Raw genomic sequence first — 56937 nt, forward strand, 5'->3', positions numbered from 1 at the left:
GGTCGAGATGGCACCTGGGTGCCATCTCGACCGACCTAGGTGCCATCTCGACCGACCTGAGTGACGTCTCGGCCGGCGGGGGTGACGTCTCGGCGGGGGTCTAGACGGTTGTCGTGCTCGGCGGGGTCACGAGCGTCCGCAGGACCTTGCGGCGGTGGTGGATGGCCTCGGCGCTGAAGATGACGAGGGCGATCCAGACGATCGCGAAGCCGGCCCAGCGGCCGGGAGGCATCGCCTCATGGGCGATGAAGACGCCGACGGCGAACTGCAGGATCGGGGCGAGGTACTGGAGCAGCCCGATCGTGACCATCGGGACCCGGATGGCGGCCGCGCCGAAGCAGGCCAGCGGCACGACGGTGATGACGCCGAGGCTGATCAGGAGGAGTACGTGGAGGGCACCGTGACCGAAGAGCGTGCCGTTGCCGGTGGCCTGGAGGGCGATGATCAGGGCCAGCGCGAACGGCGCCGTCACGGCGGTCTCGACGGCCAACGACTCGAACGGCCCGACCCCCGCGCTCTTCTTGAGCAGCCCGTAGGTGCCGAAGGAGAAGGCCAGGATCAGCGCGACCCACGGCAGCCGGCCGTAGTCGACGGTGAGCACGATGGTGGCCACGAACGCGATCCCGAGCGCCACCCACTGCAGCTTCCGCATCCGCTCGCGCAGGATGATCACGCCCATCAACATCGTGACCAGCGGGTTGGTGAAGTAACCCAGGCTCGTCTCCACGATCCGCCCGTTGTTGACGCCCCAGATGTACGTCACCCAGTTGATCGAGATCACCGCCGCAGCCGCAGCCAGCAACACGAGCTTGCGCCCGTCGCGCAGGATCGCGGCCACCTGCGCACGGCGCCCCACGATCAGCACCAGTGCTCCGGCCACCACCAGCGACCACAGGATCCGGTGTCCCAGGATCTCCCAGGCCCCGGCGGGCTCCATGAGCGGGAAGTAGAGCGGGAACGCTCCCCACATGATGTAGGCAGCGGCGCCGAACATCACTCCACGCCGTTGCTCATTCACGTCGCAACGGTACTGCCAGGGGCCGGAAACCCTTTACCGAATATCGCGCCTCGGCTCAGACGGAGCGGACCGCGACGACGTCGGCGAAGGCCTCGAGGGCCTTGCGGACGGGCCCCTCGGGCAGCGGCGCGAGGGCGGCCTTGGCCTCCTCGGCGCGCGACTGGACGTAGGTGCGAGCCTCGGCCAGCGCCGGGTGGGCGCGGAGGAGACCGACACACTCAGCCAGAGCAGCATCGTCGGTGAGGTCGCTGTCGAGCAGCTCCAGGAGCCGGGCGTCGCCGGCGTCGGTGGAGCGGCGAGCCAGCAGCACCGGGAGCGTCGGGACGCCCTCACGGAGGTCGGTCCCCGGCGTCTTGCCGGACTCGTCGGAAGCGATGTCGAGGATGTCGTCGGAGAGCTGGAAGGCGACGCCGACGATGTCGCCGTAGGCGAGCAGCGCGTCCTGGATCTCCTTGTCGGCGCCGGCGAAGAGCGCACCGTAGAGAGCCGAGGTGGCGATCAGGACGCCGGTCTTCCCGGCGAGCACCTCGAGGTGGTGGTCGACCGGGTCGACACCTTCGGGCGGCGCAACGCCTTCGAGGATCTGACCCTCGACGAGCTTGGCGAAGGTGGCCGCCTGGATGCGTACGGCCTCCGGGCCCAGCTGGGCGGTCAGCTCGGAGGAGCGGGCGAAGAGGAAGTCGCCGGTCAGGATGGCGACGTGGTTGTCGAAGCGGGCGTTGGCGGTGTCCTCACCGCGGCGCACGAGCGCCTCGTCCATGACGTCGTCGTGGTAGAGCGAGGCCTGGTGGGTCAGCTCGACGACGCAGGCGGCGGTGATGACCTCGTCGGCGAGCGTGTCCGGGCCGTACTCGGCGGCCAGCAGCACCAGCAACGGCCGGAACCGCTTGCCGCCGGCCTCCAGCAGATGGGAGGCCGCTTCCGTGACGAACGGAGAGCTGCTGCGGGCGTAGCCCGCCAGCTTCTCCTCCACGATCGCCAGCCGAGCGCGCAGCCGCTGCTCGAGCTCGGGATCGGTGATCGGGAGGGCGAGTTCAGGGGCTCGGTCGGTGGGTGCGCTGGTGCTCACCCGATGAATCCTCCCGCATCCACCAACAGGCTGAGCACAGGGCCCGGAATTACACCCAACAAGACGGTGGCGACAGCGCTCAGTGCGATCACGACGGTGGTGGCGTACGACGGGGTCACGACCGCGGCCGCGTCCTCGCGCGGATCGGTGAAGAACATCAGCATCATCACGCGTACGTAGAAGAAGATCGCGATGATGCTCGAGCAGATCGCGACCGCGACGACGGGCCACTGACCGGCGCCCAGCGCGGCGGCGAAGACGCCCCACTTGCCGATGAACCCGCCGGTCAGCGGCAGCCCGGCCATCGAGAGCAGGAAGACGGCGAAGGTCGCCGCGACCCAGGGGTTGGAGCGGCCCAGGCCGGCCCAGCGGTCCAGCGAGTTGACCTCGCCGTTGGGCCCGCGCACGAGGGAGACGATCGCGAAGGCGCCGAGAGTCGCGAACCCGTAGGCGGTCAGGTAGAAGAGCACCGCCTGGGTGGAGCCGAAGGCGTCGGTCTGTACGCCGAGGAGGCCGGTCAGCAGGAAGCCGGTGTGGGCCACGGCGGAGTAGCCGAGCATCCGCTTCACATCGGTCTGGACCACCGCGAAGGAGGCGCCGAGCAGCATCGTCAGCACGGCGATGACGCCGATCGCCGGGCGCCAGATGTCGCCCTCGGCACCGAAGGCGACGTAGAAGAGCCGGAGCATCGCGGCGAACGCGGCGATCTTGGTGGCCGCGCTCATCCACGCGGTGACCGGCGTCGGAGCGCCCTGGTAGACGTCGGGGGTCCAGGAGTGGAAGGGCACCGCGCCGGTCTTGAAGAGCAGGCCGACGGCCATCAGGCCGATGCCGAGGAGCAGGAGGGGGCTGGAGCCGTCCTCGGCCGCCACCTCACCGATCTCGGCCAGCGACATCGACCCGGCGAAGCCGTAGACCAGCGCGAGACCGTAGAGGAAGATGCCGGAGGAGAACGCGCCGAGCAGGAAGTACTTCAGCGCCGCTTCCTGGGAGAGCAGCCGGCGGCGACGCGCCAGCCCGGTCAGCAGGTAGAGCGGCAGGGACAGCACCTCGAGGGCGACGAAGAGCATCAGCAGGTCGCCCGAGATGCAGAAGAGCATCATCCCGCCGACCGCGAACATCATCAGCGGGTAGACCTCGGTGTGCTCCAGGCCCCGCTGGGACGCGGTGCGCTCGGCCGGTGTGCCCGGCAGGGCCGCGGCCTGACCTGCGAAGGCGCTCACGCCGTTGTCGAGGCGGCGCTCGGCGAAGAGCGCGACACCGCCGAGCGAGACCAGCAGCACCAGTCCCTGGGAGAAGACCCCCGGGCCGTCGACGATGAGGGCGCCCTCGCCGGTCGAGGCGCCGAGGCTGGACCCGGCGCCGACGGCGACGGTCCCGGCGAGAGCGGCGACCAGGCCCGCCAACGCCAGCGACACCTGGGTGTTGAACCGCGCGGCACGCGGCGCGAAGGCCTCCACCACGACGCCGGCGCACGCGACGCCCAGCACCAGCAGGACGGGCCAGAGGGTGGCGTACGAAATTCCGGGGGACTCGAACATCGCGTCACTCACCTGCCTGGATGACATCAACAAGAGGAGCCACGACCGGCTGGGCCGCTGAGATCAGCGGTCCGGGGACGAAGCCGAAGAAGAGAAGGGCGACCAGCAGCGGAACGAGTACGCCGACCTCTCGCCGATTGAGATCGGGGACCGGTTTGGAGAGCTGAGCGGGTCCGGTGAAGATCCGCTGGTAGGCCCACAGCACGTAGATGGCTGCGAGCACGATCGCGGTGACCGCGATGACGCCGACCAGCCAGTGGTAGTCGAAGGCGCTGATCAGGACCAGGATCTCGGAGACGAACTGGCTCAGGCCCGGCAGACCGGCGGTCGCCAGACCGGCGATGAGGAACGTGCCGGCGAGCACCGGGGTTGCCTTCTCCATCCCCCGCATCGACGAGATCGAGGCGGTGCCCTTGCGGGCGATCAGGAACCCGGCGATCAGGAACATCGCCGCGGTCGCGACCCCGTGGTTGACCATGTAGAGGATCGACCCGACCAGGCCCTCGCGGGTGGCCGCGAAGATGCCGAGGGTGATCAGCCCGAAGTGCGACAGCGAGGTCAGACCGATCAGGCGGAGCAGGTCGTCCTGCCCGATCGCCAGCACTGCGCCGTAGACGATCGAGATCAGCGCGAGCACGATGACCACGGGTGTCGCCCAGGCGGACGCCTCCGGCACCAGGCCCAGGCAGAGCCGGATCATTCCGAAGGTGCCGATCTTGTCGAGGACGCACACCAGGAGCACCGAGGTCGGCGTGGTGGCCTGCTCGGTGGTGTCGGCCAGCCAGGTGTGCACCGGGAACAGCGGCGCCTTGACCGCGAACGCGATGAACATCGCCACGAAGATCCAGCGCTCGGCGGTGGTGCCGATGTCGAGCTGGGCGAGGTCGCTGATCAGGTACGACGGCGACCCAGCCTCCGAGGAGACCACGAAGAAGCCGATCAGCGCACCCAGCAGCACCAGCCCGCCGCCGAGCTGGAACATCAGGAACTTGAGCGCGGCGCGGGCCCGGTTGGGGCCGCCGTGCTGGCCGATCATGAAGTACGCCGGGATCAGCGTCGCCTCGAAGGCGATGTAGAAGAGGAAGAGATCGCCGGCGGTGAAGGTGAGCAGCGCGAAGGCCTCCAGGGCCAGCGCCCAGGCGTACCAGCGCTTGTCGTGGTCCTTGACCGCCGCGACCATCACCAGCGGCACCAGGACGACGGTCAGCATCACCATCAGCTTCCCGAAGCCGTCCATCTCGAGCGCCCAGTGGACGCCGAGCGGCTCGATCCACACCAGATCGGTGTCGGGGGCCGTGAACATCGTGACGATGCCGGCGATCAGGGTGGCGATCGCGAAGCCGAAGGCCCACGCCTTGGGCCGGGCCGGCATCACCGCGGTGATCAGCGCGCCCGCGAACGGGACGAGGACGAGGGTTGTCAGCAAGTCAGCTCACCACGATCAGGGCCAGGGCGACGAGGACCGTCCCGCCGAGGACGGAGAGGGCGTAGGAACGTACGTAGCCGGTCTGTGTCTTGCGGAGCTCACCGGCGATCGCCGCGAGGGCGATCGGGCCACCGCTCATCAGGCCGTCGACGGCGTACTTGTCGGTCGCGAGGGCGCCGCGGGTGAGCGCCATCCCGGGCGGCACCACGACGTCCTCGATGTGCGGGACGTGCAGGTAGGGAGTCGGCTCGGTCGTGATCGGGCGACGCCCGAAGACGAACCCGGCGGCAGCGACCCCGATCGCGACGACGAGCACCGCGAGGACGGAGGTCGCCCAGACCGGGAGCGGACCGTGGTGCTCGGCGTGGCCGATCGCGACCACGGGCTCGAGCCAGTGCTCGATCCAGCCGCCGAGCGCGAAGACACCACCGAGAACCGACAGCGCGGCCAGGACGACGAGCGGACCGGTCATGATCCGCGGCGACTCGTGCGGATGTACGCCCTCGGGCCAGCGCTTGCGGCCGAAGAAAGCGAGCATCATCAGGCGGGTCATGTAGAACGCCGTCACACCGGCGGCCAAGAGGGCGATGATGCCGACCAGCCAGCTCTCGGCGAAGGCGACCTCGAGGATCTTGTCCTTGGACCAGAAGCCGGCGAAGCCGGGGAACCCGATGATGGCCAGGTAGCCCATCGAGAAGGTGAGGAACGTGACCGGGAGAGCCCGGCTCAGGGCGCCGTAGTGCTTGAGGTTCACGTCGTCGTTCATGCCGTGCATCAGGGACCCGGCGCCGAGGAACATGTTGGCCTTGAAGAAGCCGTGGGTGAGCAGGTGGAAGATCGCGAACGCGTAGCCCGGCCCGCCGAGCCCGGCGGCCAGCATCATGTAGCCGATCTGGCTCATCGTCGAACCGGCCAGGACCTTCTTGATGTCGTCCTTCACGCAGGAGATCGCGGCACCCCAGATGATCGTCACCAGGGCGACGACCACGACGGCGGTCGAGGCGGCCTCGGCTGCGTCGAAGATCGCGCTCGACCTGACGATCAGATAGACGCCCGCCGTGACCATCGTGGCCGCGTGGATCAGGGCCGAGACCGGAGTCGGGCCCTCCATCGCGTCCAGCAGCCAGCCCTGCAGCGGCACCTGGGCGGACTTTCCGCAGGCGCCGATGAGCAGCAGGATGCCGAGCCAATTGAGGGTGGTCGTGGTGGTGTCGCCGATGTCGATCGCGGAGAACGACGTCGAGCCGAAGGTGACGAAGCAGAGTGCGATCGCCAGCGAGAGCCCCATGTCGCCGACCCGGTTCATCACGAACGCCTTCTTGGCGGCGGCGGCCGCGGACGGCTTGTGCTGCCAGAAGCCGATCAGCAGGTAGGACGCCAGGCCGACGCCCTCCCAGCCGAGGAAGAGGCCGACGTAGTTCTCCGCCAGCACCAGCATCAGCATCGCGGCGAGGAACAGGTTGAGGTAGCCGAAGAACCGGGTGCGACGCTGGTCGTCGGCCATGTAGCCGACCGAGTAGACGTGGATCAGCGTGCCGACACCGGTGATGAGCAGCAGGAACAGGCTGGAGAGCTGGTCGTAGAGGAGGTCGAACCCGACGCTCAGATCACCCGTGTCGAACCAGGTGTAGAGGTGCTGGACGACCTGCCTGCTCTCCTCGTCACGACCGAGGGCGGCGATGAAGAGGACGAGCGACAGCACGAAGGAAGCACCCGCGAGCCCGACCGCGAGCCAGTGCCCGATCCGGTCGAAGAGTGCCGGCGCCAGCGGGCGCCCGATCAGGATCAGGGCCGCACCGGCGAGGGGCAGCGCGATGACCAGCCAGATCAGCGAGAAGACGCCGCTGGCCTCGACAGGGTTCACCACTTGAGCATCCTTGGCTCGTCGACCGAAGCCGTGTTTCTGGTGCGGAAGATGGTCATGATGATCGCCAGCCCGACGACCACCTCAGCGGCCGCGACGACCATCACGAAGAACGCGGTCACCTGCCCGTCGAGGTTGCCGTGCATCCGGCTGAACGCCACCAGGGCCAGGTTGGCCGCGTTGAGCATGAGCTCGACGCACATGAAGACGACGATGGCGTTTCGCCTGGTCAGCACGCCGATCGTGCCGATCGTGAAGAGGATGGCGGACAGGATGACGTACGCCGTGGTGTTGTCTGTCATGCCGCCGCCTCCGTAGCGCAAGCGCCATCATACGAACGCGGCGGCATGTTGATCCCATGACTCGCTCGCTGACGCTCGCTCATGCGTCCTCTCCTTCGTCCGCACGACCGCCGGCGAGGATGGCCGGGACCGACTTCGTGCTCTGCGACCCGTCCGGCAGCAGCGCCGGGGTGTCGTTGCTGTTGTGCCGTGCGAAGGTGCCCGGTGGGGGCAGCGGGCCGAGGTGCTTGCCGCTCTTCGCGTAGTCGGCGACCCGCTGCTGAGCCAGGTCGGTCTGGCTCTGCTTCGGGTCGATCCGCTCACGGTGAGCGAGCACCATCGCGCCGATCGCGGCGGTGATGAGCAGCGCGCTGGTCGCCTCGAAGGCGATCACGTAGCGCGAGAAGAGAAGGTCGGCGAGGCGCTGTACGTTGCCGCCCTCGTTGGCGCTGGCCAGCCCGCGCATCGTGGCGATGCTCGCCTGACCGACGCCTGCGATCAGCGTCGCGCCCAGCCCGACCCCGAGGATGACGGCGAGCACCTTCTGCCCCGCGATCGTCTCCTTGAGCCGGTCGGAGGTGTCGACGCCGACCAGCATGATCACGAACAGGAACAGCATCAGAATCGCGCCGGTGTAGACCACGATCTGCACCGCGAACAGGAACGGTGCCTCCAGCGTTGCGTACATCATCGCCAGCCCGATCATCACGACCGCCAGCGACAGCGCGGCATGCACCGGCTTGCGCGCGAACAGGAGTCCCATCGCCGCGATCACCATGACCGAGGCGAGGATCACGAAGCTCATCGGATGGGCTCCTTGGGCTCCGGTGCGTAGTAGGAGGTGTCGTCGTTGCCGAGGAACATCGGGTGCGGAGGCGCCTCCATCCCGTCCTCGAGCGGCGCGAGCAGGTCCTGCTTCTCATAGATCAGGCTCTCGCGGGTGGTGTCGGCGAGCTCGTACTCGTTGGTCATCGTCAGCGCCCGCGTCGGGCAGGCCTCGATGCACAGCCCGCACAGGATGCAGCGCAGGTAGTTGATCTGGTAGACGCGGCCGTAGCGCTCCCCCGGGGAGTAGCGCTCCTCCTCGGTGTTCTCCGCGCCCTCGACGTAGATCGCGTCGGCCGGGCACGCCCACGCGCACAGCTCGCAGCCGATGCACTTCTCCAGGCCGTCGGCGTGCCGGTTGAGCTGGTGCCGGCCGTGGAAGCGCTCCTCGGTCGGCTCCTTCTGCTGCGGATACTGCTCGGTGACCGGCTTCTTGAACTGCGTCCCGAACGTCACCGCGAACCCGCTCACCGGGTCCCAGAAACGCTCCTTGAACGAGCGGTCGTCGTTGCTCACTTGGCCTCCTCAGGAGACGGAAGAATGCGTACGCCGTTGGTGGCTGTCTGCACGGCCGGCGGTCCGAACACCAGCGGCTGCGCGGCACCCCGCACCGCCCCGCCCTGCGGCAGGGTGGGCGTCGGAAAGCCGCCGGTTGGCTTGGTGACCTGGGCCTCCTTCTCCGGAAGCCGGTTGAGGAAGCCGAGCACGACGACCACCGTGACGGCCAGACCGAAGCCGAAGAGGATCCAGTTGGGACTGAAGCCGCCCTGGATCGCGGCCATCTTGATCACCGCGACGACGACGATCCAGGCGAGGCTCGCCGGCAGCAGGACCTTCCAGCCGAGCGACATGAACTGGTCGTAGCGAAGCCGCGGAAGCGTGCCGCGCAGCCAGATGAAGACCCAGATGAAGAAGAACATCTTCAGGAAGAACCACAGCACCGGCCAGTAGCCCTCGTTGGCGCCGGCCCAGACGGTGCCGAGGCCGAGCGGGGCCCGCCAGCCACCGAGGAACAGCGTGGTGGCGAGCGCGCTGACGGTGGCCATGTTGATGTATTCGGCCAGGAAGAAGAGCGCGAACTTCAGGCTGGAGTATTCGGTGTGGAAACCACCGACCAGCTCGCCCTCGGCCTCGGGGAGGTCGAACGGCGCGCGGTTGGTCTCGCCGACCATCGAGACGCAGTAGATCACGAAGGACGGCAGCAACAGGGCGCCGAACCACCAGTCCGTCTGGGCCGCGACGATCTGGCTCGTGGACAGGCTGCCGGCCATCAGGAAGACGGTGACGAGCGCCAGGCCCATCGAGACCTCGTAGGAGATCATCTGGGCGCTGCTTCGGAGGCCACCGAGCAGGGAGTACGTCGAGCCCGATGCCCAACCGCCCAGCACGATCCCGTAGATGCCGATGCTGGCGATGGCCATCACGAACAGCACCGCGACCGGCATGTCGGTCAGCTGCAGCGGCGTCTGTACGCCGAAGAGATTGACCTCCGGACCGAACGGGATCACCGAGAACGTCACGAACGCCGGCACCGTGGCGAGGATCGGGGCGGTGATGAAGACGATCTTGTCGGCCTTCTCCGGGGTCAGGTCCTCCTTCAGCGCCAGCTTCACGCCGTCGGCGAGCGACTGGAGCAGACCGAAAGGCCCGTGCCGGTTAGGCCCGATGCGGTGCTGCATCCGGGCCACGACCTTGCGCTCCCACCAGATGTTGAACAGCGTCAGCACGACGCAGACGACGAAGACCAGCACGACCTTGATCGCGATGATCCACCAGGGGTCCTGGCCGAACTGCTCCAACCCGTTCACTGCTGTGCTCCCTCTACAGTGACCGTCGAGCCAGGCGACGCGAGGTCCGCCCAGACGCCTCGGCCGAAGCTGTTCGTCGGCACCCACACGGTGTTGTCGGCCAGCTCAGCCGGAAGCGCCGGGAGTGTCCAGCTCCCCCGGTCCCCGGTGATCGTCACGACGTCACCGATCTCCTCGTGGAGCGCTGCCGGGATGCGTACGAACGCCGGTCGCGCGGTCGCGGCCAGCGCCTTGTCGCCGCTCTGAAGCGTCCCGTTGTCGAGCATCAGTCGCCAGGTCGCCAAGTGGAAGCCTTCCCCGTCGGTCGAGCCGCCGGAGCCGCTAGGCGGAGGCGTGTCGAGACCAACACGGTCCCCTGCCACGCTCGATGAAGCCGTGTTGGTTTCGACACCGCTCGCTGCGCTCGCGGGTCTGAACGGAGTGGCCCCAACCAGCGAGGTCGTGATGTGGCCGAGGACCTCGGCGTCGGAGTAGGCGGCGGGCTTGTCGAAGACCTTCGGGAACGGGCGGCGGCGGCCTTCCCAGGTGACGAAGGTGCCGGCCTTCTCTGAGGCGGTGGCGACCGGGAGTACGACGTCGGCGCGCTCGGTCACGGCGGTGACCCGCTGCTCGAGGCTGACCACGAAGCCGGCCTGGTCGAGGGCGGCCAGGAAGGCGGCGGGGTCGGCGGTGTCGTCGGGGTCGACGCCGGCGACCACCAGGGCGCCGAGGCCGGCGCGGACCATGGCCTCGGCGTCGAGGCCACCTTCACCGGGCAGCAGGTCTGCCTCGACCGCACCGCGGTCGCCGGCACGACGCGGCACCCAGGCGAGCCTGGCGCCGGTGCGGTCGGCGAGCTCGGCGGCGGCGGTGTAGGCGCCGGGGCTGTTCGCCAGCCGCTCGCCGACCAGGATCACCGAAGCCTCGGTGACCCCGCTGACCTGGGACAACGCGTCCTTCTCAGCACCGGGAGCGGTCAGGACGGCCTCGGCTCCGAGCTTGCGCGAGCCCTCCGAGGCGTACGGACTCAGGGTGGTGATCCGCAGCCCCGCCTTGTTGGCCTTGCGCAGCCGGAGGAAGAGCGTCCCAGCCTCGTCCTCGGGCTCCAGGCCCACCAGAACGACATGGTCGGCGGCGTCGAGGTCGGCGTAGGTGACGCTCGTCCCGGCGACCCGCGAGCGCAGGAAGCCGGTCTCCTCCTCCGACAGCGGCCGCGCGCGGAAGTCGATGTGAGGGGTGCGAAGCGTGCGGGCGAAGGCGGCGTAGGCCTTCGCGTCCTCCAGTGTCAGACGGCCACCGGGCAGTACGCCCACCGAGCCGGCACCGGTCAGACCCTGGGCGGCGACGGCGACGGCCTCGAGCCAGGACGCCGGCCGGAACTCGCCGTCCTCACGGACCATCGGCGAGGTGAGCCGGTCACGGACGGCATAGCGGAAGCCGAACCGGTCCTTGTCGGAGATCCACTCCTCGTTGACCTCCGGGTCGTTGCCGGCGAGACGGCGCATCACCTTGCCGCGGCGGTGGTCGATGCGGATCGCGGCGCCACAGGCGTCGTGCTCGGCGACGCTCGGGGTGGAGACCAGGTCGAACGGCCGAGCCCGGAACCGGTAGTCGTCCGAGGTCAGCGCGCCCACGGGGCAGATCTGGATGACGTTGCCGGAGAAGTAGGACGAGAACGGCTTGTCCTCGGCGATGCCGATCTGCTGCTGCGCGCCACGCTGGATCAGCGCGATCCCAGGGTCGCCCGGGATCTCGGCGGCGAAGCGGGTGCAGCGCTGGCAGACGATGCACCGCTCACGGTCGAGGAGCACGTTGGGCGAGAGGTTGATCGGCTTCGGGAAGGTCCGCTTGGTCCCCTCGAAGCGGGTCTCACCCTGGCCGTGGGACATCGCCTGGTTCTGCAGCGGGCACTCGCCGCCCTTGTCGCACACCGGGCAGTCCAACGGGTGGTTGACCAGGAGAAACTCCATGATCCCGTGCTGGGCCTTCACCGCCGTGGAGTTCTGCGTCTCCACCACCATGCCCTCGGCGACCGGGATCGTGCAGGAGGCCTGCGGCTTCGGGAAGCCGCGGCCGTTGCCGGCGTCGGGGATGTCGACCAGGCACTGCCGGCAGGCGCCGACGGGCGCGAGCAGCGGGTGGTCGCAGAAGCGCGGGATCTCGATCCCGGCCTCCTCGGCCGCCCGGATCACCAGCGTGCCCTCGGGCACCGTCACATCGGCGCCGTCGATCTTGACGGTCACATCGGTCACTGAACTGCCTCCGCCCATGCGGTCGACTTCTTGGCGTCGAAGGGACAGCCACCCTGCTCGAGATGGGCGAGGTATTCGTCCCGGAAGTACTTGATCGAGCTCGTGATCGGGCTCGTCGCACCATCACCCAGCGCACAGAACGAGCGGCCTAGGATGTTGTCGCACTGGTCGAGCAGCAGGTCGAGATCCTCAGGCTTTCCGTCGCCCTTCTCCAGCCGCTCCAGCACCTGCACCAGCCACCAGGTGCCTTCGCGGCACGGGGTGCACTTGCCACACGACTCGTGCTTGTAGAACTCCGTCCAGCGCAGCACGGCGCGCACCACGCAGACGGAGTCGTCGAAGATCTGCAGCGCGCGGGTGCCGAGCATCGAGCCGGCCGCCTGCACCCCTTCGAAGTCCAGCGTCACGTCCAGGTGCTCCTGGGTGAACAGCGGCGTCGAGGAGCCACCCGGGGTCCAGAACTTCAGCTCATGCCCTTCGCGTACGCCGCCGGCCAGCTCGATCAGCTTGCGCAGCGTGATGCCGAGCGGTGCCTCGTACTGCCCCGGCTTCTTGACGTGCCCGGAGAGCGAGAAGATGCCGACGCCGGCCGACTTCTCGGTGCCCATGGCGGCGAACCAGTCGGCGCCGTTCTTCACGATCGCGGGCACCGAGGCGATCGACTCGGCGTTGTTGATCACGGTCGGGCTCGCGTAGAGACCGGCGACGGCCGGGAACGGCGGCCGCAGCCGCGGCTGGCCGCGGCGCCCCTCGAGCGAGTCGAGCAGCGCGGTCTCCTCACCACAGATGTAGGCCCCGGCACCGGCGTGCACGACCAGCTCGAGGTCGTAGCCGGAGCCGTGGATGTTCGTGCCGAGGTGGCCGGCCGCGTAGGCCTCACGGACGGCGGCCTGCAGCCGCCGGATCACGTGCAGCACCTCGCCGCGTACGTAGATGAAGGCACGCTCCGCGCGGATGGCGTAGGAGGAGATGATCACGCCCTCGACGAGAGTGTGGGGCGAGGCCATCATGAGCGGGATGTCCTTGCAGGTGCCTGGCTCGGACTCGTCGGCGTTGACCACCAGGTAGCGCGGCTTGGGGTTCTCGGGGTCGGGCGGCGGCAGGAAGCCCCACTTCACCCCGGTCGGGAACCCGGCGCCACCGCGGCCGCGGAGCCCGGAGTCCTTGACCATCGTCTGTACGTCCTCGGGGGCCATCCCGAGAGCGACGTCGAGCGCGTCGTAGCCACCCTGCTCGGCGTAGGCGGGCAGGGTCCAGGCCCGCTCGTCGGCCCAGTTGGCGGTGAGCACCGGGGTCAGAGTGTCAGTCATCGGACGCCTCCTCGGCGATCGTCTCCGACTCGGCGCGACGGGTGTCGGCCACCTCGACGGCCTCGGGCAGCTCCTCCGGTACGTCGGCGGAGCCGTGGGCGTCGGCGGGCGCGGCCCAGCCGTGCTCGCGCGCGAGCTCCAGCCCGACAACCGACGCCGACCCGGCCGCGGGCCCTTCGTCGACGAGCCCGTCCTCGAAGCCGGCGAGGACCCGCTCGGCCTCGCGCCAGCTCGTGATCCGGGCGCCGCGCGAGGCCACGACCTCACGCCCTTCGCGCAGGTCATCGACCAGCTGCGAGGCCGACTCCGGGGTCTGGTTGTCGAAGAACTCCCAGTTGACCATCACCACCGGCGCGTAGTCGCAGGCCGCGTTGCACTCGATGTGCTCGAGCGTGATCGCGCCGTCAGCGGTGGTCTCGTCGTTGCCGACCTCGAGCTTCTCGCGCAGGCAGGCGAAGATCTCGTCGCCGCCCATGACCGCGCACAGCGTGTTGGTGCAGACACCGACGTGGTGGGTGCCGACGGGATGGCGCTTGTACATCGTGTAGAACGTCGCCACCCCGCTCACCTCGGCCGGGGTGAGGCCCAGGACCTCGGCGCAGGCGTGGATCCCTTCGGGCGTGACCCGGCCCTCGACCGACTGCACCAGATGGAGCATCGGCAACAGCCCGGAGCGGGCCTGGGGATAGCGAGCCGCGATCTCGCGCAGCTCGTCGTAGGTCTCAGCAGCAAGCGTCATCGGTCGACGCCTCCCATCACCGGGTCGATGGACGCGATCGCCACGATCACGTCGGCAACCATGCCGCCCTCGGACATCACGCTCGTGGCTTGAAGGTTGGTGAACGACGGGTCTCGGAAGTGGACCCGGTAGGGCTTGGTGCCGCCGTCGCTGACCACGTGGGCGCCGAGCTCTCCGCGCGGCGACTCGATCGCGACGTACGCCTGGCCGGCCGGGACCCGGAAGCCCTCGGTGACCAGCTTGAAGTGGTGGATCAGCGCCTCCATCGACTCGCCCATGATGTGGCGGATGTGGTCGAGGGAGTTGCCCTGGCCATCGGGGCCGACGGAGAGCTGCGAGGGCCACGCGATCTTCTTGTCGGCCACCATGACGGGGGCGCCGTCGAGATCGGCGAGCCTCTTGAGGGCCTGCTCCATGATCCGCAGCGACTCCCACATCTCGGCCAGCCGGATCCGGAACCGGCCGTAGGAGTCGCAGGTGTCCCAGGTGATGACCTCGAACTCGTAGTCCTCATAGCCGCAGTAGGGCTGGGTCTTGCGCAGGTCCCACGGGTAGCCGGTCGAACGCAGGATCGGGCCGGTGAGCCCGAGCGCGAGGCAGCCCTCCAGGTCGAGGTAGCCGACCTGCTCCAGGCGGCCCTTGAAGATCGGGTTGGCGTTGCAGAGAGCGGCGTACTCCTCCAGGCGCTTCTTCATCAGCTCGATGAACTCGGTCACCCGCGCGACGGTGCCGTCTGGCAGGTCCTGGGCGACGCCGCCGGGACGGATGTAGGCGTGGTTCATCCGCAGCCCGGTGATGAACTCGAACAGGTCCAGGCACAGCTCGCGCTCACGGAACCCGATCGTCATCACGGTCAGCGCGCCGAGCTCCATGCCACCGGTCGCGATCGCCACCAGGTGGGAGGAGATCCGGTTGAGCTCCATCAGCAGGACCCTGATGACGTCGGCCTTCTCCGGCACCTCGGCGCCGATGCCGAGCAGCTTCTCCACCCCGAGGACGTACGCCGTCTCGTTGAAGATCGGCGAGAGGTAGTCCATCCGGGTGACGAAGGTGGTCCCCTGCGTCCAGGACCGGTACTCCATGTTCTTCTCGATGCCCGTGTGCAGGTAGCCGATCCCCGCACGCGCCTCGGTGACCGTCTCACCCTCGAGCTCGAGGATCAGCCGGAGCACCCCGTGCGTCGAGGGGTGCTGCGGGCCCATGTTGACGACGATCCGCTCGTCCTTGACGTCCTTGAGGGCGTCGGTCAGCTCGTCCCAGTCCTGGCCGGTGACGGTGAACGTACGTCCCTCGTCCTCTGTGGTCGTCATGAGTAGCTCCTGCGAGTGTCCGGCGGCGGGATCGTCGCGCCCTTGTATTCCACCGGGATCCCACCGAGCGGGTAGTCCTTGCGCTGCGGGTGGCCAGGCCAGTCGTCGGGCATCAGGATCCGGGTCAGTCCGGGGTGGCCGTCGAAGACGATCCCGAACATGTCGTAGGTCTCGCGCTCGTGCCAGTCGAGCGTCGGGTAGATGGCCACCGCGCTCGGCACGTGCGGGTCCTCGTCGGGGGCCGAGGTCTCGACCCGCACCCGGCGGTTGTACGTCATCGAGAGCAGGTGGTAGACCGCGTGCAGCTCTTTGCCCTGGTCAGCGAGGTAGTGCACGCCGGAGACGCCGGAGCAGAGCTCGAAGCGCAGCTCGTCGCGGAGCACCTGCAGGGCCTCGAGCAGCCGCTCGCGGCGTACGTGGAAGGTCAGCTCGCCGCGGTGGATGACCGCCTCCGCCTCGGTGAAGGCGAGGGCGTCGGCGATCTCCTTGAACCAGCCACCGTAGGGCTGCACCCCGACGTCGCTGGTGCGGCTCGGCATCGCGTGCTGGCGGGTGAGACCGCCGTAGCCGCTCGTGTCGCCGGTGTCCGCCACCCCGAACATGCCACTGTTCTGGCCGCTGTTCTGGTCGCTCACCGCAGAAGTCCCGTCTGGTCGATCAGCGGCAGCTGGCGCAGCGCCGCGGTCTCGTTGGCGACCTCCTCGCGCTCGGCGTTGACGCCCAGCGAGCCGCCCTGGATCTTGTCGTGGAGCTTGAGGATCGCGTCGATCAGCATCTCGGGACGCGGCGGGCAGCCGGGGAGATACATGTCGACGGGCACGATGTGGTCGACGCCCTGGACGATCGCGTAGTTGTTGAACATGCCGCCGCTGCTGGCGCAGACGCCCATCGCGAGCACCCACTTCGGCTCGGGCATCTGGTCGTAGATCTGGCGCAGCACCGGCGCCATCTTCTGGCTCACCCGGCCCGCCACGATCATCAGGTCGGCCTGACGCGGCGAGGCCCGGAAGACCTCCATGCCGTATCTGGCCAGGTCGTACTTCGGGCCGCCCGACGTCATCATCTCGATGGCGCAGCAGGCCAGTCCGAACGTCGCCGGCCAGAGGCTGGCCTTGCGGAAGTAGCCCGCCAGGCCCTCGACGGTCGTGAGCAGAACCCCGCTCGGGAGCTTTTCTTCGAGACCCATGTCAGTCCCAGTCCAATCCGCCGCGGCGCCACACATAGGCGTACGCCACGAACACCGTCAGCAGGAACAGGCCCATCTCCGCGAGGCCGAACCATCCCATCGCGTCGAACCTGACGGCCCACGGGTAGAGAAAGATGATCTCGATGTCGAAGATGATGAAGAGCATCGCGGTGATGTAGTACTTCACCGGGAAGCGACCGCCCAGCGCCTGGGGCGTGGCCTCGATCCCGCACTCGTAGGGATCCGCCTTGGCCTGGTTGGCGCGGCTCGGTCCGACGACCGAGCTCATGATCACCGAACCGACCGCGAAGAGCGTCGCCAGTCCCGCCAACGCGAGCACCGGCACGTAGAGCTCCATCTCGCCTCCTACCCTGAGCGACCCACCCCTTCTTGAGACTTTGTGAATGGAATCACAATGTGGGCCAACTCACATCCTGCCACTCCTGCGGCGGATTGCAAGTGGGTTGCCGAAATGGCGCGCGGCACTTTCGCGCCATGGTGGAAATGCGCGCCGCATCCGGCGGCAAACGCCTGCAGAATCACGCCATGGCGGGGTTGTGGCGGGATCAGACTTCGGCGCTGACCGCCGGGGTCGGCGCGTCGAGGAAGGCTCGAGGGATCACGATGATCCGCTTGTCGACGTTGGTCTGTGTCGCCAGCCTTCCGTCGGGACCGACCTGCACCATCTCGTACGTCACGGTGTGCTTGGTCAGCCGGCGCAGTTTCAACCACCCCGGGGGCCAGGCAACGCTTCCCCACGGTCCCTGGATCTCGAGCCACTGGCCCATCGAGCCGACGACGCTGGCGCCGACGGGGTACATCCCGGACATCCGGCCCTCCCCGGAGAGCAGCCAGGTGAGGGGGTTGAGCGACACGATCACCAACCAGAGGGCCATCATCCGGTAGGAGCCACCGGCCAGCAAGAGCGGGATGTTGAGAACGAGCACGGTCGGGAGCAACCATCCCGTAATGCCGACCTGCGCCCGCAGCCACGCCCGGACAAGCCGCCACCGCAGTACACGATCGACGACGATCGGCTCCCTCAGCACCGGGGTTTCCGCCGACCCCCGGCCTGCCCTCGCTGCCAACTCGCGTCTGATCGCCGGCCCGATGAGCTGGGCCGGAAAGTCGACCGACCGCGCCACCTCATCAGGCCCGGCCGGAAGATACGCCGGTACGGCCAGCGTCTTCGGACCGTCCTGCCGACACCGCACGAGCACCGGCCCCGCCTCGATCTGCGTCAGCCGCGACCAGGGATAGAAGGCGAGTCGCCTGAGCGTACGCATGCCCAACCCGCTCTCCGTCGCCCATGCGACGAGAGTGGCTCCAACAGGAAACTCGCGCTCCACTCGGCGAGAGACTATCCACAGCGGCGTCGTCAGCGAGAACGCTAGAATGACGACTCCGACAGCGACCGTCATCCCGAGTTCGACGGCCCCGCTAACGAGTCCCGGACCAAGACTCGGATCATGGATGCCGAACAAGAGGGCACCGATCAGCAACACGGGCGGACCCAACGCCAGGACCCAGTAGGCCCAGCTTCGCAGCCGCATCCCCACCATGGCCGACTTGAGCCGCCGCTGATCGTCGATCGTGACGGTCCAGTGCGTCACGGATCCCGGCACCACATCCACGTCCACGAGCGGCTCCCTCAGCGTCCCCGCAGCCCAAAGTCGCCACAGCGTACTGGATACCCAGGAGGGAATATCCCCGTTTGCTGATCACCCAATGGGACCGCCGGGCCCCGGCCTGCCGAGTCGGCTCGTTATGACGAGCCGACTCGACCTGATCTCGCGTCAGGACGCGCCGACTCGGCGGGATTGGGCTCAGTCGGGGTCGGGGCGGATCCAGCCCTTGGCTAGACCCGCACGGACGATGGCGTCGGTAGCGGCACCGAGGGTGGTCGACGCGGCGACGACGCCGGCCTCACGTGCACGGACCGTGGACTCGGTGGCACCGGGCATGCCCCAGGTGCCGCCGCGGTTGAGCCAGTTGAGGAGCATCGGCTCGAGGCGGTCCATCGCCTTGCAGAAGCGCGCCTCGGGGGTCTGAGCAGCCTCGAACTCGTCCCACAGGGCGCGAATCTCACCGGCCTGATCCGGCGGCAGCATCGTGAAGAGCCGCTCGGCGGCAGCGATCTCGCGCTCGACCTGGTCGACGATCGCGGCGGGGTCGAAGACCGGGCTGTCCCCGGCGTAGATCTCGACCATGTCGTGGATGATCACGAGCTTGATCGCGTGCCCGACGTCGATCGGCTCGTCGGCGTACTCCGCCAGCAGCAGCACCATCAGCGCCAGGTGCCAGGAGTGCTCGGCGTCGTTCTCACGCCGGTCGGCCGCAGCCAACGGCGAGGCGCGCAGGATCGTCTTGAGCTTGTCGGCCTCGGCGATGAACTCCAGTTGAGCCCTCAGCCGGCCGCCGATCTCGTCCGGGAGCGGGTTCAGGTCGATGATCAAGTCTTCGCGAGCGTCAGGCATGCCTTGACCCTCTCATCCGTCGGCAACTGAACGCCCAGCCCACGCCAAACGCAGTCACTGGCCTGCGGGAACACCTTCCGACGCCGCAAGCTGTGTGCCGACCTGGCGGCATCCGAGCCGCCTCAAGACGTCATCAGGAACCAACGGCGCTGGAATGGTCTCGCGAGCCATCGACTGGACCGGGTTCGGATAGGTGAAGGCGGTTCCCCGAATCCGGGACTCCTGAAACATCCTCCACGGGATCACCTGTTCGTCCTGTGCAGTCAGCACCCGCATGCCCACGTCCTCGATCTGCAGCGATGCGCTGAATCCGACGGGGAAGAGAGTTCGGATCTGGCGACGCGATGTCCACCAGGACGCCCAGATGTTCCAGGCGAAGAGAGCCGGGAGTAGAAGGGTCGCCCACTCCATGTCATACCCGTCCAGGACCATCCCGACCGCAAAGACCGTCTGCCCCACTGCCCCGGCTGCGAGGAGAATCTGCACTGTCAGGATCTTCGGTTCGAGGATCAGCGCCAACCAGGCGCCGTGCGCCAGACTGCGTTGAGAGGCAGTCGTCACGAGCCACGTGCGTGGCGCCGTGACCGCGACACCGCGCGGAAACCCATCCTGCGTCCGTTCCGGCGTCTTGCCGACGACCGGAAGCCCGAGGCGTAGGAGCACTGTGTCAGCCAGGAGCTCGCGAGGCACCCATACGCTCGACGGCGGCATCAGCCCAGGCGGGGGTTGGTCGGGGCGTACGACCAACCGATCAGGAATGCCGAGCACATCGGCGTTGCTCCGCACGCTGCCGATCTGGTCCCAGCGCCAGGAGGTCTCCCCGAGAGCATGGGCAATCCGGAATCCGCGGTCATCCGTCTCGGAGAAGGCGACCTTGCCGACCGGATAGGCAGCGACGATCTGTTTGGCGATGGTCGGCCTGTGGGCGATCAGCCACATGACAGAAACCACGAGAGCAACCACCCCAAGCACGCACAGCCCGATCCGGTCCAGCCTGCCGATAATTCTGGAATCGTCGTTCAGCACCCACGGGACGACGAGGACCAACCAGAACCCGACGGCGATCAGGACGTGACGTACCAGCGTTCCTCGCGTCCAGAGCGAGACCCTTCTCGCCGCCCGAATGAGTTGCCGCTGACCCTCCCGGGTCACGGTCCATGAGTGCACCACGGACGGAGTGTGACCGACCATGGGCTGGCGTACAGCGAAAACCCGGAAACCCCGAGGGGTTTACCGAGGAACTGATCAGCGGCCGGGGAGGGCGGGGAGGGCGCGCTTGGAACGGCTCACGTAGGCCGATCCCTCCGGGCCGACGACGGCGTAGGAGTCGCCCATGCGGGAGTTGTACTCCAGGTGGGCACGGCCCCAGAACATGCCGATCCGGATGCCGCCGTACATCCCCGGGGCGGTGAACCAGGCCTCGTCGGGGCCGCCCTCCTCGGAGATGAGCCGTACGTCGAACGTACGCAGCTGGTGCTCGCCACGGAACTCGGCAGTCAGCTCGGCGAGCGTCGTGTTCACGTGCAGGTTGACGTTCTCGAGGTTGTCACCGAGCGGGGTGCCGGGGCGGAAGTAGGGGTCGAGCATGTCGAGCAGGTGGTCGTGACCGCGTCGCTTGGCGAGCTGGTAGGGCGTCTCACCGTGGGCGGTGGGCAGGGACCTGACCCCACCCAGCGTGAGCAGCTCCTGGACGGTCTCCCGCGGCGCACCGAGGTAGGCGGCGTGGTGGAGCGGCGTGAACATCGACTCGCCGCCAATCTTCCAGGTGTTGACGCCGACGGTGTAGTCGTTTCGCACCTGCGAGAGCGCGCGGCGCCAGTCGCCCTGTGCGGCCGCGTCGGTGAGTGAGTCCCTGGCCTTGACCGCTGCGGGTCCGTAGGCCTCGCGAGGCATCAAGATGCCGTCCCATGGCAACGTCGTGGTCATAGTTGAACTTTCGCAGAGATCAAGCGGTTGCGTGATGAAGTGCGACGATTCCACCCGAGAGGTTCGTCCAGGTCGGAGCCTGCCAACCCGCCGCGGAGAGCATGGCGGCGAGGCCTGCCTGATCGGGCCATGCCCGGATGGACTCGGCCAGGTAGACGTAGGCGTCCGGGGAGGACGATACCGCTCGTGCGACCGGTGGCAAGGCCCTCATCAGGTATTCCACGTAGACCGTCCGGAAGGGCTTCCAGGTCGGGTGCGAGAACTCGCAGACCACGATCCGGCCGCCGGGGCGGGTGACCCGGCGCAACTCGCGCAGGCCGGCCGCAGGGTCGACGATGTTGCGCAGGCCGAACGAGATCGTCACCGCGTCGAAGGTCGCGTCGCGGTAGGGCAGCTTGGTGCCATCGCCGGCCGTGAACGGCAGGTGGGGCTTCGCCTCCTTGCCGACCTGGAGCATCCCGATCGAGAAGTCGGTCGGGACCACCTCGGCGCCCGCGTCCAGGAACGGCTGGGACGAGGTGCCGGTGCCGGCGGCGAGGTCGAGCACGAGCTCGCCCGGCTTCGGGTCGACGGCCTTGATGACCTCGCGTCGCCAGCGTCGGTCCTGGCCGAGCGAGAGCACGTCGTTGGTCACGTCGTAGCGCTTGGCCACGGCGTCGAACATCCGACGAACCTCGCCGGGCTGCTTGTCCAGATCTGCTCGGGTCACGGGCTGATTCTGTCTCGGTCTGCGTCCGGGACCGAACTCAGGCGAGCTTCTCGAAGATCTCGTCGGCGTACTTCGCCGCGTCCTTCTTCGATGCAGCGGTCGCCTGGACGGTCAGGTCGTTGGACGCGTGCGAGCAGGTCGCCTGGGTCTGACCGGTCTGCTGGTCGGCACTGGAGTAGCAGACGTTGTCTCCCACCTTGGAGACCTCGCCACCGCCGTAGTAGGCGCTGCCGTCACCGGCGAAGGCACGGACCATCACGGACTTCTTCATGTCCTTGGTGATGTAGGTGCGCGAGGCCATCGAGAACCCGAGCGCGTCGGACACGTTGCGGTCCTCGGTCTTCGAGCTGGCCGCGTTCTGCTTGATGAACAGGTCCAGCTGCTCCTCGGACGCGCCCTGCTTCTTGATCACGTCGAGATCGTAGGAGGACTTCTTGTCCGCCGGCTTGTAGCCGCCCGACAGAGTCTCCGGGAGCGTGATCTTCGCACTCGAGTGGGACTCGGAGTCGCCAACCCACCGTGGCAGGCCTACGCCCAGCACGACGAAGAGGGCCAAGGCGATGATGCCGAGGGTGATGCCGTTCTCTGCGATGAACGACTGCTCTTTGTTGGTACTCACGCAAGCGCACGCTACAACCCACATGGTGATGAATGGCAACTGGGGCGGATGCCATACATCACTTCGACTCGTCCTCGCCGACACCACGCCGATACCCTGGGGGTGTGGATGAGTCTGAGCAGCGTTCCCTGGTAGCCACCACCGTGGCACTCGATGCCGGGTCGGAGACGCTCGACGACCTGCTCGCGCTGCTGCCCGCCCGCAGGCGCGTTCTGTCCTGGGTCCGCCACGGCGAAGGCCTGGTCGGTTGGGGCACCGCCGCCGAGATCCGTACGTCCGGACCGGAGCGGTTCGCGCACGCGGCGAAGTGGTTCGAGGAGCTGGCCGCGGTCTCGACGGTCTCTGACCCCGTGGGCGAGCCCGGCACCGGCCTGGTCGGCTTCGGTTCCTTCGCCTTCGCGGACCTGCCGGGATTCTCCGTGCTCAAGGTGCCCGCGGTCGTCGTCGGGAAGCGCGGCGACGTCGCCTGGGTGACCACCGTCGGCCCGGCCGCCGCACCCCCTCCTCCACTGACTCCGATGCCCGAGCCGGAGGCGCCGCGCGACGTCGTCTTCGCCGATGCGTACGTCGACGGCGAGCACTGGATGCGGATCGTCGCCGACGCCGTCGCCCGGCTCCAGGACGGAGACCTCGACAAGGTCGTCCTCGCCCGCGACCTGCTGGCCGCGGCCAGCGCCCCGATCGACATCCGCGCCGTGCTGCGGCGGCTGGCCGCTGCGTACCCGACCTGCTGGACGTTCCACGTCGACGACCTCTTCGGCGCGACCCCCGAGCTCCTCGTACGTCGCGAGCGCGGCCTGGTCACCTCCCGCGTGCTCGCGGGCACGATCTGGCCCACCGGCGAGGAGAACCTCGACCACGCCCTCGCCGCATCGCTGGCCGAGTCCTCGAAGAACCTCGAGGAGCACGAGTACGCCGCCAGGTCGGTCGCCGACGCACTGGAGCCGCACTGCTCCTCGATGAACGTGCCCGACGCGCCGTTCGTGCTCAAGCTCCCCAACGTGATGCACCTGGCCACCGACATCACCGGTGTCGCCAGCGACGGGGTCAGCTCGCTCGATCTGGCCGCTGCCCTGCACCCCTCGGCTGCCGTCGGCGGCACCCCGCGCGAGGACGCCGTCGAGCTCATCTCCGAGATCGAGTCGATGGAGCGTGCCCGCTACGCCGGCCCGGTCGGCTGGATGGACGCCACCGGCGATGGCGAGTGGGGCATCGCGCTACGTACGGCTGAGATGATCGACGACCGCACCGCCCGCCTCTTCGCCGGCTGCGGCATCGTGGCGAGCTCCGACCCGGCGACCGAGCTGGCCGAGACCCAGGCCAAGTTCGTCCCCATTCGGGACGCATTGTCTTAACCTCCGTTCATGGACAACTCGGACGGCCTCATCCGCTCAGCCCTGCGCGAGGGAGAGGAGACCGCCGACCGGCTGGCACGTACGCAGCTGCTCGTGGTTCCGGTCCTGATCGTCGCGATGATCTCGGTGCCGGCGTACCGGATCGTCCACGACGACAGCGAGGACGGCGACAGCTACGGCTTCTGGTCGGCGATCGCGTGGTTGGGCGACCGTCCCGACGATGCCCCGGGCGCCTACAAGCTGCTGGTCATCGCCGCGGTGCTGACGATCCTCTACGCCGTGGCGGCCGCGGCGATGGGCCTCTACCTCGCTTACTCCCGGAGCAACCATCCCGCCGTCGAGACGAGCATCGCGATCGTCTCGGGGGCGCTGCCGAGCGCCATCGCCATGATCGGCGTGATCGCGCTGCCCGAGGACTCCGCGGTGCAGATGGGCTGGGGCGTACTCCTTCCTGCTTTCCTCGGCCTGTGGCTCGCCAACATGGTCCGCTCCGACGTCTAGTCCACGCGCGATAGATTCGGCGGCATGAGGATCACGAAGTTCGGCCATTCCTGTGTCCGGATCGAGCACGATGGGGCGGTGGTGGTCGTCGACCCGGGCGTGTTCGCCGAGCCCGAGGCGTTGGACGGCGCGACGGCGGTGCTGATCACCCACGAGCACCCCGACCACTACAACCCGGCGCTCCTGGAGGGCAGCGACGCCCCGATCTACACCATCGGCGCGGTCGCCGCGCAGATCCAGAAGGGCGCTCCCGCGGTGCACGAGCGGACCACGGTGGTGGAGCCGGGCCAGTCGTTCGACGCCGGGCTCCCGGTCACCGCGATCAACGAGAAGCACGCGGTCATCCACGCCGACATGCCCCACTTCGACAACTCGGGCTACCTGATCCAGGCCGGCGACACCAAGATCTTCCACCCGGGCGACGCGCTCGACGGTCCCGGCCAGGCCGTGGACGTACTCTTCCTGCCGGTCTCCGCGCCGTGGGCTCGCTCGGCCGAGCTGATCGACTTCGCCCGCTCCGTCGGCGCCTCCAAGACCGTCGCGATCCACGACCGGGTCTACTCCGAGTTCGGCTCCGGGGTCTTCGACACCCAGGCCGGCAACCTGATCCCGGCCGAGCGCGGCTACGTACGTCTCGCGGACGGGGCTGACCTCTGATGGCCCTCGTCGCGGTTCTGTACGCCTACAACGACCTCCCCGACGTACGCGCCGAGCACCTCGGCGCCCACCGGGAGTTCCTGGCGAGCCAGCCCAACCTGCTGCTCTCCGGCCCCACCTCCGACGGCTCCGGCCTGCTCGTCTTCGAGGGCGAGGTCGCCGCGGTCGAGAAGGCCCTGGACGACGACCCGTTCCTCGCAGTCGGGCTGATCGCGGAGCGTCGGGTCTTCGAGTGGACCCCGGGCCTCGGCTCCTGGAAGACCCAGCTGGGTCTGTGAGGGCCGGGGGTCCACCCCGGAAGGATCAGCCGCGCGCGAGCGCCTGCAGGCGGTCGTACGCCCCGTTGAAGGTGTTCTGGTCCAACGGTGACGAGGTGTACTGCCAGAAGGTGTAGTAGCCCCAGCCGGCGGGCAGGGTGCCCGGCGAGCTGGCGTAGCGCGCGATCCACAGCGGGTGGGCGGCGGCGAACTGCGAGGTGTTGCCGGTGCAGGTCGTCCACCAGTCGGTGGTCGTGTAGATGACCGCGTCGCGGCCGGTGCGGGCGCGGTAGCGGTCCAGGAACGCCGCGATCCACGAGCGCATCGAGGCCTGGGAGAGGCCGTAGCAGGTGCCGCCGCTGTAGGGGTTGTACTCGATGTCGAGCACCCCGGGAAGGGTCTTCCCGTCGGCCGACCAGCCGCCGCCGTTGTTGACGAAGTAGTCGGCCTGCGCCGCGCCGCCCGAGTCGGACGGGTTGGCGAAGTGGTAGGCGCCGCGGATGAAGCCCTGGTTGTAGGAGCCGTTGTACTGCTGCGGGAAGTAGGTGCTGTTGCGGTAGTAGGTGCCCTCGGTCGCCTTGATGTAGGCGAACCGCTTCCCCTGTCCCCACCAGTAGGCCCAGTCGACGTTGCCCTGGTGGCCGGAGACGTCGATGCCGGACACCGACGCCTGCGCGGTGATCGGGGTGTCGTTGGCGGTGCCGCCCGTGGCCTTCGAGCCGGGCGTCGACCAGCCGACGTACGCGCCGTGCTCCGCCGTGACGCCGTGGGACCTCGCATTCTGGGTGAGACGGCGGTCGTCCTTCTCGGCGGCGCCGGCGGACTGGGTCGGGGAGAGGGAGATGGCAAGGAGGAGACCGGCTGCTACAGCGGTCGCTCTCATGGATCTACGGCGCGAAGGACTCATGGGGGCTAGGCCTTTCCCGAGGAGGAGACTTGCACTGGGAAAACATGGTGCCGCAACCGATGTCCCCCGGGGAATGTTTTCTGGTAAGCAAGTTACTCAACCTGATGGTTGACAAACTCAGACGCGGCAGCCTAGCCTCATTGTCAACCGAATGGTTGAGGAGTACGAGATGAGCGAGGACAGACTCTCCCGAGTCTTTGCGGCACTGGCGGACCCGACCCGGCGCGACCTGGTCGCCCGGCTCTCGTCCGCGGACGCGACGGTCGGCGAGCTGGCGGCACCCTATGACGTCAGCCTCCAGGCGGTCTCCAAGCACCTGAAGGTGCTCGAAGATGCCGGCCTGGTGAGCCGGGAGTCGCGCCGCGCGCCCGTACGTCTCGAAGCGGAGGTGTTCGACCTCATGACCAAGTGGATCGAGAGATATCAGCAGCAGGCCGAGGAGCGCTACCAGCGCTTGGACGCACTCCTCGCCGAGATGCAGGACAGCACTCCATCACGACAATCATCACGAGCAGAGGACGCATCATGACCACCACGAAGCACGAGACCACGATCGAGGCCTCCAAGGAGACCCCGACGATCACCATCGTCCGCGAGTTCGACGCTCCCCCGGAGCTCGTCTTCCGCGCCCACGCCGAGAAGGAGCTGTACGCCAAGTGGCTCGGCCCGCGCGACATCGACATGAACATCACCGAGTGGGACTTCCGCACCGGCGGCTCCTGGGCCTACTCCGCCGAACGCGACGGTGACGAGTTCACCCAGTTCTTCGGCAGCTTCCATGAGGTGCGCGAGAACGAGCGCATCGTCCAGACCTTCACCTGGCGCGGCGCACCCGACGGGGCCTCGCTGGAGTTCCTCACGCTCGAGCCGCTCCCCGGCGGACGCACCCGGCTGACCGGCCTCAGCGTCGTAGAGTCCTTCGAGACCCAGGCCGCGATCATGGCCAGCGGTATGGAGAAGGGCGTCCTCGAGGGTTACGAGCAGCTCGACGAGCTCCTCGCGGAGCTCTCGTGAACGCCCCCGGTCTGAGCATGAGCGAGCAGCACGCGTACGACGCGGCACGGTTCGCCGAGGTCGTCGGCTCCGCCGCCGCCGAGGACTGGGCTCGCCCCAGCCCGGTGGCGGCATGGACCGCCCTCGACGTCGTCACCCACCTGATCGAGTGGCCACGCGACTTCCTTCGCGGGTCGGCCGGCCTGGAGCTGGCGCCGATAGACATCGCCGCGGACCCGGTCGCCGCCTGGAAGACGCACACCGCCGACATCCAGGGGCTCTTCGACGACCCCGCCGGCCGGATGATCTCCAACCCGCACATGGGCGACAAGCCGCTCGACGTGGCGCTGTCCGAGATCTACACGCCCGACATCTGGATGCACTCCTGGGACCTGTCCCGCGCCCTCGGGCGCGACTATGACCTAGGCGCCGAGCGTGCTGCGGCGATGCTCGCCGGCGCTGCGGCCATGGAGGACGCGATGCGCGCCTCCGGCCAGTTCGGTCCCAGGGTCGAAGTCCCGGCCGACGCCACCCCGCAGGAGCAGCTCCTAGGCTTCATCGGCCGAGACCCCTACTGGCAGGCCTGAGGTCCCCGATCTCCCCACAGCAACGGAGATTTCCCCACGCCGGCTGAGGCGCCCCACGTTCCGGAGCAGTGGGAATCTCCGCCAACGTGGGGAAATCTTCCGATTACGGGGCAGCCCGACGGGTCGCGCCTTATCGTTTATCGACAACATCGAAAAACAATAAGGAGCCAACGTGTCGCACCCCACACGTGATCCGAGACCCGCCCGAGAACGCGATCCGCTCGCGCCGCTGAGCACCCTGGTCGACCTGATCTTCGCGCTGATCGTCGCGTTCGCCCTGTTCTGCGTGGTGATCACGGTCCTTCATCTGTTCGGGAAGGCCGAGAACGCCGGGGTGCTCCGGTTCTCCGACCATGTCTGTGTCGAGGCCGACTCGTTCATGACAGGCTCGGAGGGCGATGCAACCGGTGAGCCCCTCGCCAAGCCAGGCTCGAGCGTTCAGTCGTCGGGAACGATGTTCTGCACCACTCATCCGAGCTGGGCGATGCAGTGGGCTGCATCGATCGGGCCAATCCTCGGCCTGATACTCCTGGGTGGAGGGTGCCTGTTCGCTCGCCGGGCCATCCAGGTCGCCCGCCGGGACGGCATCTTCACCGCAGAACCGGCCCGGATGCTGCGCGCCCTTGGATGGTTTCTGATCGGGATGGCGATCATCGGCCCGATCGGCACCGACATCGGCAACGGGATCTTCATCGCTTCTGCCGCTGCGCCCACGCTCGACCTGACGTGGACCTTGGAAGTCGCCAGCATCGGCGGCCCGGACTGGGCGCCGCTCGTCCTGGGAATCTGTGCCCTGACCTTCAGTCGCGTGATGCACCGAGGAGTGTCATTGCAGGAGGAGGTGGCTCTCACCGTATGACCGACGACCATCGCGTCAGGGTGCACCTCGGCACTCTTCTCGACGAACGCGGCATGACGCTCACCGAGTTCGCCGACCGTATCGGAATCACACTCGCCAACGCGTCCATCCTCAAGAACGGCCGTGCGCGCGCGATCCGCTTCTCGACGCTCACCGCCATCTGCGACGTACTCGATTGTCAGCCCGGTGACATTCTTCAGGTCGACGAACGCTGATTCACGACAGCGTCAGCGTCCCGACGCCGGAGGTGTAGTGGGTGGCGTACGTCAGCTGCACCGGCTCCGCGCCGGGCGCCAGCAGAACGGTGGCGGCCTGCTGGAGGGAGTTGCCCTCGACGTGAACGCTGACGTGGCAGGCCCGCTCGGCCGGGATCTCGAAGGACACGGTGCCCCAGTAGACGACGTACTGGCGGCCGTCGATGCTCGCGATCGGCGGCAGCTTGCCGGGGTTGTTCGCCAGCATCTTGTTTCCGCTGGTCAGGTGGAGCACCAGGATGCGCTTCGCGCCGGTGTAGTACTCGACGTAGGGCACGACGCCCGGCCACTGTGGCTGTTCGGTCACGGGCACACTGTGCCACGGCCGACCGGGGCGGCGGCTCAGGATCGAGCGAGGGCGCGGATGGCCAGGTCGAGCTCCCGGCGGCCGTCTCGGGAGACCACTGCCTCGACGACCTCGATGCCGCCGTTCGGGGAGGCGAGGGCGGCCTCGAGCTCGGGCACGTTGGTGACCGCGAGGTGCGGGATGCGGTGGGCCGCGCAGAGCGCCTCGAGCGAGGTCCCGTGCGGGGTGCCGAAGAGGCGCTCGAAGCTGTCGGCGTAGTCGTCGGCGCCCTGCTCGAGGGAGGCGAAGATAGAGCCGCCGTCGTCGTTGGCGACGACGATGGTGAGGTCCGGACGGACCTCCTCGGGACCGAGCAGGAGGCCGCCCGCATCGTGCAGGAAGGTCACGTCGCCCATCAGCGCGAGCGCGCGCGTCGACGAATCGCGGCCGGCGGCGGCGCCGATCGCGGTGGAGACGATGCCGTCGATGCCGGCCAGGCCGCGGTTGGCCAGCACCTTCCGTCGCCCGCCGACGCGGTTGGGCCGCATCATCAGGTCCAGGTCGCGTACGGGATTGGAGGGGCCGAGCATCAGCAGCCCACCGTCGGGCAGGGCGCGGGCGACACAGCCGGCGACGTCGTACGCCGTCATCTCCTGCTGCTCGTGGAGCAGCCGGTCCACGCGTCGACCGAGGTCGCGGTCGGCCTCGCGCCACTCCTCCAGCCACAACGGATCCGGTTCGCCCTCGACGTGGAGCCGGGTGCGGATCGTGCGGTCGACCCGGAACGGACGCGCGGGCCAGACACCCTCGACCGGGGCCGCGATGACCTCGATGTCAGCGCGGGCGAGGAGGTTGGCGACCGGCCGGGAGAGGGTCGGGTGGCCGTAGACGACGACGCGCTCGATCCGTTCGGCGAGCGGTGACTCGAGCAGCAGTCGGTAGGAGCGCAGGGCGTTGTCGCCGGTGCGCGCACCCGAGGAGGGCTCGGCGAGCAGCGGCCAGCCGCCGTCCTGCGCGAGGACCCGGGAGGGCGGGCCGGCGTCGTCACCGGCGACGACGACCGTGTGCGGCGTCCCGGCGCCTGTCGAGATCGACTCGTGGATCAGCAGCTCCGGACGTGCCGGGGCCGGGCGGGCCTCGATCTTTCCCGGCTGCCAGCGGTCGGGCGGGGTCAGCGGGTCGTCGAGCTGGAGATTCCAGTGGACGGGGCCGCGTGCGGAGTCGAGGGCGGCGATGTCGTTCTCGTCGGGCGCCCCGGCCAGGTCGAGGGTCTCCACGAGCCGGCCGAAGATGCCGACCTGGTCGGTGACCTGGTTGGCGCCGGTCTCGCGGAGCCGCGCCGGCCGGTCGGCCGTGACTATGGCCAGCGGCACCCCTGCGTGAGCGGACTCGAGCACCGACGGGTGCAGGTTGGCGACCGCGGTGCCGGACGTGCACATCACCGCGGCGCGCGAGCCGACCTTGGTCAGGCCGAGTGCGAAGAAGCCGGCGGAGCGCTCGTCGATCCGGGTGTGGAGGCGTACGAGCCCCGCTCGCGACGCGTCGAGGACGGCGAACGACAGCGGCGCGTTGCGTGATCCGGGCGCGATGACGATGTCGGTGACCCGCGCCTCGAGGAGCGCGGTGACGACCGCCCGGGCAAGCTCAGTTGCGGTGGCCATGCGTGCTCCCGTCATCGGAGGGTCTCCCGGTAGGCGAGGACATCGGCCAGGCGCCGGCGCCAGAACTCCGTACGTTCCGGATCGGCCCCCAGCGCCGGGTCGGCGAGCAGGCGCTCGGGCACGGGCGAGGCCGGGAGCACCGGCAGGAACCCACCGGAGGGAAGCAGCCGGGTGGCGGCGATGTCGTCGGTGAGCATCGAGACCGTGCCGAGCCCACAGGCGTAGGGCAGCTCCGGCAGCGCGGCCGCGAGCGCGATCCCCGCGGCCATCCCGACCGAGGTCTCCAGCGCCGAGGAGACCACGCAGGGCAGCCCGATGTCCTCGGCGATCCGCAGACAGGCGCGTACGCCGCCCAGCGGCTGCACCTTCAGCACCGCCACGTCGGCGGCCTCGAGGTCGCGTACGCGATAGGGGTCCGCGGCCCGCCGGATCGACTCGTCCGCGGCGATCAGGACCTCGACCTTGCGGCGTACGTCGGCGAGCTCCTCGACCGTGGGGCAGGGCTGCTCGACGTACTCGAGCCCGCCGGCGGCTCGGTCGAGGACCCCGATCGCGGCGAGCGCCTCATCGACCGTCCAGAGCCCGTTGACGTCGATCCGCACCTTGCCGGCCGGGCCGAGGGCGTCCCGGACCGCCTCGACGCGGGCGATGTCGTCGGCCAGGCTCTGGCCCGGGTCGGCGACCTTGACCTTGGCGGTCGTGCAGCCGGAGCGGGTCACGATCTCGTGGGCACGCTCCGGACCGACCGCCGGCACTGTCGCGTTGACGGGCACGGTCTCGCGCACGGGCGTCGGCCAGTCCCCCGCGGCCGCCTCCTCGGCGCAGCGCAGCCAGGGCTCGATCTCGGGGGTGTCGTAGTCGAGGAATGGCGACCACTCGCCCCACCCGCCTGCGCCCGCGAAGACGACGCCCTCGCGCTCGGTGATCCCACGGAAGCGGGTCGTCATCGGAAGGGCGAAGACGTGCGGATGGTCGGTCATCGGGGCTCCGCCTCGTTGGTCGTGGCCAGCGCGAGCAGGGCCTGCCGGTCAGGCTTTCCGTTGCCGAGGAGCGGGATCTCGTCGAGCGCGACGAGCTGTCGTGGCGCCCAGGAGCGGGGGTGCTCCGCAGCGACCCAGTCGCGGGCGTCAGCGGCGTCGATGTCGCCGACGACGAAGGCGACCAACCGCTGGCCCCACTCCTCGTCGGGGACGCCGAGGGCCTCCGCGGCCTCGACCGCGGGGTGTTCGCGGAGCCTTCTGGCGACGAGCGCCGCCGGCACCTTCACGCCGCCGGTGATGACCATGTCGTCGACCCGACCGAGGATCCGGAGCCGGCCGTCCTCGTCCAGGGTGCCTGCGTCGGAGGTGAGGAACCAGCCGTCCACCAGGGCGTTCGCGGTCTGCTCGGGGTCGTCCTGATAGCCGTCGAAGAGCGTCGGGCCGCTGATCCGTACCCGGCCGTCGGTGCCGATCGCAATCCCGACCCCGTCCAGCGGCATCGCGTCGTAGACGCACCCGCCACAGGTCTCGGCGGAGCCATAGGTGGCGACGACGTTGACCCCGGCGTTCTCGGCGCTGGTGCGCAGCGACGGGTCGATCGGGCCGCCACCAAGCAGCAGCGTGTGGAACCCGGCCAGCGCGGCGAGGTCGTCCCCGCCCGACTCGATGATCCGGTGCAGCTGGGTCGGCACCATCGAGACGAACCGAGGCCCGTCGTTCATCGTCCCCGCTGCCTCGGCGAAGGAACCGTGGGCGGCGGCGATCACCGGCTCGAACCCCGCAAGCAGCGAGCGGGCGATCACGTTGGCCCCGGCGACGTACGACTCCGGCAGCGTCAGCAGCCACTGCCCGCTCGCCCCGACCCGTCGCGCCGACGCCGCTGCCGACGCCTTCACGGCCTCCCGCGAGAGCATCACCCGCTTGGGCTTGCCCGTGGACCCCGAGGTCTCGACGACCCAGTGCTCCGGCCCGCCTCCGGCGAGCCACTCCGCCATCGCGGCGACGGTGCTCTCAGCCCGTTCCACCGCGTCGTTCATGAGGTCAACGCTATCCCCTGCGGTAGGTGGGATCGCGCGGCGGGCCGGTGGGGTCCGCGCGGTGTAACACGCTGTTCGTAGGACTATCCGGTCGTTCCAATAGGGCGAGTAGTCCTACGAACGACGTGTTACACGTGGCGCAGGCGCTACTGGCCGCGGATGTTGAAGTCGCCCACCAGGCCGTGGTGGTCGGACTCCAGCTTGAAGGTCGCGTGGCGGGTGGAGGTGGCGGTGGAGCTCGAGCCGAGGAGCCAGTCGATGGTGCCGCCGCCGTCGTGGGTGGCCCAGCCCTGCGGGGGCGCGCCGAGGGTCTCGAAGGAGGAGGTCATCCCGGCCTTGGTCATCAACGGCTTCGGACCCCACGGGTCCCCGTTGCCGCCGTTGCGCGGGTAGGGCGAGTTGAGGTCGCCGGCGACGAGGACCGGGCCGTACTTCTGCAGTCCCTGCGCCAGCCCCGCCAGCTTCGCGAAGCCGCGCTGGGCCTCGTCCTGGCGCGCCTGCGGGCTGTTGGCGGGCGAGGTCATGGTGTGGGTCGAGATCACCGAGATGCGCCCGGAGCCGTCGCTGCTGGCGAGGACCACCCAGGTGGCGTACCTGTTGTCGTTCTTGACGCCGGTGACCGGCTGGGTGAGCTGGACGGTGCCCTTGTCGACCGCGACCCAGCGGTCGGTGCGCCACATGACGACCGGACTGAGGGCCTGGCTGCGGGTGCCGTACTCGCCCGCCGAGGCGCGGTAGGTGCCGTAGCCACGCACCGAGAGGTCGGAGACCGAACGTGACTGGGCCTCGTTCAACGAGACGAAGTCGGGCCCGTGCTTCATGACCTTGGCCAGGTCGGAGCGGTATCTCGAGCGGGACAGGGAGACCTTGATGTTGGCCTGCGCCAGGCGCACCTGCGGGCCGGAGACGGCGGCCGGGGAGGCGCCGGGCTGGCCCGCGCCGGGCAGCGCGCCGACCTGCTTGGTCCCCTCGAGGGTCTTGCCGATGTTCTTGTCCAGCCAGGCCGCGGGGTCGACCTGGTCCTGCAGGTAGCCGCCGCCGTGCGGGTGCACCTCGAAGTGGAGGTGGCAGCCGGTCGAGTTGCCCTCGCTGCCGACCTGCCCGATGACCTGCCCGGCCTTCACCGTCTGACCTGCGGCCACCGAGAGCGACTGCATGTGGCCGTACCACGTGGTCAGGTTGCCGGGCGCCGTCTGCACCTTCACCAGCCAGCGTCCCGACCAGCCCCAGCTGCCGCCCGACTCGATCACGATGGTGCCGCCGTGGGCCGCCTGCACGGGCGTGCCGCACGGCGAGGAGTAGTCGTTGCCGGTGTGCATGTTGGCCCAGTTGGAGCCGGAGTTGCCGTAGTTGTCGTTGTCCGTCGCGAGGCCGGCCTGGATGGGACGTACGACGCTGGTGCTGATCCCAGCCATGCCGATCGTGCACGACACGTCGGTCGCGGTGGCCGACAGATCGGCGGCCGAGACCCCGTCGGCGAGGGCGGCGACGAGCGCCCGCGCCTCGTCCTCGTGCTGGGCGTACGCCAGTGGGAACGCCGATCGCTGCACTGCCTGCGCCGCCGCGGTGACCTGCATCTTCCGCCAGCCCGAAATGTCCAGGAGACCGGTGTTGCCGGTGTGGGCGGCCACGCCGTAGAACGCCTGGGCGGACTTGACCGGGTTCATGATGTCGGCGACCGAACCCCACCCGGAGACCGGGCGCTGCTGGAAGAGGCCGACCGAGTCGCGGTCGCCGTAGTCGAGGTTGCGCAGGGTGCTCTCCTGCATCGCGGTGGCGAGCGCGATCACCCACCCGTAGGCAGGTACGCCGGACTGCTTGCCGACCGCCACGATGGTCCGGGCGTTCTGGATCTGCTCGGTGTTGAACCCGGCGATGCTGCCCTCGGGGATCTCACCGTCCGGCCCCAGGTTGCCCGCCTGGACCGCGTTGGTGCCGCCGACACAGCCGGACTCGGCTTGGTCCTGGGTGCTCTGCTCGGTGCTCGCCAGACCACCGATGAGGATCACCAAGGCACCCGTGACCACCAGGACGAGCGTGGCCGCTCCGGCCACGATCCCCCAGATCAGACGCGCCTTGAAGATCCACATCGCCTATCCCCCTGGAAGAATGTTCGCGACGTACCAGACGTTGTCGACCAGCGTCAGGTAGACGATGACCTTGGGACCGTCGGTGGTGACCTCGACGCGTGCCTCTCCGTCGGTCTGCTCGAGCACCTTCGCGGCGCCGACCACCTTGGTCGCCGGCACGGTCGCGGGGTCGGTGGTGCCCAGAGCCTGGGCCAGCGACTCGTCGGGGCGGGCGGCGTTGATCCCGGCCCACCATTCGTCGGTGGTCAGGTCGGGACGTGCCCAGGCGGCGACGAACTTGACCGCCAGAGGAGTCGGGTCCGGGACGGGCGCCGGCGAGCCGGACGCGGAGGCGCTCTGCTGTGCCGACGCGGAACCCCGCTCGGGCTGAGCGGCCGGCTCGGCGTCGGGAGCGTCGCTCCACTGGGCGATGAGCCAGATGACGAAGACGATGCCGACAACCACCGAGAAGAACCGGAACGGCGACCTCATGGGCCACCTCAGCACCGGCGCGATGACCTCCCACAGCACACCACGCGTCGTTGTCGACCGCACTACCGGGCTCCTCCTTCAGACCAGCTCGGACCGTTGTCGACGGGCACCGAGCGGTTCCCGTTCGGTGAGTAGATGACGAAGACCGCATTGCCGTCCGCGTCGTAGTCGACGTTGGCCTCCGCCACCGGAGACTGTCGCGGCTCCGGCTCGCGGTCGGCGTAGGAGCCGGCGGTGTAGTCGACCGGGCTCGGCGCCTCGGGGCGGTCGTTGTTGTAGACCTGCCCGGCGGCGAACCCTGGGCGCGCCTCGTCGCGGGAGGGCGGCTCGTCGCGCTCGACGGAGCGCGAGTCGAACCACTGTCCGGCCACTCGCTCACCCTCCTCGCCGCTCATCGAGGACCCCAGGGCGTACGTCGGTGTGCTGCTCGCGCTCGCCCCGGCGCCCAGCGCTCCGGCGGCCGTCACCGGCCCCTGGTTGGGCACCTGCTCGGCGGTCATCGTCGGTCGACTGCCGGTCAGCTCGTGGCCGGGCATGTAGACGCCGCCGGGGCTCGAGACCGATCCGGTGCCCGCCGGGCCACCGCCCGGGACGGGCGGGCGGTCGGCGGCCGCGTCGCGGACCCCGGCCTCGGCACCCGTCCGGGTGCCGACGTACGAGGAAAGCATCGAAGTGAGCCGGCCCATGCCAGGCAGTGGGATGCCGTAGGCGGCGGGTCGGGTCAGGCGCCAGGCCAGCACGGTCAGCACCGCGATCAGCCCCAGCTTCAGCACGAACCACATCGTCGAGGTCAAGATCGCCGAGTCCAGCCGCAGCAGCAACAACGCGACCAGGAAGTAGATCGGGCCCATCACCAACGGGCCCACCACCCGCTTCAGCATCGCCACCGCAGCGTCGCGGGTGTGGTCCAGCATGAACAACACCCCCGCGGCGGGCGCGAACGGCACGATCAACCGGATCAACGCGAACGACAACAGGATCGCCAACCCGGCCACCAGCAGGAATCCACACACCACCACGACCACGACCAGGTTCACCAGCGCCGTGGTCGCCCGCTGGGACCAGTGCTCACCCTTGAAGTACTCATAGGCGACCGGATCGGACTTCTTGACCGCCTCGGCATGTTCCTTGAACGCGTCCTGCTTGGCCTCGAGGACCTTCTTGCCCTCGCCGTTGGGGTCCTTGCGGTAGGTGTCGTACTCCTGCCAGGAGAAGTGCGTCGACCGGAACACCCGCGGCCCGTACGTCTTCGCGGTGGCCGAGTCCGGATCACCGAACGCCCCGGCCAGCCAGGTGCGGTACTGCGTCGAGCGCACCACCTCGTCCATCTGGCCGTCCACGGCCTTGACCGCGTCGGTCTCACCGAACTTGTCGTCGTTGACGCCGGGCACCGTACGGCCGTCGTTGAACCCGGTCGCGATCATCCCCGTCGCCGACCGGACCCCGTCATCGACCAGCTTGGTCGACTCCACCGGGTACTGGATCAGCCACGAGGTCACCACCAGCACACCCAGCGCCCAGCCCGCCGCCGTGACCGCTCGCGCGAACCGGCCATCACGCGCCCGGATCATCACCGTCGCCGCCACCAGCAGCAGCACCACGCTCACCCACGGCGCCCACACCCCATTGGTCACCGCCTCCGAGGCCGCCACGATCGGGTCGTCCAACGCCTTGAGGAAGGAGTTCTCCCCGATCACCGCGTTCAACAACGCGTGCGACCAGTTCGGCAGGATCCCCGAGATCTCCAGCATGATGTTGCCGATCGAGGTCCCCGCCCCCGCGATGAACTGCCCCGTGCATCCGTTGTCATAGGTCCACCACTGCGGCGTGGTCCCGTAGGCCGACTCCAGCGAGACCTCGTCCTTGTTGCGGAACGGGTCCAGCTCGTCGTTGATCTCCTCCGGGTCGTTCAGCTCCGTACCCGCCTTCGACGCCGCCCCCAACGCCGTCATCCGCACGATGAAACTGCCGTCCCCATAGGGAGAGGCCGGCATCGGCGCATCCAGGTTGTTGCACGCATCGCTCACACCCGAGAGCCCACCCGTCGGATCGAACGGGATCGGAATGTCGATCCCCTTCGGCCCCGCAGCCGCCGCCGGTCCGGCGACGGACAGCAGAGCAACCACGAGTACGACCAGGGCAGCCGCCCTACGGCGCAGGGCTGTCCTGTGGTGAGCGGGGCGCGCCGGCATCAGCCGATCCCATCCCCGGAAAGCTCGGTCTTGGGAAGGTCGGTCGGCTCGCCGCCGATGGCTCGGCTGACGCGGCGGGTGGGGTCGGCGGTGGTGTTGAGCGCCTCCTGCAGACCCGGGTGGTGGTTGAGGGTGACCTTGATGATCTCCATGCCGCCGTGACCGGTGTCGCCACCGAGGCCGTCGCGGTAGATGAACTCGCGGTAGCCGAGCTGCTCGTCGCCGCGCCTGGTGCGCGGTGAGAGCCGCGCCAGGATCGACTCGTAGCCGAGACCCTCGGGCTTGCCGAGCAGCTTGAGCGCGTCACGCTGGGCGGACTCGTCCTGCGTACGTCCCACGAAGGCCGCCCCGACGAAGTTGTTGATGTCGGAGCCCAGGATCGCGGAGGCGTTCTGGGTGGAGACCAGCGCGGCACAGTTGTTCTTGCGGGAGTCGCTGGAGAGCTTGTGGACGAGGGCGCGACCCGTGCCGCCGGAGGCCTGGGTGATCTCGTGGGCCTCGTCGAGCGCGAACAGCTTTCGATCGTTGGGGTCGCTGCGGTAGATCAGGTGCAGCGCGGACCAGGCGGCGAGGGTCATGATCGGGCGCGCCATCTGCTCCTCGGCGCTCCACTCCTCGCGCGGCACGTGCTCGGGCGGGGTGGTGAGTCCCTTGAGGTTGTAGAAGGTGAACGGCGTGCCCTTCAGCTCCTCGTCGGACTGGAGGAAGTCGTTCCCGAAGAAGAGGCGGCCGAGCTCGCGCTCACGGGCGGCGGCGAGCTCGCGGCCGATCTCGTGGTCACCGCCGTCGCCCTCGAAGAGCATCTTCACGATCGTCGAGGTGTCGGCGCCGCGGTCGGCCTGCGCCTCCATGACGCGGGCGCGGATGCGCTTGAGCACCTCCTCGTTGTTGGCCAGTCCGACCGGGAGGCAGGCACGGAGCACCGAGACGGTCAGGTCGCGGCGCTGCTGTACGGCGGCCGACCGCTCCCGGTGAAGCCGCTCGGCGAACTCGTGGTCCGACATCGCCTCGGCGCGGATCAGCTCCGGGTTGGGGTCGGGGACTACGGCGTACGGCGAAAGGGACCCTGGGCGACCGCCGAGGACGTCCACGCTGCGGGCGCGGGCGGGGACCTGTCGGCCGTTGAAGACGCCGCCGCCGATCTCGGGGAGCGTCATCAGCCGCTGCAGCCGGCCTGCCGGGTCCATGGCGACGCCGTGGATGCCGGACAGGATCGACATGTAGATGACGACGCCCATCAGGGTCGACTTTCCGGAACCGGGCGTGCCGACGAGCGGGATCAGGCCAGCCTGCTCCATGACCTCGGTGAGGTACCACGGGTCCATCAGCACGGCCCGGGACGCCATCGCAGAGGTCTCACCCAGGTAGAAGCCGCGCTTGTCGCCGACCTCCGCGGTGACCGCCGGGAGCCCGGCGGCGACCTTGAGGACCGGGAACTTCCGCGCGTGCGCAGTCGAGGCGAGCGGCTCGCCCGGGACGAACTCGCGAGCCAGGTGGTACTGGCCCAGCTGGCGGGTGATCTTGATCTGCGGCCGGTAGAGGTCGACGACCTTCTGCGCCTTGTCGAGCGCCTCTGCCTCGGTGCGGCCGGTGACGGCGATCCGGTACCAGCCCCTGGTGCGGGTGGACAGGCCCGTGAACTCCGAGCGCATCTCGTCCTCGACGTCGGCGGCTCGGCCGGCCTGGCGGGAGAGCTGCTTGGGAGGCCGCTTGCCGTGGTCCTCGGACCAGTGGCTGACCTGGCCGTCGATGCGGCGGGTCAGGGACGCCATCTCGCGGGAGACGTCCTCCGGCGAGCGGGGCTCGACCCGGAAGGACCACTCCACCGGGAAGCCGAGCGCGTCGGTCTTCGCCATCCACGGCGCGTGGGTCTCCGGGACCTCGATGTCGCCGATCCGGGAGACCGTCAGCACACACACGTGGCTGGTCTCCTGGCGGCCGCCGATGCTGCTGGTGACCTGCACGGTCGGTGCCAGCGGCTCGGCCGACCAGGCGACCGACTCGAACCACTCGGCCATGTCGTCGGTGTCGAGGAAGTTCTGCTGGGCCTCACCCGGCTCGGGCACGGGGATCTTGGCGCCCAGGGAGAGCGAACGGGCGATCATCCACTCCATGTCGTGACCGAGCGCCGGGCGCGCGGAGAAGCCCGGACGCGACATCACCCGGTTGACCGTGTCGAGGCGCTCGCTGATCGCGGCCATCTCGCGCTCGGCCGCGCTCGCGGAGAACTTCGCCAGAGTCCGCACCGTGGCATCACGCCGGCCGAGGTCGACGCCGTAGTAGACGAGCTTGTCGGCCTGGCTGTGGGCGGCCATGTGGGCCTGGTTGCGCGCCATCATCTCCTCGAACCCGGGCTGCGGGTCGGGAGCGTTGGCGAACGCGGCGTGCGCCCAGTGACGTACGGGATAGGGGCGGGTGGTGACCCGGCCGTGGATCGTGTTGCCGACCAGGTCGGCCAGCTGGCTCGCCTGGTCGGTGATCAGGGCCTCGAGGTCGGAGTGGGCGCGGAACGACCAGGTCTGCGGCTCGGCGAGGTACCAGGCGATGATGCGGTCGCTGGTGAAGGTCAGGTGACCGCGCACCTCCTCCAGCGCCCAGTTGTCGCCTCTGGGCTCACGGGCGCCCTTCGAGTCGTCGCCGCCCCGGCCGAAGACGCTCTTGCGTCCCGGCTTGGGCTTCTCGAAGCCAGGCCCGTAGGCCCGCTCCGCTCGCGGCCGCCTCATGCGGTTCCTCCGTCGTTGGGTGCGTCGTCGCCGTTGAGGCGCTTGCGGTAGTCGTCCACACTCTGCGGACGCTGGTCAGGCATCCCCTGCTCGTCCTGATTGTCCCTGGGACGCGTACCTCCCGAGGGCGCATCGTCGAAGTCGTCCCATCCTTCGGCGTCGTCCCATTCGTCGACGTCGTCGAACGTCGGCTCCGGCGCGATCACCACCGCCGGCCTGACCGCGTGCGAGAGCGGCTGCCGAGCGGGCTTGGGCGCGGGCTGCTCCGGGGCGGGCTTCGGTGCGGCCTGCGGGGCGGGCTGCTGGACCTCCGGGGCCGACGAGGGCGGAGGCGGAGGAGGCGGAGGGGGTGGCGAAGTTGGCCGGGCCTGCTGGGCTTTCGGCGGAGGCGGCGGTGCAGCGGCGGCGGTCTCGGCGGCCGGAGCCGGGGGCGCAGGCGGAGCTGGCTGCTCCGGCTCCTGCCGGGCCTGCCAGGGCGCCCCGCCCTTCCAGGGAACGTCGCGGGGCTCACGCGGCGAGGAGGACGGCCGGCTGGACCAGCCACCCTTCGCCGGACGTACGCCAGTGGCGTGCTGCTGCCTCGCAGGCTGGGCCTCGGGCTGGACCGAGAGGTGGGCCGGGAGCGGCTCCTCGACGACCTTCGCCTCGATCACGGGCCGCACGGGGGCGGCCTTGCCGCGCACCGGCTGGCTCGGGGCGCTCGGGGTCGAGGTGACGACCGTCGCCTGCAGCATCCTCGGCGAGGGGGTTGCACCCGGCTGCTGCGCGAACCTCCGGCCGGGTCGCCGCATGGCCTTCGCCCAGCCGCCCCGGGGGCTCGTGGCGTGCCGGAAGGCGACAGCCGCGCCGCCTGCGTACTGGGCGCTGGTCTCCACGCGCGGCGTGGTCAGCTCGTGCCAGAAGGTCATCAGCCAGGCACCGGCCGAGCTCTCCGAGCTGATGTAGTCGGAGGCCTTCATCGAGAGGTAGGAGGCGCCGATCAGCCACAGCCCCATGCTGAGCAGCGTCACCGGCATGCCGAGCTTGCGCAGCAGCACAAGCGTCAATGGTGCGATCACCAGAAAGAGGAAGATGGTGCGATAACGCATCTCCCCGATGTAGCGACGAGGGGGACCGAGATAGGTCTGGTCGACCTCGTACAGCTCGTCGTCGTCAGGCAGCCTCATCCCCGAGATCCCTCCCTGGGTTAGCTAACGGGACCGAGTTCACCCCTTGAAGAGACCAGCCATCCACTGACCCAGGTCCGTGGCGTTGTTACCCACGGCCAGGCCGAGGACGCCGAGACCGATGATCAGGCCACCCACGATCGTGACGGCCTTGGAGATGTTGCCGCTGCGGGCAGCCCACAGGACCGTGACGCCCAAGATCAGGACGACGAGCGTGATGATGTTGTCGGTGATCCACTCGGCCAGGCCGCCGGTGCCATACTCGGCGGCTTGAGTCGTACTTTGAATCAGCTGGTGCGGTGCCATTGTTCTGCTCCCTTTCCCGAGGTGAGGTGTGATTGCCAGATACGTCCGGAAGTATTCGGTTGTCCCGCCCGGCGCAGCCCCATGCGGCACCGGTGGGTGGGGGCGCCTTGCCCCTCCCGCGGGCTGACGCAAACTCCCGGGCATCGGCATTCTGGACAAACGCCACCGCCATGTGAGACGAGCGTAGTCGCCAGACCGCCGTAGCGCACCTCGTTCCACCTGACGACACGTGTCATACCGCGCGCGTAGGCGCGCACGTTGGGCTCGCCTCACCAGCCGTCATGCCGCACACTGGACCGCGGGGCGCGACACTGTCCCGCTCAGTGGTCTCCTTCGCCGAATTCTTGCGAGGGGAGGCTAACTTCAGGGAATCTATATCCCGGGGCAACCTCGCGAGTTTCGCGCGCTTGCGTCTGGATTCGCGAATTCACTCCACATTCAATCGGATTTCTCGGGAGGACGAGCTCACATGGACAAGAAGAAGATCTTCATCGTCATCGGCGCCCTGTTCGTCGGGTTCTGGCTGTTCACCGATCCGCAAGGGCTGACCAGCACGATCTCCGCTATCGCCGGCGGCATCTGGGGCGTCACCACCGACGTCTTCGGCGGCGTGATCGGCACCATCGAGGGCTCCACCCGCTGACCTCGACCGCCACCTACGCCGACGCACGGGCGTCGGCGCGATGGACTCCTTTTTTCTCGCTGCCCGGTTTGGGGACCGATCAGCACAGATAACTGTTTGACGTCGAACATCGTGATGACAAGACTGCGCTTGTCTCGATGTCAAGATAGTTTGGAGTCGTCTTGTCCCCTCACTTCATCCGGTTGAGGGACAAGGTCCTCTCAGACGACCCGCTCATCCGGGCGATGTCGTACCAGTCGGTGCTGTCGGCCTTCGCCGAAGGCACCTTTCTCACCGGCTCGGCGGTCTTCTTCACCCAGATCGTCGGTCTCTCCGCCGCACAGGTCGGCCTCGGTCTCACGATCGCGGGCGTCGCAACCTTCTTGTTCGCCGTCCCCCTGGGCCGACTCGCGGATCGCCTGGGCACTCGGTTCAGCTGGATCGCCGGTGCCGTCCTCCAGGCGCTGCTGTTCGGCGCCTGGGTGCTGGTCGGCAACTTCGCCGCGTACGTCGCCGTCGAGGTGCTCCTCGCACTCGCCTCCTCCTGGCAGAAGTCAGGCCGCGACGCCTACCGGATCTCGGTCTTCCCCGCAGCGACCCGGGTGCGCGGGTTCGCCTACATGCGCGCCGCCCGCAACGTCGGCTACACGCTCGGCGCCCTGGCCAGCGGTCTCGCCCTCGCCGCCGACTCCAACACCCTGATCAAGGCGGTCCCGGTGATGACCGCCGTGGTGCTGCTGGTCAACGCCTACTGGATCTCGCGCCTCCCCCGCCTCGCCGCCGCTGCCTCGCCAAGCGACCTGAAGAAGGACGTACGCGACCGCCTCGGCGCCCTGCGCAACCGCGCGTTCCTCGCGACGACCTTCTTCGACGGCGTGCTCGGCACCCACCAGGTCCTGCTCAACGTCGTCATCCCGCTGTGGCTGGTCCAGGAGACCGACGCCCCGCGGGTGCTGCTGGCGTGGCTGTTCGGCACGAACACCGTCATGGCCGTCGGACTGCAGGTGATCACCGCGCGTGGGGTGACCGACGTGGCGACGTCCCTCAAGGCCCAGCGCCGCGGCGCCCTCTGCTTCCTGGCCTCCTGCGCCATCATCGCGGTCACCCACGACACCGTCGGCCTGATCACGATCGCGCTGGTCTGGATCGGCCATGTGACCGTCACCGGCGCCGAGCTCTTCCAGTCCGCCGGCGAGTGGGGCCTGATCGCCGATCTCTCCGACCCGGAGCACCGTGGCGACTACCAGGGCGCCGCCCAGGTCGGCCACACCCTCGGCACCGTCTGGGCCCCCGCGGCGTACACGTTCCTCGCCATGGAGCTCGGCCACCTCGGCTGGGCCATCATCGCGGGGATCATCGTCATCGCCGCGATCGGCGTCCACCCCTCTGCCCGCGCCGCCGAGCGCTACCTCGCCCGGCGGACCCAGCCCGTCCCCGCGCCGGCGTAGCGCCTTCGCGGGAGGGCCTCAGACGAAGAGCAGAGGTACGCCGACCAACAGCCCCCACACCAGCGTGGCCAGACCGGTCTGCTGGAGGACGGGGATCAGGCGCGGGCCGAGGTTGGTGCGGTCGAGGATGGTGCGGACGCCCTGAGCGGCGACGGCGATGAACCCGAGACCGAGCAACGCCCACCAGGACGTCGTCAGGGCCACGAGCACGACGGAGACGGCGGCGACGGCCACGAGGGCGACGTAGAGCCAGCGGGTGCGCGCGTCGCCGAGACGGACGGCGAGAGTGATCTTCCCGGACTCGGTGTCGCCGGGGATGTCGCGGAGGTTGTTGGCGACGAGGAGCGCGGAGGTGATCGCGCCGATCCCGACACCGGCCCACAGTGCGCCCCACTCCCAGCTCTGCGTCTGGACGTACGTCGTGCCGATGACCGCGACGAGCCCGAAGAAGACGAAGACCATGACCTCGCCGAGGCCGGCATAGCCGTAGGGGCGCGAGCCGCCGGTGTAGTACCAGGCCGCGATCATGCAGACCAGGCCTACGATGATCAGCCACCAGGCGGAGGTCAGCGCCAGCACCAGGCCCGCGACCGCGGCGATCGCGAAGGCGATGAACGCGGCGCGCTTGACCGAGGACGGCGCTGCCAGGCCGGAGCCGGTCAGCCGCAGCGGGCCAACGCGATCGTCGTCAGTCCCCCGGATCCCGTCGGAGTAGTCGTTGGCGTAGTTGACCGCGACCTGCAGCGCCAGCGCCACCAAGAGAGCGAGCAGCGCCTTCCACCACACCAACCCACCGGCGTACGCAGCCACCCCGGTGCCGGCGATGACCGGCGCGAGCGCCGCGGGGAGGGTGCGAGGACGGGCTCCCTGGAGCCACTGAGCGGAGTTTGCCACCCCGCTATTCAACACCGGCCGCTCGTCGCAGGTGCCGCGGGGATGTAACACGTCGTTCGTAGGACTACTCGCCCTATCAGAACGACCGGATAGTCCTACGAACAGCGTGTTACACGAGCTCACCCCAACCCCGAAAACCCAGCGACCCCTGCCCGGGGGGAGGCAGGGGTCGCGGGGTGGGGGTTTGGGGGATGGATCAGGTCTTCGGAGGATCGTTGGAGTCGACGCTGAGCTCGGCCTCCATGGCCTCGATCTCCTCGGCCAGCTTGTCGGGCGGCGGAGCGCTGGGCTCGGCAGCCTCGGCACCGGCGCCACCGGACCCGGCGGTGCGGCGCTTGTTCCACACATCGAAGGCGACGGCGAGCAGGAGCACGAGGCCCTTGATGGCCTGCTGCCAGTCGATGGAGACACCGAGCAGCGACATGCCGTTGTTGAGGACACCCATGACGAGACCACCGATGATCGCGCCGACGACGGTGCCGACACCACCGGTGACGGCCGCGCCACCGATGAAGGCGGCGGCGATCGCGTCGAGCTCGAAGTTGACGCCGGCCTTGGGGTTGGCCGCGGTCAGGCGGGCGGTCGTGACCAGGCCCGCGAGGCCGGACAGGAGCCCCATGTTCATCATGACCAGGAAGTCGACCCGCTTGGTGTTGACGCCGGACATCGTCGCCGCGTCGACGTTGCCGCCGATCGCGTAGACGTGCCGGCCGAAGACGGTCTTGTTCATGATGAACGTGTAGACCACGATCAGCCCGGCCAGGATCAGGCCGACGATCGGCAGGCCGCGCGCGTCGGCGAGCAGGTAGGCGAAGTACATGATCACGATCGTCAGCAGCGCCAGCTTCACCACGAAGAGCGGGAAGGGCAGGACGTCGAAGTTGTACGCCGCCTGGGCGTTACGGCGACGCACCTCGAGGAAGATCAGCACAGCGACGGCGGCCACGGCGATGAGAAGCGTCAGGTTGTGGAACCCGGTGTCCGGCCCGATCTCGGGCAGGAAGCCGTTGCCGATGGCCTTGAACTCCTCGGGCAGACCACCGACGGTCGCGCCCTTGAGCACGACCAGGGTCAGACCGCGGAAGAGCAGCATCGAGGCCAGCGTGACGATGAACGCCGGGATCCCGACGTACGCCACCCAGAAGCCGTGCCAGGCGCCGATCGCGGTGCCGAGCAGCAGGCCGAGGAAGACGGCGACCCACCAGGGGAAGTCGTACTGCGTCATCATGATCGCCGCGGCGGCGCCGACGAAGGCGGCCACGGAGCCGACCGAGAGGTCGATGTGGCGCGCCACGATCACGATCACCATGCCGATGGCGAGGATCAGGATCTGGGCGTTCTGGACAACCAGGTTCGAGACGTTGAGCGGCTTGAGCAGCACGCCCTCGGTCGAGATCTGGAAGAGGATGACGATCGCCGCCAGAGCGATGATCATCCCGTACTGGCGGACGTTCCCGCGCAGCGTGTTGAGCAGGGCATTCATCGGGGGTTACTTCCTCGCGTCCGCGGTCATGTAGCGCATCAGGGACTCCTGGGTGGCCTCTGAGCGGTCGAACTCATGGGTGATCACGCCCTCGGCGAGCGTGTAGATGCGATCACACAGACCGAGCAGCTCAGGCAGCTCGGAGGAGATCACCAGTACGCCGCGACCGCTGCGGGCGAGCTCCTGGATGATCCCGTAGATCTCATACTTGGCGCCGACGTCGATGCCTCGGGTCGGCTCGTCGAGGATCAGCAGCTTCGGGTCGGTGTACATCCACTTGGACAGCACCACCTTCTGCTGGTTGCCGCCGGAGAGCTTGCCGACTCCGGCAGTGATCGAGGGCGCCTTGATGTTGAGGTTCTTGCGGTAGCCCTCGGCGACCACGACCTCCTTGTGCTCGTCGACGACGAGCCCGGTGCGCAGCTTCTTCAGCGCCGCCGCGGTGACCGAGGTCTTGATGTCGTCGATGAGGTTGAGCCCGAGGCCCTTGCGGTCCTCACTGACGTACGCGATGCCGGCATCGATCGCCTGGGTGACCGTGTTGAGCTGCAGCTCGGCGCCGTCCAGGATCAGCGATCCGGAGGTCTTGGAGCCGTAGGAGCGTCCGAAGATCGACCGCGCGAGCTCCGTACGTCCGGCCCCCATCATCCCCGCGATGCCGACGATCTCGCCGGCGCGCACGGACAGGTTGGCCTGGCGGATGACCTCACGGTGGCTGTCCTGCGGGTGCATGACGGTCCAGTCGCGTACCTGGAAGAGGATGTCGCCGATGGAGGGGGTGTGATCGGGGAAGCGGTTCTCGAGGTCGCGGCCGACCATCCCGCGGATGATCCGGTCCTCGTCCACGCCACCGGCGGCGACGGACAGGGTCTCGATGCTCTGGCCGTCACGGATGATCGTGATCTCGTCGGCGATCTGCTCGATCTCGTTCAGCTTGTGGCTGATCATGATCGAGGTGATCCCCTTCTCTTTCAGCCCCTTCAGGAGCGCGAGGAGGTGCTGGGAGTCGTCGTCGTTCAGCGCGGCGGTCGGCTCGTCGAGGATGAGCAGCTTGACCTCCTTCGAGAGCGCCTTGGCGATCTCGACCAGCTGCTGCTTGCCGATGCCGAGGTTCTTCACCGGCGTCAGCGGGTTCTCCCGCAGGCCGACCCGCGCGAGCAGGTCGATCGCCTCGCGGTTGGCGCGGCCCCAGTCGATGATGCCGCGCTTGGCGGTCTCGTTGCCGAGGAAGATGTTCTCCGCGATCGAGAGCTCGGGGATGAGAGCGAGCTCCTGGTGGATGATCACGATGCCGGCGGCTTCGCTCTGCCGGATGTTGGCGAACTTCGCGGTCTCGCCCTCGAAGACGATGTCGCCGCTGTAGGTGCCGTGGGGGTAGACCCCGCTGAGCACCTTCATCAGGGTGCTCTTGCCGGCGCCGTTCTCTCCGCAGATCGCGTGGATGTCACCGCGGTTGACGACGAGGTTGACGTCGGCGAGCGCCTTGACGCCGGGGAACTCCTTGGTGATGCCGCGCATCTCCAGGATCGGTGAGGTCATGTGTGTCCTGCTATCTGGCCAGGTGCCGGCGTGGGCCCGGTCCGGAGGGACCCGGGCCCACGCCGAGTACGTGGGCGCTACTTGATCTCGTCGGCGGTGTAGTACTCAGAGTCGACGAGCACCTTGCTGACGTCGTCCTTGGTGACCACGACCGGGTCGAGGAGGTAGGACGGAACGACCTTCTTGCCGTTGTCGTACGTCTCGGTGTCGTTGACCTCGGGCTCCTCGCCCGCACCGACGGCGACGATCATGTCGACGGTCACCTTCGCGAGCTCGCGGGTGTCCTTGAAGATCGTCGAGTACTGCTCACCGGAGTTGATCGACTTCACCGACTGCACCTCGGCGTCCTGACCGGTCACGACCGGGAGGTCGGCGGTGGTGTAGCCGTTGCCCTTGAGCGCGGCGATGATGCCGAGCGAGAGGCCGTCGTAGGGCGAGAGCACGCCCTGGACCTTCTTGGAGGCGTACGTCTTGGTGAGGATGTCCTCCATGCGCTTCTGCGCGGTGGCGGGGTCCCAGCGCAGGATCGCGGCCTGCTTGAAGTCCGTCTGACCGGAGGGGATGACGATCTCGCCGGACTTGATCAGCGGCTCGAGCACCGACATGGCGCCGTCCCAGAAGAAGGTGGCGTTGTTGTCGTCCGGCGAGCCCCCGAAGAGCTCGACGTTGTAGGGGCCCTCGCCCTTGGCCTTCAGGCCATCGACGAGCGAGGTGGCCTGCTGCACGCCGACCTGGAAGTTGTCGAAGGTCGAGTAGTAGTCGACGGCCTCGGTGTCGCGGATGAGGCGGTCGTAGCTGATGACCGGGATGTCCTGCGACTCAGCGGTCTCGAGGACCTCGCCGAGCGCGGTGCCGTCGATGGCCGCGACCACCAGGACGTCGACGCCCTTGGTGACCATGTTCTCGACCTGGGAGACCTGGGTCGGGATGTCGTCCTCGGCGTACTGCAGGTCGACGTCGTAGCCCTCGGCCTCGAGCTGCTTCTTGATGTTGTTGCCGTCTGCGATCCAGCGCTCCGAGGACTTGGTCGGCATCGCTACGCCGACAGTGCCCTTGTCGCCGCCCTCGCCGCCGTCGCCGCCGCCGCATGCCGCCAGACCGAGCGCAAGCGCTGCGGCGGTGATCGTGGTGAGTACCTTGCGCACTTACCTGCTCCATTTCATCTACGGCCGCGTCGGTTAGGCCTACGCGCCGCTGTCGGGGGTGCTGGAGACCGGCGCACGGGCCGGTTCCCAGGTGAGTCAGATCACAGATGTGAACGCTCACATCGAGACAATGTGCCTTCTCATGTCCGAATGCGTCAAGTGCAGGACGAGGATGTTTCCGACTCGTGACTTACGGGAGGCTCCGTTGATCATCTGCGCTACACAGCGGACTCACAGACAAGCCCCGACGCCGTCGGTCAGAGGTGACGTACGCCGACCAGCGCCCCGGCGCCGTCCGGCCAGGTGACCTGGATCGACTCCGCGCCGTCGGCGTCGGAGCCGTCGACGACACGCTTCACGACGATCCCGAAGCTGCCCGCGTCCACGCGGGTGTCGGCGCCGTGTGAGCGGATGGTGACGCCGTCGAAGTGCGGCACCGCGTTGCGCGACCACGAGCCGGTGCCGGTCGCGGTGACGGCGCTCTCGCGGCGATCCACCAGGCGGCCCCGGTCATAGACGTCCATCGGCTCCTGGGTCGCGCCAGTGAGCGCGGCCGCGAGCAGGGCCCGGACCGCCACCGCGTCGGCGGTGGCGTCGTAGACGTAGCGCGTGCCCAGCGCCGAGTGCTCGGTGGTCGCCATCAGGAAGTCCTCGGCGCCGTCGAGGGGTGCCTCACGGTAGGAGACCGGGAGGTGGACGACGGACTCGCCGACCTCGAGGAGCACGCACTCGATCCCGACGCGTCCGGCCGGGTCGTCGAACCGGTAGGAGCCGATCGTGCCGGTCAGGTCACCCTCGCACCACGACTGGGTGGCGAGCCAGGCGCCGAAGATCTCTTTCTTCGTGGGGGTGAGCGTGGCCTTGTGAACGATCGACATGACCGTTATCTACCAGTTCAGGACACCTTGTGGCTATCGCCTTCGCCGTTCGAGGTGGTGTCGGCCTCGGAGCCGGCCTCGGAGTCGATCTCGGCGTCCTCCTTGGCGCGGGCGGCCTCGACCGCCTTCGCGGCCCGCGTCTCGACCTTCTCGGCGAAGGCCCGGCGCTGCGGGTCGAGCACGAAGAAGGAGAGCACGCCGCTGATCACGAACGCCACGATCACCGCGAAGAAGATGTCGACCTCGCCCGCGACGAGCGACCAGATGCCCGCCACGATGCCGAAGGTCGCGAGCAGCGACAGCAGCCGCAGGCCGGTGTAGATCCAGAACTCTTTCATCGTGAGGCTCCCTCAGTGAGCTCGACAACCGCCGGGGCCGCGGGCGCAGCGTACGAATGCTGCGAGGTCGAGGAGAAGTAATTGATGCCGATGAAGTTGAACCACAGCGTGGCCAGCCCGATCAGCGCGACGATCGCGGCCTTCTTGCCCTTCCACCCGGCGGTCGCACGGGCGTGCAGGTAGCCGGCGTAGACGACCCAGGTGATGAACGCCCAGACCTCCTTGGGGTCCCAGTTCCAGTAGGAGCCCCAGGCCTCGTGGGCCCAGATCGGACCGGAGATCAGCACCCCGAAGGTCCACACCGGGAACGCGAAGGCGTGGATCCGGTAGGAGACCCGGTCGAGGTTGTCGAGGTCGGGCACCCGCGCCAGCAGGGCGGCGTCGGGGTAGCGGGCCTTGAGGAGGTACGTCACCGAGGCGATGCCGCCCAGCGTGAACCCACCGGTGGCGATAATGGCCGCGATGACGTGGATGACGAGCCAGTAGGAGTTGAGCGCCTCGGTCAGCGGCGCGACCGGCTCGTAGAGGCCGACGACGGCCAGCATCAGCACCACGACGGTGAACCCGAGCACCCACGGCGCCATCCAGGACAGCTTCAGCCGCCGGTAGAGGACGACGTACGCAGCGGCCACCACGAACGAGCCGGAGATCGTGAACTCGTACATGTTGCCCCACGGCACCCGATTGGGGTCGGCGGCCATCCCACGGCCGACCAGCGCGATCAGGTGACACACGACCGCGATCGCGGTCAGCAGGAGGCTGAGGCGTCCGAAGAGGGCGGCGCGCTGCTCGCGTACGGCAGCGGCGGGATTCACCGCGGCGTCGGTCTCGTCGGCCGGGGCACCGGCGCCGACGAGCTCCTTCTCCGCGACCGCGGCCCTGGCGCGCGACTGCCAGGCCGACCACTCGACCAGCGCGCAGAGCAGCGCCAGGAAGTAGACGACGCCGGCGGCCGTGATGGCCTGGTTGCTGAGAACGCCCCAGGTGTGGTCAGTCATCGGTTCTCCTCCTGTGTTCGCGCGCCTCGTAAGGTCTCCGCAAAGCCGGTGACGACGGCTTCGGTGTCTCCACCGCCGGAGCGGTCGAGGGCGGCGATCTCGACCAGTGTGCGCCCATCGACTCGGCGGGCGCGAACCCACAGCCGTCGCGGGCGGATGAAGAGGGACCCGAGCAGGCCCACGAGGGCGAGGGAGACGCCGAGGAGCGCCCACTCCTTGCCGGGCGACTTCGAGATCTGCACCCGGTTCCACTGCTGGACGTCGTCGAAGGAGATCGATCCCAGACCGTCGGGGAGCTGGGCCGTCTGCCCCAGCCGCAGGTTGAACGCCTTCCCGGTGTCGCCGGGGGACATCATGTTGGCCTTCGATGTGTCGAGCGCGTAGACCGACTGGGGCCCGGCGTCGAGGTTGAGGTCGCCGCGGAAGCCCTGCAACGAGAGCATCGCGTTGGACCCGTCACCGATGTCGCCCATCAGGTTGACCGGATCACCGTCGACCGTGCCCATGAACGGGTAGAACTGCCCCTGGAAACCGAGCTCCTCGGGCGAGGCGTACGGCGCCTTCACGACGCCGAAGGAGAGCAGGTTCTGGCTCTGCGGGAGGAAGATCGTCGGGCCGGAGTAGGCCACGTCGCCCTTGCCGTCGCGCACGGTGATCACCGGCGCATAGCCGTGGGCGAGCAGGAAGACGTCGGTGCTGCCGATGGTCAGCGGGTGGTTGACCTTGAGGTCGTACTTCTGCTCGTCGCTCCCGCCCGCGGTGTAACGGATGTTCGACTCGAACCCTCGCGCCGTCCCCGCGCCCGGCCCTGTGCCCAGCCACTCGGCCTTGAAGTCGTCGATCTTGAAGCTGAAGTCGTCGAGATCCTCGGGGGCGAAGAGCGAGCCGGGCTTGAAGTCGTCGTACTGCGAGAGCTCGTTGGCGAACCCGTACTCCTCCCCCACCAGCACGATCACGCCGCCCTTGTAACCGAACAGGCTCCCGGTCGCGAACGCGACCAGCACGATGATCAGCGACATGTGGAAGATCAGGTTGCCGGCCTCGCGCAGATAGCCCTTCTCGGCCGAGACGGAGTCGCCGTCATCGTCCTTCCGGATGCGGTAGCCGCGCAGCTGCTTCCGCGCCGCGGCGAGCACCTCGGCGGGCTCCTCGTCGGTGACGTACGTCGTGGAGTCGGGCAGCCGGGTCAGCTTGGCCGGCGTCGCCGGCGGCTCGGCCCGCATGGCCCGCGCGTAGACGAGGCACCGCGGGATGATGCAGCCGACCAGCGAGACCATCAGCAGCAGGTAGATCGCCGCGAACCACGGCGTCGAGTAGACGTTGAAGAGCCCGAGCTTCTCGTAGATCGGCGTCAGCGTCGTGTGCGCCTCGCGCCACTGGTCAGCCTTGAGCGAGTCGACCCCGTCCTGCGGGATCAGCGACCCCGGGACGGCCGCGAGCGCGAGCAGCAGCAGCAGGATCAGTGCCGTACGCATCGAGGTCAGCTGACGCCAACCCCAGCGTGCCAGCTCGCGGGCGTTCAGCTCACCCGAGCGGCGTACGCCTTCGTTCTTCTCCTGGTCAGGAGCGGAGGTGGTGCTCACAGCGCGATGCCCTCCCAACGCTGGACGAGCTGGACCTGCAGCCACTGGACGCCGTTGTCCCACCAGCCGGTGAGCATGGCGATGCCGATCAGGATCATCAGCACGCCGCCGATGATCGTGATCGCGCGGGTGTGCCGGCGGAACCAGGTCAGCGCGACGGTGGCCTTACGCCACATCACCGCGACGAGGATGAACGGGATGCCGAGCCCGAGCGCGTAGACGGCGAGCAGCAGGCCACCGCGGGCGGCGGTGCCCTGGTCCCAGGCGAGGCCGGCGATGACGCCCAGCGTCGGTCCGGTGCACGGGGTCCAGGCCAGCCCGAAGAGGAAGCCGAGCAGCGGCGCCGCGGCCAGGCCGACGGCGGGCACCTTGTGGAACTTCAGGTCGCGCTGCAGCAGCGGGATGAAGCCCATGAACGCGATGCCCATGATGATCGAGAGCACGCCGAGGACCTTGGTGCCGGTCTGCTGGAACTCGAGCAGCTTGTAGGCGATCCCGCCGACGGTGATGCCCATCAGGACGAAGACCACCGAGAATCCGGCGACGAAGAGCAGGGAACCCGCGAGCATGCGGCCACGGCGTACGTCACCGGAGGCGAGGTCGGCGCCGGACAGGCCGGTGGCGTAGGAGAGGTAGCCCGGGAGCATCGGCAGCGTGCACGGCGAGACGAACGAGAGGAACCCGGCCAGCAGCGCGACCGGGATGGCCAGCATCAGCGACCCGCTCCCGGCGGTGCTCGCGAACCAGTCCGTCACGAGGATTCACCTGCCGTGGAGATGAGCTCGTCGAGCGTACGTGCCGAGGGGATCTCGCCGCGGATCAGCGCGGCCACGCGCCCCTCGGTGTCGAGGATCGCGGTGGCCGGGATGGCCCGCGGCGCCAGCGAGCCCTTCAGCGCGAGGACGGCGGCGCCGTCGGGCGAGTAGACCGACGGGTACTCGACGCCGTAGTGCCTCTCGAAGGCCAGCCCTTGCGCGGCCGAGGCGTCGCGGGTGTTGAGCCCCACGAAGGCGACCTCGTCGCCCAGCTCCTCGTAGGCGGCCTGGAGCATCGGCATCTCCTTGCGGCACGGCGCACAGCCGGTCCACCAGACGTTGAGAACCGTGACCTTGCCCCGGGTGTCGGCCAGGTCGAACGGCTTGCCCTCGAGGGTCTCGCCGGCGAGCTCGACCGGCTCTCCGCGGTCGGCGACCGGGATCTCCTGGGTGCGGCCGTCACCGGAGATGTAGCCGGCTTCGTTCGTGCCGGTCTGCCCGCAGGCGGCGAGCATCACCACCAGTGGGAGAGCGAGCAGCCAACGCATGCCCCTGAGCCTGCCTAACAAAACTGAGAGACTTCTAATCTTCCGAGTCGCCGGCCGAGAACGGCGCGTACTTGTCCTTCGCCGGCAGCATGTCGCCGGCCGGCTCACCGTAGGAGAGCGCGACGAACTCGTCGTCGACGAAGTGCAGCGAGGTCAGCGAGCACAGCGCGCACTGGCGGCGGCGCGGGTCGTGCAGGAAGCTGCGACCCTCGATGTGCAGCCGGGTGGTCCAGATCGGCAACTGGTGGGAGACGATGACCGCCTCGTGGCCCCGCGCCAGGTCCCGGGCGTCGTGGATCGCGGCCATCATCCTGGCCACGATCTCCAGGTAGGGCTCGCCCCACGACGGCTTGAACGGGTTGACCAGCTTCGGCCAGACCTTGGGGTCCTTCAGCGGGCCCATGCCGTCCTTGAAGCTCTTGCCGACGAAGAGGTTCTCCGACTCGAGCACCCGCTCGTCGAGCGAGATGTCGAGGCCGAGCGCCTTCGCCAGTGGCCCGGCGGTCTGCCGAGCCCGCTCGAGCGGGCTGGAGATGACGTGGCTGATGTCCTGCCCGCCGATCCGGTCGGCGACCCGCTCGGCCATTTGCAGGCCGAGCTCGGAGAGGTTGAACCCGGGCCGGCGCCCGTAGAGGATCCCGTCCGGGTTGTGCACCTCGCCATGGCGCAGCAGGTGGACCGTGGTCTCGATACTCATGCCTTCACCTTTACAGCAGCAGCCTCGGCGGCGTACGGAAGCGCCTCCGTGATCTGGGAGATCGCCCGCTCGTCGTGGGCGGAAGAGAGGAACCAGGCCTCGTAGGCGCTCGGCGGCAGGTAGACGCCCTGGTCGAGCATGGCGTGGAAGAAGGCCTTGTACGCCGCCTCGTCGGTGGTCTTGGCCTCGTCGAAGTTGCGCACCGGCTTGTCGGTGAAGAAGACCGAGAACATCGTGCCGGTGGACTGGATGACGTGCGGGAGACCGACCTTGGCGAAGCTCTCCTCGATCGCGGCCTTCACGGCGTCGGCGGCCTTGGTGATGTGGGCGTAGACCTCGTCGGTCGCCAGCCGCAGCGTGGTCAGGCCGGCGGTGGTCGCGACCGGGTTCCCGGAGAGCGTGCCGGCCTGGTAGACCGGCCCGTCAGGGCTGAGCGAGCCCATCACGTCGGCGCGGCCGCCGAAGGCCGCTGCCGGGAAGCCGCCGCCCATCACCTTGCCGAAGGTGACCAGGTCGGGGGTCCAGCCCTCGTTCTTGCCGTCCAGGCCCCACTGCCCCTGCTTGCTGGCGCGGAAACCGGTCATCACCTCGTCGGAGATGAACAGGGCGCCATGCGCCGTGCAGGTGGTCGCGAGGAACTCGTTGAACCCGGGCTCCGGCGGCACGACGCCCATGTTGCCGGGCGAGGCCTCGGTGATCAGGCAGGCCACCCGGCCTGCGTATTCCTCGAACGCCGCTGTGACCGCGGCTCGGTCGTTGTAGGGCAGTACGACGGTGAGCTCGGTGCTGCTCTCCGGGACGCCCGGGGTGCCGGGGATCGCGTGGGTGACCAGTCCGGAGCCGGCGCTGGCGAGCAGGGAGTCCACGTGGCCGTGGTAGTTGCCGGCGAACTTGAGGATCACGTCGCGTCCGGTGAACCCTCTTGCCAGCCGGATGGCCGACATCGTCGCCTCGGTGCCGCTGCTGACGAATCGCACCTTCTCGACCGGCGCCCGCTCGACGATCGCCTCGGCGAGCTCGACCTCGGGCGTGGTCGGCGTCCCGTAGGAGGTGCCACGCGCGACGGCGTCCATGACGGCCGCCTGGACCTCGGGGTGGGCGTGGCCCAGCAGCATCGGGCCCCAGGAGCAGATCAGGTCGACGTAGTCGTTCCCGTCGACGTCGGTCAGCCACGCGCCCTTCGCCTCGCGGATGAAGCGCGGTGTCCCGCCGACGGCGTTGAAGGCGCGTACGGGTGAGTTCACGCCGCCCGGCGTCACGGCCTTCGCGCGGGCGAAGAGCGCTTCGGATGCCGCTGCGGACAGAGGTGAGATGTCGTGAGGCACCGGGTCATTCTTCATCAACCCCACCCGAATCCCCATTTCCGCCCCGGCACGGCCCCAGCTCGACCCCCGGCTCAACCCCCGGTCAACTCCTGGTCAACCGTCTTGGTCACGTACGCTGAACGATATGCGCTTGCTGATGACGAGAGACCTCTGATGGCGCGCGTCGCCGCCGACGTACGCCGCGAACGTCTGGTCGAGGCCGCGATCCGGGTGATGGTGCGTGACGGCGTCGCCAAGACCACGACGCGCTCGATCGTGGCGGAGGCCGACATGCCGCTCGGGGCCTTCCACTACTGCTTCCGCTCCAAGCAGGAGCTGCTGGAGAACGTCATCGAGGCGATCACCGGGCACACGCTCAACCTGGCGCTGGTGGAGATGCGCGGCGAGGAGTCGTTCGAGGAGAAGCTCCAGGCAGCGCTCAGGGCGTACTGGCAGCACGTCATCGCCAACCCGGACGAGCACCAGGTGACCTACGAGCTCACGCAGTACGCCCTCCGTCAGCCGGGGCTGGCCACGGTCGCGCGCCGGCAGTACGAGACGTACCTCGAGGCCAACACCCAGGTCCTCACCGTGCTGGCCGAGTCGACCGGGGTGACGTGGGACCAGCCGATCCCCATGCTCGCGAGATACCTCACGGCCAACATCGACGGCCTCACCCTGCTCTTCCTCAACGAGGGCGACGCCGAGGCGGCCGGCGCCGCGCTCGACTTCGCCGCGGCGCACGTCGCCTCCATGGCCAGATCGGCGTAGTCACGGGCCTTTGGACCGTTGACCGGGTCATGCGACCAACTCTAGGATGCGGCGTACGTCACGCACCCTGGAGGCACTGTGAACGCCATCCGCACGTTGCTCTGTCTGGTCCTGATCGGCTTCGTGGCGTTCGCCCCGCCGGGCTGGGCATCGCCGCCGGACCAGTGGTGGGAGCCGGCCAACAGGCCGGTACCCGACTCGCAGGTCAACGTCACCGGCAAGCCGTTCACCGGCACCGACGCCAAGGGTGACGTACGCGGCTTCGCTGACGTCCACAACCACCTGATGACCAACGAGGCGTTCGGGGGCGAGC

Annotated in this window: 58 protein-coding genes (1 of these 58 only partly in view); 13 read left to right on the plus strand and 45 right to left on the minus strand. The window is 68.7% G+C overall.

All coding sequences use genetic code 11. From position 1 onward, the window contains the following. Positions 1-100: 100 nt before the first annotated feature. The 22 genes from rarD to ABTW65_RS26550 all read right to left on the minus strand — a co-directional run bounded on the left by rarD (position 101) and on the right by ABTW65_RS26550 (position 22339). Positions 101-1018, minus strand: a complete 918-nt coding sequence (gene rarD, locus ABTW65_RS26445; protein ID WP_350665747.1) for an EamA family transporter RarD — start codon at positions 1016-1018, stop codon at positions 101-103. A 55-nt stretch (positions 1019-1073) separates the two neighbouring features. Next, positions 1074-2087 carry a polyprenyl synthetase family protein gene (locus ABTW65_RS26450; protein ID WP_350665749.1) on the minus strand — a complete coding sequence of 338 codons (1014 nt, stop codon included), beginning with the start codon at positions 2085-2087 and terminating at the stop codon, positions 1074-1076. After that, the gene (nuoN, locus tag ABTW65_RS26455; protein ID WP_350665958.1) at positions 2084-3628 is read right to left on the minus strand and encodes an NADH-quinone oxidoreductase subunit NuoN; all 1545 of its coding nucleotides are present in this window, start codon (positions 3626-3628) and stop codon (positions 2084-2086) included. The genes ABTW65_RS26450 and nuoN overlap by 4 nt, the downstream gene beginning before the upstream one ends. A gap of 4 nt (positions 3629-3632) precedes the next feature. Further along, the gene (locus ABTW65_RS26460) at positions 3633-5054 is read right to left on the minus strand and encodes a complex I subunit 4 family protein (RefSeq protein WP_350665751.1); all 1422 of its coding nucleotides are present in this window, start codon (positions 5052-5054) and stop codon (positions 3633-3635) included. A 1-nt stretch (position 5055) separates the two neighbouring features. Continuing rightward, entirely contained in the window at positions 5056-6921 is a 1866-nt protein-coding gene (gene nuoL / locus ABTW65_RS26465; protein ID WP_350665753.1) for an NADH-quinone oxidoreductase subunit L, read from the minus strand. Then, positions 6915-7220, minus strand: coding sequence for an NADH-quinone oxidoreductase subunit NuoK (gene nuoK, locus ABTW65_RS26470; RefSeq protein WP_008356449.1), 306 nt, complete (start codon positions 7218-7220; stop codon positions 6915-6917). Before nuoK ends, nuoL begins: the two co-directional genes overlap by 7 nt. A gap of 79 nt (positions 7221-7299) precedes the next feature. Then, positions 7300-8004 carry an NADH-quinone oxidoreductase subunit J gene (locus ABTW65_RS26475; RefSeq protein ID WP_350665755.1) on the minus strand — a complete coding sequence of 235 codons (705 nt, stop codon included), beginning with the start codon at positions 8002-8004 and terminating at the stop codon, positions 7300-7302. Then, positions 8001-8540: an NADH-quinone oxidoreductase subunit NuoI gene (gene nuoI, locus ABTW65_RS26480; protein WP_350665757.1), complete on the minus strand. Its 540-nt coding sequence runs from the start codon at positions 8538-8540 to the stop codon at positions 8001-8003. The genes ABTW65_RS26475 and nuoI overlap by 4 nt, the downstream gene beginning before the upstream one ends. Further along, positions 8537-9832, minus strand: a complete 1296-nt coding sequence (nuoH, locus tag ABTW65_RS26485) for an NADH-quinone oxidoreductase subunit NuoH (protein ID WP_350665759.1) — start codon at positions 9830-9832, stop codon at positions 8537-8539. Before nuoH ends, nuoI begins: the two co-directional genes overlap by 4 nt. Beyond that, the gene (locus ABTW65_RS26490; protein WP_350665761.1) at positions 9829-12081 is read right to left on the minus strand and encodes an NADH-quinone oxidoreductase subunit G; all 2253 of its coding nucleotides are present in this window, start codon (positions 12079-12081) and stop codon (positions 9829-9831) included. Before ABTW65_RS26490 ends, nuoH begins: the two co-directional genes overlap by 4 nt. Continuing rightward, entirely contained in the window at positions 12060-13373 is a 1314-nt protein-coding gene (gene nuoF, locus ABTW65_RS26495; RefSeq protein ID WP_350665763.1) for an NADH-quinone oxidoreductase subunit NuoF, read from the minus strand. The genes ABTW65_RS26490 and nuoF overlap by 22 nt, the downstream gene beginning before the upstream one ends. Then, entirely contained in the window at positions 13366-14112 is a 747-nt protein-coding gene (gene nuoE, locus ABTW65_RS26500) for an NADH-quinone oxidoreductase subunit NuoE (RefSeq protein ID WP_350665765.1), read from the minus strand. Before nuoE ends, nuoF begins: the two co-directional genes overlap by 8 nt. After that, entirely contained in the window at positions 14109-15422 is a 1314-nt protein-coding gene (locus ABTW65_RS26505; RefSeq protein WP_350665767.1) for an NADH-quinone oxidoreductase subunit D, read from the minus strand. The genes nuoE and ABTW65_RS26505 overlap by 4 nt, the downstream gene beginning before the upstream one ends. After that, complete coding sequence (locus ABTW65_RS26510; protein ID WP_350665769.1) at positions 15419-16057, minus strand: NADH-quinone oxidoreductase subunit C; 639 nt, start codon at positions 16055-16057, stop codon at positions 15419-15421. The genes ABTW65_RS26505 and ABTW65_RS26510 overlap by 4 nt, the downstream gene beginning before the upstream one ends. Next, on the minus strand, positions 16054-16608 hold the full coding sequence (locus ABTW65_RS26515) for a NuoB/complex I 20 kDa subunit family protein (RefSeq protein WP_160025681.1): 555 nt from the start codon (positions 16606-16608) through the stop codon (positions 16054-16056). Before ABTW65_RS26515 ends, ABTW65_RS26510 begins: the two co-directional genes overlap by 4 nt. A gap of 1 nt (position 16609) precedes the next feature. Beyond that, positions 16610-16966, minus strand: coding sequence for an NADH-quinone oxidoreductase subunit A (locus ABTW65_RS26520; RefSeq protein WP_008356428.1), 357 nt, complete (start codon positions 16964-16966; stop codon positions 16610-16612). 208 nt (positions 16967-17174) lie between these two features. Beyond that, positions 17175-17894 (minus strand): hypothetical protein, encoded by a 720-nt coding sequence (locus ABTW65_RS26525; protein WP_350665771.1) that lies wholly within the window; start codon positions 17892-17894, stop codon positions 17175-17177. A 540-nt stretch (positions 17895-18434) separates the two neighbouring features. Then, entirely contained in the window at positions 18435-19085 is a 651-nt protein-coding gene (locus tag ABTW65_RS26530; RefSeq protein ID WP_350665773.1) for an HD domain-containing protein, read from the minus strand. A 54-nt stretch (positions 19086-19139) separates the two neighbouring features. Beyond that, complete coding sequence (locus ABTW65_RS26535) at positions 19140-20255, minus strand: hypothetical protein (protein ID WP_350665775.1); 1116 nt, start codon at positions 20253-20255, stop codon at positions 19140-19142. 75 nt (positions 20256-20330) lie between these two features. After that, positions 20331-21011, minus strand: coding sequence for an ankyrin repeat domain-containing protein (locus ABTW65_RS26540; protein WP_350665777.1), 681 nt, complete (start codon positions 21009-21011; stop codon positions 20331-20333). A gap of 19 nt (positions 21012-21030) precedes the next feature. Next, a complete protein-coding gene (locus ABTW65_RS26545) occupies positions 21031-21720 on the minus strand; it encodes a demethylmenaquinone methyltransferase (RefSeq protein WP_350665779.1) in 690 nt (229 codons plus the stop codon). 37 nt (positions 21721-21757) lie between these two features. Beyond that, positions 21758-22339 carry a hypothetical protein gene (locus tag ABTW65_RS26550; RefSeq protein WP_350665781.1) on the minus strand — a complete coding sequence of 194 codons (582 nt, stop codon included), beginning with the start codon at positions 22337-22339 and terminating at the stop codon, positions 21758-21760. A gap of 104 nt (positions 22340-22443) precedes the next feature. Here ABTW65_RS26550 and ABTW65_RS26555 point away from each other — a divergent pair, with 104 nt between their 5' ends. From ABTW65_RS26555 to ABTW65_RS26570, 4 genes are read left to right on the plus strand one after another with little or no spacing between them, the layout of a single operon-like run. After that, on the plus strand, positions 22444-23694 hold the full coding sequence (locus ABTW65_RS26555) for an isochorismate synthase (RefSeq protein ID WP_350665783.1): 1251 nt from the start codon (positions 22444-22446) through the stop codon (positions 23692-23694). 9 nt (positions 23695-23703) lie between these two features. Next, positions 23704-24195, plus strand: a complete 492-nt coding sequence (locus tag ABTW65_RS26560; RefSeq protein ID WP_350665785.1) for a hypothetical protein — start codon at positions 23704-23706, stop codon at positions 24193-24195. A gap of 24 nt (positions 24196-24219) precedes the next feature. Next, entirely contained in the window at positions 24220-24852 is a 633-nt protein-coding gene (locus ABTW65_RS26565) for an MBL fold metallo-hydrolase (RefSeq protein ID WP_350665787.1), read from the plus strand. Next, positions 24852-25130 (plus strand): YciI family protein, encoded by a 279-nt coding sequence (locus ABTW65_RS26570; RefSeq protein WP_350665789.1) that lies wholly within the window; start codon positions 24852-24854, stop codon positions 25128-25130. The genes ABTW65_RS26565 and ABTW65_RS26570 overlap by 1 nt, the downstream gene beginning before the upstream one ends. Positions 25131-25155: 25 nt before the next feature. Here the strand turns inward: ABTW65_RS26570 and ABTW65_RS26575 are convergent, their stop codons facing one another. Further along, complete coding sequence (locus tag ABTW65_RS26575; protein ID WP_350665791.1) at positions 25156-25992, minus strand: GH25 family lysozyme; 837 nt, start codon at positions 25990-25992, stop codon at positions 25156-25158. Positions 25993-26185: 193 nt separating this feature from the next. On the opposite strand from ABTW65_RS26575, the gene ABTW65_RS26580 reads away from it, so the two are divergent. The 5 genes from ABTW65_RS26580 (at position 26186) to ABTW65_RS26600 (ending at position 28670) form a co-directional block, all read left to right on the plus strand. After that, on the plus strand, positions 26186-26545 hold the full coding sequence (locus tag ABTW65_RS26580) for an ArsR/SmtB family transcription factor (protein WP_350665793.1): 360 nt from the start codon (positions 26186-26188) through the stop codon (positions 26543-26545). Next, positions 26542-27030 carry an SRPBCC family protein gene (locus ABTW65_RS26585; RefSeq protein ID WP_350665795.1) on the plus strand — a complete coding sequence of 163 codons (489 nt, stop codon included), beginning with the start codon at positions 26542-26544 and terminating at the stop codon, positions 27028-27030. Before ABTW65_RS26580 ends, ABTW65_RS26585 begins: the two co-directional genes overlap by 4 nt. Before the next feature lie 17 nt (positions 27031-27047). Beyond that, positions 27048-27596, plus strand: a complete 549-nt coding sequence (locus tag ABTW65_RS26590) for a TIGR03086 family metal-binding protein (RefSeq protein WP_350665797.1) — start codon at positions 27048-27050, stop codon at positions 27594-27596. A 172-nt stretch (positions 27597-27768) separates the two neighbouring features. Then, a complete protein-coding gene (locus ABTW65_RS26595) occupies positions 27769-28455 on the plus strand; it encodes a DUF2975 domain-containing protein (RefSeq protein WP_350665799.1) in 687 nt (228 codons plus the stop codon). Then, a complete protein-coding gene (locus ABTW65_RS26600; protein ID WP_350665801.1) occupies positions 28452-28670 on the plus strand; it encodes a helix-turn-helix domain-containing protein in 219 nt (72 codons plus the stop codon). Before ABTW65_RS26595 ends, ABTW65_RS26600 begins: the two co-directional genes overlap by 4 nt. Position 28671: 1 nt before the next feature. On the opposite strand, the gene ABTW65_RS26605 is transcribed toward ABTW65_RS26600, so the two are convergent. From ABTW65_RS26605 to ABTW65_RS26650, 10 genes are all read right to left on the minus strand, one after another. Beyond that, positions 28672-29016 carry a hypothetical protein gene (locus tag ABTW65_RS26605; protein WP_350665803.1) on the minus strand — a complete coding sequence of 115 codons (345 nt, stop codon included), beginning with the start codon at positions 29014-29016 and terminating at the stop codon, positions 28672-28674. A gap of 35 nt (positions 29017-29051) precedes the next feature. Further along, complete coding sequence (gene menD, locus ABTW65_RS26610; RefSeq protein ID WP_350665805.1) at positions 29052-30656, minus strand: 2-succinyl-5-enolpyruvyl-6-hydroxy-3-cyclohexene-1-carboxylic-acid synthase; 1605 nt, start codon at positions 30654-30656, stop codon at positions 29052-29054. Between the two features lie 11 nt (positions 30657-30667). Next, on the minus strand, positions 30668-31636 hold the full coding sequence (locus tag ABTW65_RS26615) for an o-succinylbenzoate synthase (protein WP_350665807.1): 969 nt from the start codon (positions 31634-31636) through the stop codon (positions 30668-30670). Then, complete coding sequence (locus ABTW65_RS26620; RefSeq protein WP_350665809.1) at positions 31633-32673, minus strand: AMP-binding protein; 1041 nt, start codon at positions 32671-32673, stop codon at positions 31633-31635. The genes ABTW65_RS26615 and ABTW65_RS26620 overlap by 4 nt, the downstream gene beginning before the upstream one ends. A 146-nt stretch (positions 32674-32819) precedes the next feature. Further along, positions 32820-34763 carry a peptidoglycan DD-metalloendopeptidase family protein gene (locus ABTW65_RS26625; protein WP_350665811.1) on the minus strand — a complete coding sequence of 648 codons (1944 nt, stop codon included), beginning with the start codon at positions 34761-34763 and terminating at the stop codon, positions 32820-32822. A gap of 3 nt (positions 34764-34766) precedes the next feature. Then, positions 34767-35297 (minus strand): hypothetical protein, encoded by a 531-nt coding sequence (locus tag ABTW65_RS26630; protein ID WP_350665813.1) that lies wholly within the window; start codon positions 35295-35297, stop codon positions 34767-34769. Further along, on the minus strand, positions 35297-37426 hold the full coding sequence (locus ABTW65_RS26635; RefSeq protein ID WP_350665815.1) for a hypothetical protein: 2130 nt from the start codon (positions 37424-37426) through the stop codon (positions 35297-35299). Before ABTW65_RS26635 ends, ABTW65_RS26630 begins: the two co-directional genes overlap by 1 nt. Then, on the minus strand, positions 37426-40149 hold the full coding sequence (locus ABTW65_RS26640) for an ATP-binding protein (protein WP_350665817.1): 2724 nt from the start codon (positions 40147-40149) through the stop codon (positions 37426-37428). The genes ABTW65_RS26635 and ABTW65_RS26640 overlap by 1 nt, the downstream gene beginning before the upstream one ends. Beyond that, complete coding sequence (locus tag ABTW65_RS26645) at positions 40146-41315, minus strand: hypothetical protein (protein ID WP_350665819.1); 1170 nt, start codon at positions 41313-41315, stop codon at positions 40146-40148. The genes ABTW65_RS26640 and ABTW65_RS26645 overlap by 4 nt, the downstream gene beginning before the upstream one ends. A gap of 39 nt (positions 41316-41354) precedes the next feature. Continuing rightward, positions 41355-41621, minus strand: a complete 267-nt coding sequence (locus tag ABTW65_RS26650) for a hypothetical protein (protein ID WP_091043078.1) — start codon at positions 41619-41621, stop codon at positions 41355-41357. 469 nt (positions 41622-42090) lie between these two features. Here ABTW65_RS26650 and ABTW65_RS26655 point away from each other — a divergent pair, with 469 nt between their 5' ends. Both ABTW65_RS26655 and ABTW65_RS26660 read left to right on the plus strand, forming a co-directional pair. After that, positions 42091-42264, plus strand: coding sequence for a hypothetical protein (locus ABTW65_RS26655; RefSeq protein ID WP_160025706.1), 174 nt, complete (start codon positions 42091-42093; stop codon positions 42262-42264). A gap of 161 nt (positions 42265-42425) precedes the next feature. Beyond that, on the plus strand, positions 42426-43691 hold the full coding sequence (locus ABTW65_RS26660; protein ID WP_350665821.1) for an MFS transporter: 1266 nt from the start codon (positions 42426-42428) through the stop codon (positions 43689-43691). An 18-nt stretch (positions 43692-43709) separates the two neighbouring features. Here ABTW65_RS26660 and ABTW65_RS26665 read toward each other — a convergent pair whose 3' ends face one another. The 12 genes from ABTW65_RS26665 to hemL all read right to left on the minus strand — a co-directional run bounded on the left by ABTW65_RS26665 (position 43710) and on the right by hemL (position 55874). Then, the gene (locus ABTW65_RS26665) at positions 43710-44585 is read right to left on the minus strand and encodes a 1,4-dihydroxy-2-naphthoate polyprenyltransferase (protein ID WP_350665823.1); all 876 of its coding nucleotides are present in this window, start codon (positions 44583-44585) and stop codon (positions 43710-43712) included. Between the two features lie 196 nt (positions 44586-44781). Then, entirely contained in the window at positions 44782-46068 is a 1287-nt protein-coding gene (mmsB, locus tag ABTW65_RS26670; RefSeq protein ID WP_350665824.1) for a multiple monosaccharide ABC transporter permease, read from the minus strand. 6 nt (positions 46069-46074) lie between these two features. Continuing rightward, positions 46075-47607 carry a multiple monosaccharide ABC transporter ATP-binding protein gene (gene mmsA, locus ABTW65_RS26675; RefSeq protein WP_350665826.1) on the minus strand — a complete coding sequence of 511 codons (1533 nt, stop codon included), beginning with the start codon at positions 47605-47607 and terminating at the stop codon, positions 46075-46077. 77 nt (positions 47608-47684) lie between these two features. Next, on the minus strand, positions 47685-48752 hold the full coding sequence (gene chvE / locus ABTW65_RS26680) for a multiple monosaccharide ABC transporter substrate-binding protein (RefSeq protein WP_350665828.1): 1068 nt from the start codon (positions 48750-48752) through the stop codon (positions 47685-47687). Positions 48753-49009: 257 nt separating this feature from the next. Then, positions 49010-49630: a maltokinase N-terminal cap-like domain-containing protein gene (locus ABTW65_RS26685; RefSeq protein ID WP_350665829.1), complete on the minus strand. Its 621-nt coding sequence runs from the start codon at positions 49628-49630 to the stop codon at positions 49010-49012. Between the two features lie 17 nt (positions 49631-49647). Then, complete coding sequence (locus ABTW65_RS26690; RefSeq protein ID WP_350665831.1) at positions 49648-49968, minus strand: DUF4229 domain-containing protein; 321 nt, start codon at positions 49966-49968, stop codon at positions 49648-49650. Further along, positions 49965-50966 carry a c-type cytochrome biogenesis protein CcsB gene (ccsB, locus tag ABTW65_RS26695; protein ID WP_350665833.1) on the minus strand — a complete coding sequence of 334 codons (1002 nt, stop codon included), beginning with the start codon at positions 50964-50966 and terminating at the stop codon, positions 49965-49967. Before ccsB ends, ABTW65_RS26690 begins: the two co-directional genes overlap by 4 nt. Then, positions 50963-52549, minus strand: coding sequence for a cytochrome c biogenesis protein ResB (gene resB, locus ABTW65_RS26700; RefSeq protein ID WP_350665835.1), 1587 nt, complete (start codon positions 52547-52549; stop codon positions 50963-50965). Before resB ends, ccsB begins: the two co-directional genes overlap by 4 nt. Beyond that, positions 52546-53304: a cytochrome c biogenesis CcdA family protein gene (locus ABTW65_RS26705; RefSeq protein ID WP_350665837.1), complete on the minus strand. Its 759-nt coding sequence runs from the start codon at positions 53302-53304 to the stop codon at positions 52546-52548. The genes resB and ABTW65_RS26705 overlap by 4 nt, the downstream gene beginning before the upstream one ends. Continuing rightward, entirely contained in the window at positions 53301-53852 is a 552-nt protein-coding gene (locus ABTW65_RS26710; RefSeq protein WP_350665838.1) for a TlpA family protein disulfide reductase, read from the minus strand. The genes ABTW65_RS26705 and ABTW65_RS26710 overlap by 4 nt, the downstream gene beginning before the upstream one ends. Before the next feature lie 34 nt (positions 53853-53886). Next, positions 53887-54549, minus strand: coding sequence for a histidine phosphatase family protein (locus ABTW65_RS26715; protein ID WP_350665839.1), 663 nt, complete (start codon positions 54547-54549; stop codon positions 53887-53889). Beyond that, positions 54546-55874 carry a glutamate-1-semialdehyde 2,1-aminomutase gene (gene hemL, locus ABTW65_RS26720; protein WP_350665840.1) on the minus strand — a complete coding sequence of 443 codons (1329 nt, stop codon included), beginning with the start codon at positions 55872-55874 and terminating at the stop codon, positions 54546-54548. Before hemL ends, ABTW65_RS26715 begins: the two co-directional genes overlap by 4 nt. A gap of 153 nt (positions 55875-56027) precedes the next feature. On the opposite strand from hemL, the gene ABTW65_RS26725 reads away from it, so the two are divergent. Both ABTW65_RS26725 and ABTW65_RS26730 read left to right on the plus strand, forming a co-directional pair. Next, a complete protein-coding gene (locus ABTW65_RS26725) occupies positions 56028-56624 on the plus strand; it encodes a TetR/AcrR family transcriptional regulator (protein ID WP_350665841.1) in 597 nt (198 codons plus the stop codon). A gap of 78 nt (positions 56625-56702) precedes the next feature. Next, a protein-coding gene (locus ABTW65_RS26730; protein WP_350665843.1) for a discoidin domain-containing protein crosses the window boundary here: on the plus strand, positions 56703-56937 show its beginning. 1802 nt of this gene lie beyond the right edge of the window; 235 of the gene's 2037 nt are visible here — the first part of the coding sequence; it begins with the start codon at positions 56703-56705; its stop codon lies off the right edge, out of view.

Origin of the sequence: Nocardioides sp. NPDC127503 (assembly GCF_040302165.1) — a bacterium.
Classification (GTDB): Bacteria; Actinomycetota; Actinomycetes; order Propionibacteriales; family Nocardioidaceae; genus Nocardioides.

Coding starts and splice junctions, on each gene's coding strand:
- nuoN (WP_350665958.1), bottom strand. CDS start 3,628: ATGTTCGAGTCCCCCGGAATTTCGTACGCCACCCTCTGGCCCGTCCTG.
- nuoK (WP_008356449.1), bottom strand. CDS start 7,220: ATGACAGACAACACCACGGCGTACGTCATCCTGTCCGCCATCCTCTTC.
- ABTW65_RS26475 (WP_350665755.1), bottom strand. CDS start 8,004: ATGAGCTTCGTGATCCTCGCCTCGGTCATGGTGATCGCGGCGATGGGA.
- ABTW65_RS26490 (WP_350665761.1), bottom strand. CDS start 12,081: ATGGGCGGAGGCAGTTCAGTGACCGATGTGACCGTCAAGATCGACGGC.
- nuoF (WP_350665763.1), bottom strand. CDS start 13,373: ATGACTGACACTCTGACCCCGGTGCTCACCGCCAACTGGGCCGACGAG.
- nuoE (WP_350665765.1), bottom strand. CDS start 14,112: ATGACGCTTGCTGCTGAGACCTACGACGAGCTGCGCGAGATCGCGGCT.
- ABTW65_RS26505 (WP_350665767.1), bottom strand. CDS start 15,422: ATGACGACCACAGAGGACGAGGGACGTACGTTCACCGTCACCGGCCAG.
- ABTW65_RS26515 (WP_160025681.1), bottom strand. CDS start 16,608: ATGGGTCTCGAAGAAAAGCTCCCGAGCGGGGTTCTGCTCACGACCGTC.
- ABTW65_RS26520 (WP_008356428.1), bottom strand. CDS start 16,966: ATGGAGCTCTACGTGCCGGTGCTCGCGTTGGCGGGACTGGCGACGCTC.
- ABTW65_RS26525 (WP_350665771.1), bottom strand. CDS start 17,894: ATGCGTACGCTCAGGCGACTCGCCTTCTATCCCTGGTCGCGGCTGACG.
- ABTW65_RS26530 (WP_350665773.1), bottom strand. CDS start 19,085: ATGCCTGACGCTCGCGAAGACTTGATCATCGACCTGAACCCGCTCCCG.
- ABTW65_RS26540 (WP_350665777.1), bottom strand. CDS start 21,011: ATGACCACGACGTTGCCATGGGACGGCATCTTGATGCCTCGCGAGGCC.
- ABTW65_RS26560 (WP_350665785.1), top strand. CDS start 23,704: ATGGACAACTCGGACGGCCTCATCCGCTCAGCCCTGCGCGAGGGAGAG.
- ABTW65_RS26565 (WP_350665787.1), top strand. CDS start 24,220: ATGAGGATCACGAAGTTCGGCCATTCCTGTGTCCGGATCGAGCACGAT.
- ABTW65_RS26570 (WP_350665789.1), top strand. CDS start 24,852: ATGGCCCTCGTCGCGGTTCTGTACGCCTACAACGACCTCCCCGACGTA.
- ABTW65_RS26575 (WP_350665791.1), bottom strand. CDS start 25,992: ATGAGAGCGACCGCTGTAGCAGCCGGTCTCCTCCTTGCCATCTCCCTC.
- ABTW65_RS26580 (WP_350665793.1), top strand. CDS start 26,186: ATGAGCGAGGACAGACTCTCCCGAGTCTTTGCGGCACTGGCGGACCCG.
- ABTW65_RS26585 (WP_350665795.1), top strand. CDS start 26,542: ATGACCACCACGAAGCACGAGACCACGATCGAGGCCTCCAAGGAGACC.
- ABTW65_RS26590 (WP_350665797.1), top strand. CDS start 27,048: ATGAGCGAGCAGCACGCGTACGACGCGGCACGGTTCGCCGAGGTCGTC.
- ABTW65_RS26600 (WP_350665801.1), top strand. CDS start 28,452: ATGACCGACGACCATCGCGTCAGGGTGCACCTCGGCACTCTTCTCGAC.
- menD (WP_350665805.1), bottom strand. CDS start 30,656: ATGGCCACCGCAACTGAGCTTGCCCGGGCGGTCGTCACCGCGCTCCTC.
- ABTW65_RS26615 (WP_350665807.1), bottom strand. CDS start 31,636: ATGACCGACCATCCGCACGTCTTCGCCCTTCCGATGACGACCCGCTTC.
- ABTW65_RS26620 (WP_350665809.1), bottom strand. CDS start 32,673: ATGAACGACGCGGTGGAACGGGCTGAGAGCACCGTCGCCGCGATGGCG.
- ABTW65_RS26625 (WP_350665811.1), bottom strand. CDS start 34,763: ATGTGGATCTTCAAGGCGCGTCTGATCTGGGGGATCGTGGCCGGAGCG.
- ABTW65_RS26635 (WP_350665815.1), bottom strand. CDS start 37,426: ATGCCGGCGCGCCCCGCTCACCACAGGACAGCCCTGCGCCGTAGGGCG.
- ABTW65_RS26640 (WP_350665817.1), bottom strand. CDS start 40,149: ATGAGGCGGCCGCGAGCGGAGCGGGCCTACGGGCCTGGCTTCGAGAAG.
- ABTW65_RS26645 (WP_350665819.1), bottom strand. CDS start 41,315: ATGAGGCTGCCTGACGACGACGAGCTGTACGAGGTCGACCAGACCTAT.
- ABTW65_RS26650 (WP_091043078.1), bottom strand. CDS start 41,621: ATGGCACCGCACCAGCTGATTCAAAGTACGACTCAAGCCGCCGAGTAT.
- ABTW65_RS26655 (WP_160025706.1), top strand. CDS start 42,091: ATGGACAAGAAGAAGATCTTCATCGTCATCGGCGCCCTGTTCGTCGGG.
- mmsB (WP_350665824.1), bottom strand. CDS start 46,068: ATGAATGCCCTGCTCAACACGCTGCGCGGGAACGTCCGCCAGTACGGG.
- mmsA (WP_350665826.1), bottom strand. CDS start 47,607: ATGACCTCACCGATCCTGGAGATGCGCGGCATCACCAAGGAGTTCCCC.
- ABTW65_RS26685 (WP_350665829.1), bottom strand. CDS start 49,630: ATGTCGATCGTTCACAAGGCCACGCTCACCCCCACGAAGAAAGAGATC.
- ABTW65_RS26690 (WP_350665831.1), bottom strand. CDS start 49,968: ATGAAAGAGTTCTGGATCTACACCGGCCTGCGGCTGCTGTCGCTGCTC.
- ccsB (WP_350665833.1), bottom strand. CDS start 50,966: ATGACTGACCACACCTGGGGCGTTCTCAGCAACCAGGCCATCACGGCC.
- ABTW65_RS26710 (WP_350665838.1), bottom strand. CDS start 53,852: ATGCGTTGGCTGCTCGCTCTCCCACTGGTGGTGATGCTCGCCGCCTGC.
- ABTW65_RS26715 (WP_350665839.1), bottom strand. CDS start 54,549: ATGAGTATCGAGACCACGGTCCACCTGCTGCGCCATGGCGAGGTGCAC.
- ABTW65_RS26725 (WP_350665841.1), top strand. CDS start 56,028: ATGGCGCGCGTCGCCGCCGACGTACGCCGCGAACGTCTGGTCGAGGCC.